Below are 46,378 nucleotides of genomic sequence, written 5' to 3'. Positions count from 1 at the left end.
AGACCAATTATCAAGAACTTTATTGATGAATTTATTCTCGATAAGAATCATCTGCTGCCACAGAAAATCTATAAATAATAGTGCGTAAGTCCTATGATTTTAATTCAAAGACTGCCTCGGTTTTAATTTCTCTAGCAGCTGTAATACCAATGATTGCAGCTAAAGCTGGAATGCACTGGATAGGTTTAGGTGGGGCAGGCGAGACAATAAAAGCAGTTTATGATGAGGGAAAGGATGTTTTTGATGTTGCTAGTAATGAGATAGCATCTAAGGTAAAGGAACAAATCGAAAAGAAAATAGAAAATCATCATATTGAAAAACAAACAATTCAAGATTTTAAAAAAGAGCTTGCTCAACTTGCATCACAGCTAGAAAAACCTTTAGTTTTTATTATTGATGAGTTAGATCGCTGTCGCCCAGATTTTGCAATTCGTCTAATTGAAAGAATTAAGCACTTTTTTGATATTCCAAAAATTGTTTTTGTTTTAGTAATGAATAAGCCACAATTATTACAATCTATCAAAAGTGTGTATGGTTATGAAGCGGAGATGAATGGCGATCATTTAGAAAAATTTATTGATTTTACAGTACATCTTTCTTCAGAAGATCGTGAAAAAAATTATGAAAATATTATCAAAGAACAACTCTTTCGAATAGGAGAGTTAGCTAATAAAGATGAAGTGAACGAATTCTATTTTTGGGTTTTAGCTTTGCAATTAGAGAAAAAATTAAATCCGCGAGAGTTGGTTAAAAGGCTAAATCAATACGCTTTATTAAGGACAAATGAAACTAACAAGAATTTAATTCTTATTAGCCTAGTAATAACAGAGGTGGATCAGGAAATTTGAACAACACTTATAAGTGATATTTTGCTCCCCAAATGATGTTATAAACATCAATATATGGAGTATTTTATGGCACGTAGACCAAGAAGAAATCATTCAAATGATTTTAAAGCTAAGGTAGCACTTGCTGCGATTAAAGCAGAAAAAACACTTGCTGAATTGAGTGCTGAATTTGATGTTCATCAAAACCAAATTATCGACTGGAAAAATCAACTGATTTCAGCTTCCTCGCAAGCTTTCGATCAATCAAAAGCTCCAACAGAACCACCCATCGATCTAAAAAAACTACATGCAAAAATCGGTGAGCAGGCATTAGAAATTGATTTTTTAGAAGGTGTGTTGAAGAAACTGGGCCGCTTCAACCACAAAAGTTAATCGATGACTCACTTCAGATTTCAGTATCTAAGCAAGCTCAGCTGCTGAAAGTCTCCCGTGGTTGTTATTACTATCGCCCAAAACCTGTGAGTGCATCAGATCTGAAGCTGATGCGGTGTATGGATGAGTTACATATGCAATACCCTTTTGCAGGTAGCCGTATGATGCGTGATTTGTTGAATCGTCAAGGACATCATATAGGACGACGTCATACACGTACTTTAATGAAGAAAATGGGCATTAATGCGTTATATTGCAAACCAAATTTAAGCCAGGCTAATCAAGCTCACCGCAAATATCCATATCTGCTCAAAGGATTGGCTATTCAGCGCAGTAATCAAGTGTGGTCTACGGATATAACGTATATCCCTATGGCAAAAGGCTTTGTTTATTTATGTGCTGTGATTGATTGGCATAGCCGCAAGGTACTTGCGCATAGAGTATCGATTAGTATGGAGGTTACATTTTGCATAGAAACATTAAATGAAGCTATTGAAAAATATGGTCGACCTGAAATATTTAATACAGACCAAGGCAGTCAGTTTACCAGTGATGCATTTATTGATGTATTGAAATCAAATGGCATTCAAATCAGTATGGATGGTAAAGGTCGATGGGTTGATAATGTGATGGTTGAACGATTATGGCGGAGCGTTAAATATGAAGAGGTGTATCTCAAAGCCTACAGCAATGTTTTGGATGCGAAGAAGCAATTAAACGCATATTTTGAATTTTATAATTTGAAACGACCTCATTCGAGTCTGGATAAAATGACTCCAGATGAGTTTTACTATGACCAGCTACCACAACAAAATAAGATAGCTTAACTAGAGCAGAGTATCACTTATAAATAAGCTTTTAGTTGTTCAAACATGTGGGACCACCTCTTAACACCGTTATCAGTACAACATGATTATATTAGGTATTTTGAAATAATTATTAAAATCTTATCTAATAATCTGTATTTAAATAAGAGGGATTTTATGAAAAAACATAACCTTAATTTAAGTTTTGATACTAAGTTTGATGCAATTACTGATACTACATGGGTGCGAGATATATTGAAATGGGATTATAAAATTGAAGATTTTTTTATGAGTAGCTTTATTCATGAGCATCATAATATTGAGCGAATTAGAGATGATGCTAGTTGGAAAGAAAGTAAGTACATAGAGTATTTGTCTGCATTTTCAATAAGCCCTTTGAGTAAAACTAGTGATTTTATTGAATCTTGGATGAATTATATAAAAACTGGACTGTAATTTTATGAATTAGATATAAAATTTACTAAGCTAACCACATCATCTGTCTGCAACTGTTCACGCATCTTTAAAAACTGCTTTTCATCTAAGTCATAAAGCTTAAGTAAAAGCAGTTTTTCTATATCTTCTTTAGGGAAGCGGTATTTAATAATTTTGGCAGGTACACCACCGACAACAGCATAAGGTGGTACATCTTTGGTAACGACTGCACCTGTAGCAATGACAGCACCTTCACCGAGTGTCACGCCTTGCATAATCATGGCACGAGAGCCAATCCAGCATCCATCTCCAATGACTGTGTCGCCAGCAGGCACAAAACTGCGTGTATCGAACGGAAATGCTGAAATCCAGTCAGTACGGTGTAACTGGTTACCACCCATCATAATCACGCATTCTGCGCCAAAGCAGACAAAATTACCGATATAAAGCTGGTCAATCGGTTTCTCTGGTGTAGCTGGCTTGTCATGCAGATAACGCACCACACAACGCTCAAAACCTTGATCCCAATAGGCTGAGTAATAACTGTAATTGCCCTTAATATGAATATTTGGATTCTTCACTGTTTTTGAGATGAATTCGAACTCGCACCAATGGTTCACAGGGGAATTAATCAACTTTTCAGCCATAACCGGGATACAAAAATAAGGAATACGCCATTATAGCGAATTGATCTTCAAGCTGGAGAACAATCCCATTCAATAACTAACCTGATTGCAGGATTAAGTTTTACATTGCCTTAGCGGATTGAGGGATACGCGCAATGACTTTGATTTCGAAATCAAACCCCGCTAGCCAAGTCACGCCTACAGCGGTCCAATTTGGATAGGGATTTTGCGTAAAAATCTGGTTTTTAACTTTTATAATGCTTTCAAATTGCTGTTCAGGATCGGTGTGAAAAGTTGTGACATCGACAATATCATCGAAAGTACAGCCGGCTGCTGCCAATGTAGCAGCCAGGTTTTCAAAGGCTCGTTCTACCTGTTTCTCAAAGTCAGGTTCAGGACTACCATCTTCACGGCTACCAACCTGACCAGAAACAAATAATAAATCTTCTGATTTGATCGCAGCAGAATAACCATGTTGTTCATACAAAGCATGGCGATCTTGGGGGAATATTACAGTTCTAGTCATGATAATCCTCGCTCAATTTTAATTTATACGTATTTTAGAAAGCAGTTCAAATCTTCACATACGCTTCGTATGTAAACATAATTGACATACGAGGCGTATGTCAATTAAAATTTTTCACAATGCTGATGGAAACAACATATGTCTGTACGTGAAAAAAAAATGGCGGAAACCCGCAAAAAGCTCATAGAAGTCGCACGTCGTGCATTTGCTGAATACGGTTATGCGAACACTTCCATGGATAAGCTCACGGCAGAAGCGGGGCTGACCCGGGGTGCGCTATACCATCATTTTGGAGATAAGAAAGGCTTGTTTGCCGCCGTGGTCGATCAGATTGATTCAGAAATGGCTGAATATGCCGGGCAACATCTGGAGCAGCCTGATGATCTGTGGGAAGGATTAATGCTTGAAGGGCGTACCTATATCGAACATGCATTAAATGCTGAGTTTCAACGGATTGTGCTACGTGATGGTCCGGCAGTATTAGGGGACCCCGCACATTGGCCAAGTCAAAATAAATGCCTGCAGTCGACACGTGAATGTGTAGAACAGTTACTGGCTGAAAGTAGATTAAAACCAGTCGATGCACTTGCTGCAGCAGTCTTGCTCAATGGTGCAGCAATGAATGCAGCACTGTGGGTCGCTTCTAGTGAGGATCCTGCACAGGTCTTATCTCAGGCTTTACAGGCCTTTGAAGCATTGGCGTCTGGCTTCTTAAAATAAAGTCGATAGAACTTTCTAGGTTCAATAAAAAACCCCTCATGTGAGGGGTCTTACAGCCTAAAATATCTATTTAATATTAGATATATTCAACGCTTACGATTTCGTATTCAACTTCACCTTGTGGAGTCACGATTTTCACATCGTCGCCTTCGTTTTTACCCAGCAGTCCACGCGCGATCGGAGAGTTCACAGAGATCTTGTTAATCTTAAAGTCTGCTTCGTCATCACCCACGATTTTGTAAGTTTTGCGCTCTTCAGTGTCTAGATTCTCAATAGTCACAGTGACACCAAAAACTACACGACCGTTTTGTTCCAGTTCTTTAACATCAATCACCTGGCAAGCGCCCAGTTTACCTTCGATGTCCTGAATACGGCCTTCACAGAAACCTTGCTGCTCACGTGCTGCATGATATTCTGCGTTTTCTTTTAAATCCCCATGCTCACGTGCCTCTGCAATCGCTGCAGTAATACGTGGACGATCCACAGTTTTCAGTTGGTGTAATTCTTTCTCTAAGGCAAGTTTGCCTTCGGGAGTCATAGGATAACGTTGCATAGTTGTCCCTCAGTAATAAAAATGAAAGTCTATAAATGAAAAAAAGCCCGCCACCGAGAAGGTGACGGGACTTCTCAGTAACGAATTAACCTATTGTTAAATCTTGCAAACGATATACATCCATCGGCAATTTAATTGCTAAAGCTTGGCATACAGCATCAGCACCATTCAGGGTAGTGGTATGGTATACCTTACCTTGAAGCGCAGAGCGACGGATTGAGAATGAATCCTGCTGAGCTTGTTTACCTTCAGTGGTATTGATAATGAGGTGAATTTCACCATTTTTCAAGCGGTCTACAATGTTTGGACGGCCTTCGGTTACTTTATTTACACGTTCACATTCAATACCTGCAGCTTTAATCACATCGTATGTGCCGCCAGTCGCAAGAATCTTGAAGCCAAAGTCAGCAAGCTGCTTCGCAATACCTACCGCACGTGGTTTATCAGAATCACGTACAGAGATGAATGCATGTTTCACTTCGCCTTCAGTTGGTAGACCTGGTAAACGATCGTTAGAGCCTAGAACAGCTTTGTAGAATGCTTCACCAAATGTTTTACCAACACCCATCACTTCGCCTGTTGATTTCATTTCAGGGCCAAGGATCGGGTCAACACCAGGGAATTTGTTGAATGGGAATACTGCTTCTTTCACAGAGAAGTGAGCAGGGATAATCTCTTTAGTAAAGCCTTGAGACTCAAGAGATTGGCCAGCCATACAACGTGCAGCCACTTTTGCTAAAGATTCACCGATACATTTAGAAACGAACGGAACCGTACGAGAAGCACGAGGGTTCACTTCCAGAATGTAAACGTCATCGCCTTTAACCGCAAACTGAACGTTCATCAAGCCCACTACGCCAAGCTCTTTAGCCATAGCGATGGTTTGACGACGCATTTCGTTTTGCACGTCTTCAGACAATGAGTATGGAGGAATCGAACATGCAGAGTCACCAGAGTGAATACCGGCTTGTTCAATGTGCTGCATGATACCGCCGATCACAACGTCTTTACCGTCAGATACGCAGTCCACATCAACTTCAATCGCATCATCAAGGAAGTGATCCAGAAGAACAGGCGCTTCATTCGATGCTTGTACAGCATCACGTAAGTAGCGTTTTAATTCTTCGTCGTTATACACGATTTCCATTGCGCGACCACCGAGTACGTATGAAGGACGTACAACCAGTGGATAACCCACTTTAGCTGCTTCTGCCATACCTTCTTCAGCAGATTTTACGATGCTGTTGTTCGGTTGACGAAGTTGCAGACGTTGAATCATTTGTTGGAAACGTTCACGGTCTTCTGCACGGTCAATCGCATCTGGAGATGTACCGATAATCGGCGCACCAGCTTCTTCCAAAGCACGAGCCAGTTTCAGTGGAGTCTGACCGCCGTACTGCACGATAATGCCTTTAGGCTTTTCAGTACGTACGATTTCAAGAACGTCTTCAAGTGTAATCGGTTCGAAGTACAGACGATCAGACGTGTCATAGTCAGTTGAAACCGTTTCAGGGTTACAGTTCACCATGATGGTTTCATAACCGTCATCACGCATTGCCAGGGCAGCATGTACACAGCAGTAATCGAATTCGATACCTTGACCAATACGGTTAGGACCGCCACCAATCACCATGATTTTGTCACGGTTAGACGGATTAGATTCACACTCTTCATCATAAGTTGAGTACATATAAGCAGTATCAGATTCGAATTCTGCTGCACATGTATCCACACGTTTGTAGACTGGAGTGACGCCCAGGTTCCAACGGTGCTTACGGAATTGTTTTTGTGAAATACCCATCAGGTTGGCAATACGATGGTCAGATAAACCTTTACGTTTAAATGAACGGATATTGTCAGCGTTCAGATCACCAAAACCTAAAGATTTGATTTGTTCTTCAGTTTTAACGATGTCTTCGATCTGGATCAGGAACCAGCGGTCAATATTGGTTGCCGCAAATACTTCATCAAGCGTGAAACCGTGACGGAATGCATCAGCCACATACCAGATACGTTCTGGACCTGGAACTTTAAGTTCTTGAAGAATCTTCTCGCGCGCACCTTCAGTACCCACTTCGATTTTTTCATCAAAACCAGTTGCACCAACTTCAAGACCGCGAAGTGCTTTGTTCACAGACTCCTGGAAGTTACGACCAATCGCCATAACTTCACCTACAGATTTCATCTGTGTAGTTAGTGTCGCATCAGCTTGCGGGAATTTTTCGAAGTTGAAACGTGGAATCTTGGTAACAACGTAGTCAATTGCTGGTTCGAACGATGCTGGAGTTGTACCGCCAGTGATGTCGTTTTTCAGCTCATCAAGGGTATAACCAACAGCCAGTTTCGCTGCGATTTTCGCAATCGGGAAACCAGTCGCTTTAGATGCCAGTGCAGATGAACGCGATACACGCGGGTTCATCTCGATGATCACCATACGGCCATCTTTCGGGTTGATACCGAACTGAACGTTAGAACCGCCCGTTTCAACACCGATTTCACGAAGAACTGCTAAAGATGCATTACGCATCAACTGGTATTCTTTATCAGTCAGTGTTTGTGCAGGCGCAACAGTGATCGAGTCACCGGTGTGTACGCCCATTGGGTCAAAGTTTTCGATCGCACATACAATGATACAGTTGTCGTTTTTGTCACGAACAACTTCCATCTCGTACTCTTTCCAGCCAATCAATGATTCATCGATCAATAATTGGTGAGTAGGAGAGAGGTCGAAACCGCGTTCACAGATTTCCAGGAATTCTTCACGGTTGTAAGCAATACCACCGCCTGAACCACCCATCGTAAATGATGGACGGATAATCACGGGGAAACCGAAGCGCGCTTGAATCTCAAGTGCTTCTTCCATAGATTCAGCAATCGCAGCTTTTGGACATTCCAGACCAATTTTACGCATTGCTTCGTCAAACAGTTTACGGTCTTCTGCTTTTTCGATCGCTTCTTTGGTCGCGCCGATCAGTTCAACGTTGTATTTTTCAAGAATACCGTTGGCATCCAGTGCAAGGGCACAGTTCAGTGCAGTCTGGCCACCCATCGTTGGAAGCACAGCATCTGGACGTTCTTTTTCAATGATTGCTGCAACAGTCTGCCAGGTAATCGGTTCGATATACGTCGCATCTGCCATTGCAGGGTCGGTCATAATGGTCGCTGGGTTAGAGTTCACCAGAATAACGCGGTAGCCTTCTTCACGAAGCGCTTTACATGCTTGAGCACCTGAGTAGTCAAACTCACATGCTTGACCGATGACGATCGGACCAGCACCAATGATCAAGATGCTTTTAATGTCAGTACGTTTAGCCATGATGCTTCCTTAATTACTTCTTAGATGCTTCGATAAGTTCGATGAAATGATCGAACAATGGTGCGCAGTCATGTGGACCAGGGCTTGCTTCAGGGTGACCCTGGAAGCTGAACGCAGGTTTGTCTGTACGATGGATACCTTGGTTTGTACCATCAAACAGTGAGCGATGAGTCACACGCAATACCGCAGGCAGGGTGCTTTCATCCACTGCGAAGCCGTGGTTTTGAGAAGTAATCATCACTGTACCAGTTTCGATGTTCTGTACAGGATGGTTAGCGCCATGGTGACCGTGCGGCATTTTTACCGTTTTAGCACCCGATGCAAGAGCAAGAATCTGGTGACCTAAGCAGATACCAAATACTGGAATTTCAGTTGTTTCAACAATTGTTTTTACAGCTTCAATTGCGTAGTCACATGCAGCTGGATCGCCAGGACCATTTGACAGGAATACGCCATCTGGATTTAACGCAAGTACTTTTTCAGCAGGAGTTTGTGCAGGCACCACAGTCAATTTACAGCCGCGGTCTGCGAGCATACGCAAGATGTTGGTTTTGACACCGTAGTCGTATGCAACCACATGGAATTTAAGTTCAGGTTGAGTAAAGCCTTTGCCAAGTGCCCATGAGCCTTCAGTCCATTCGAAACCGGTCGGATCACAGCATTCTTTCGCAAGGTCTAAACCACTTAAACCACCGAATGCACGTGCTTTTTCGACTGCTTCTTCTTCAGTGATGTTTTCACCCGCAAGGATACAACCGTTTTGTGCACCTTTATCACGCAAAATTCGAGTTAATCGTCGCGTGTCGATGTCAGCAATGGCAACTACATTGTGCTGTTTTAAATAATCACCGAGTGATTGATTCGCACGGAAGTTACTATGTAGTAAAGGAAGGTCACGGATAATTAAACCGTTTGCCCATACTTTATGAATACGACCTGATTCAGCGTCTTCTTCGTTGCAACCTGTGTTACCGATATGTGGGTAAGTTAGCGTTACAAGCTGCTGTGCATAACTAGGATCAGTCAAAATTTCTTGATAGCCAGTCATGGCAGTGTTGAAAACGACTTCACCAGTCGTACAACCCGATGCGCCAATTGAAGTACCTTTAAAGATAGTTCCGTCGGCAAGGGCTAAAATTGCTGGGGTGCTCAAACCAAAGCTCCTGAAATTTAGGCTGTAAAAAAGCGAGTAGACGAAAAAAAAGGAAGGTTAATTTTTAAACCTACCCTCCTATGTCTGCTCGCTTGAACTTAACACGGCATTATACGCAGAACCACCCCCTAAGTCCAATAGCTTTACAGCAAAAGTATGAGATAAATGGCTTGCTTTTTGCTTGAAAGTCTGTTTTACGAACAACGTAAAAAAATGTAAGCAATTAAGAATTGTCTAACAAATCAAATCTTAATTTTTATCAAAACTACTAATATGGATGAGTCGTAATATAACTATAGGAATAAGACACATGACTACAGCAGCGAAATCTTCCCAATCCAAGAAAAAGATCAATACCGTGGTTTCAGAAACGACTGAACAGCTTGAAAAAGTAGCAGCTGAAGCCAAAGAACAGGTGGTGGAAACCATCGAAGAAAGCAAAGAGAAACTTGAACTCGAAGCGAAACAGCTGGGTGATACTGTGCAGGAGCAGTTACGTCAGTTGAAACAGGATCTGTTGCAACGGATCGATACTTTGAAAGAGCAGTTATTTGGTTCGCAAAAAGAACTGACTGAATTAACCAGCTTTATCAAAACCGAATTTACTGCAGTCATTGAAGACTTATCCAATATGGGTAAGGAACTGAAAGAAGATGTCAGCCAGATCTCGACCAAACATAAAGAGCATCTGACTGGTACATTCAAGCGCTCAAAAGACAGTACCATTGAAGTTCTGAAAAAGGTCAAACCCATGGTAAAAGCTGAAAGTTCAGAAAAAAGCCCTGAGCTGAAGAGTTAAGGGAAGACGCTGACTTAAATTGCATGAAAGGAGAACTGGATACGTTCTCCTTTGTCTTTTTGAGGCAAAACGGACTCACAATAATAATGAAAGGGGGTCACGATGCAGCAGCATTATTTTGCAGGTGTACTTTGTTTACTGACGCTGATTATGATGCTTAATCTGGAAAGTTGGTTGATGCGTGCACTTTATCTCGGTGTGATGATGTTATGTCTGGGATTCTTTGGACTAGCTTTTGGAACGATTATCCTGATCATCTTCACGTTAACTGTAATTTTTTATGCCGCGGTAAAATCAGTGCAGGACAATTACCGCTTACATCACTAAACTATCGAAAACAATTAAAACTAATCCTAAGTTTATCAGCTTAAATAACGGTTAAATTATTATTAAAGTAGTCAGTCCTAAGTGTTGAGTGCAGGCTAGTTATTTCAATTTAATATTGACCTGAATCGCGTAGAGAAAATATAGGCGAATATTTTCTTCAAGCTATAACAGCGAACTTTGAGCGGATGAGCCGAAAAAGCCCATAAAAAACGTGAGACTTTAATGCTCACGTTTTTTAATATCTTTGTTATCCAGCAAATGCTTTTAATCTGCATTAAAAGACATGCAGCCAATCCCATTTATTGTGAAAGTCTGCTTCTGGACTGCTGTGCTGCATCGCAAAGTATTGATCACCTTGTGAGGTTTTTAATACTGCTGTCAGACCAATAAACAGGTCTGCCCATTTAAGTTTATGTTCAACCATAAACTCGGTCAGATCCAGACTGACATTCAGACCATAATGGGTGCGTTTAAGCTGATCCAGTTCGATATCGTATGCAGCAGGTGGCGGCATATCTTCCGGATAGCGATATTCCTCAAACTGATAGGCTTGCCAAGCCTGAGAAGGAGAGAGATTGATTTCACGATAATAATCTTCACCCTGAACCCCGATAAAGATTTCAAAGCAGGTCTGTTCCCACAAAAAATTACGACGGGGATATGCAGTAACCATTTCTGGCCACAGCACGTACTGGTTGGGATCGCGCAACCAAAATCCGACATTCAAGCTGCATGGATTTTGCTGTTCGATGGCACCGACCAATGAGATTGCCTGAAAACGGCGATCAAATGCGCTGAGTTCGTAACTGGCCATAAATCCTGTACTTAGTTAGAAAGATGGGCAAAACGGACAAGATTGGATAACTTCTGGTTTTGCTTTGGTGCTTTCTTGTAAAGCAGCGCAATTTTACCAATAGTTTGTACCACTTCAGCACCTGTAGTTTCTGAAAGTTCAGCAATGAGTGCTGCACGTGCTTCACGGTCTTCAGCCACCACTTTTACTTTAATGAGTTCGTGATCATTAAGGGCACGATTTAGCTCTTCAACTACAGATTCAGTTAAGCCTTTGTCACCAAGCATTACAACCGGGTTTAATGCATGTCCAATTTGACGTAAACGCTTACGTTCCTGAATAGATAAAGACGCCATGAGAGATAACCTGATTTTTAAAACGGCTTAGTATAGCAAAAGCGAAAAATAAACGCTGTAAATTCTCAGGAAATAATCACTTGTAAATAATCGCAAATTATACCGGAATACTCAGATTTAGATACACATGTATACTGCAAAAAATGTGTTTTTCCCGTACAATGAATCATTAGAAGTTTTTTTTATTTAGAGAGTTATGGCAACACGCATTACCAACCAAAAGTTATCTAAAAGTAGTCGTGCGTGGATGAGAGAGCATCTTGATGACTTTTATGTGAAAAAAGCACAAAAAGAAGGTTATCGTGCCCGTGCTGCGTACAAGTTGCTAGAAATTCAGGAAAAATACGGCATTATCAAACCCGGCATGACTGTAGTGGACTTGGGTGCTGCCCCAGGAAGCTGGTCCCAGATTGCCGGAAAACTGGTCGGTGATAAAGGTCTGGTGATTGCATCAGACATCTTAGAAATGGATGCGCTACCTGATGTGACTTTCTTGCAGGGCGATTTCCGTGAACAAGAAGTATTCGATAAATTGTTAAATATTTTAAACGGACGCACAGTAGACGTTGTAATTTCAGATATGGCCCCCAATACATCAGGTAATAGAGCTGTAGATCAACCTCGTCAAATTTATTTATGTGAACTTGCTCTGGATTTTGCCAACAAGGTACTCGGTCCCAAAGGACAGTTTGTAGTGAAAGTATTCCAGGGTTCAGGTTTTGATGAATTTCGTAAAGAAGTCGTCAACAGTTTTGATGTATTGAAGACGATTAAACCTGCTGCATCACGTGCCCGTTCGAAAGAAGTGTTTCTGGTCGGACAGGGACGCAAGAAGGCTTTGAAATAAAGTTTACTTGCCAACACGTTAAAAATTGTGCATTTTGTAGGTTTTTACATTATTGCAAATTGATTTGCAGCTTATTGATTAAGGTCACCCTTCGAGGGCATGATCAAATTAGATTGGAATGGGAAATAAAGCTTTGAGCGATCTTTTTAAGAATGCCGTATTGTGGCTCGTGATACTGGGTGTGCTGGTGTTAATCTTCAGCAACGTCAGTGACCGCAATCAACCGACTACAATGAACTATTCGGAGTTTGTTGCCGCGGTCAATGCTGGCCAAATTAAACAAGTTACAATTGATGGCGAAAGAATTCGCGGTGAAAAATCAAACAGTTCAGAGTTTGAAAGCATTCGCCCGGCAGTTCAAGACCCAGAACTGATGCCAAGCCTGATTAAAAATAATGTGGTCGTTGAAGGTGAAGCGCCTCAACGTCAAGGCTTGCTCATGCAATTGCTGATTGCAAGTTTCCCTGTGCTTCTAATCATTTTGTTATTCATGTTCTTTATGCGCAACATGGGTGGCGGTGCAGGCGGCAAGAATGGCCCAATGAGCTTTGGTAAATCTAAAGCGAAAATGCTATCTGAAGACCAGATCAAAGTAACATTTACTGATGTGGCGGGTTGTGATGAAGCAAAACAGGAAGTAGTCGAAATTGTTGACTTCCTAAAAGATCCTGCAAAATTCAAACGCTTGGGTGCGACTATTCCTAAAGGCGTCCTGATGGTGGGTCCTCCAGGTACAGGTAAAACCTTGCTGGCTAAAGCCATTGCAGGTGAAGCAAAAGTTCCATTCTTTAGTATCTCAGGTTCTGACTTCGTTGAAATGTTTGTCGGTGTCGGTGCATCTCGTGTACGTGACATGTTCGAACAGGCAAAACGCCATGCACCATGTATCATCTTCATTGATGAGATTGATGCAGTCGGTCGTCATCGTGGTTCAGGTACCGGTGGTGGTCATGATGAACGTGAACAGACTTTGAACCAGATGCTGGTAGAGATGGACGGTTTCGAAGGCAATGAAGGCATTATCGTCATCGCTGCAACTAACCGTGCTGACGTACTGGATAAAGCCTTACTTCGTCCAGGTCGTTTCGATCGTCAAGTAATGGTAGGTCTGCCAGATATTAAAGGTCGTGAGCAAATCCTGAATGTACACTTGAAGAAACTTCCTTCTACTACTGGTGTAGATGTCAAAGTTCTTGCTCGTGGTACGCCAGGCTTCTCAGGTGCACAGTTGGCGAATCTTGTAAACGAAGCGGCATTATTTGCTGCCCGTCGTAACAAGAACACAGTCGATATGCATGACTTTGAAGATGCGAAAGACAAACTGTACATGGGTCCTGAACGTAAATCGATGGTACTTCGTGAAGAAGAACGTCGTGCTACGGCTTACCATGAAGCAGGTCATGCGATTGTGGCAGAAATGCTTCCAGGTACAGACCCTGTGCATAAAGTTACCATCATGCCGCGTGGCTGGGCATTGGGTGTTACCTGGCAGTTGCCTGAATTTGACCAGACTAGCCATTATAAAGACAAAATGTTGAATGAACTTTCAATCCTGTTCGGTGGTCGTATCGCAGAGGAAGTCTTCATTAACCAGATGTCGACTGGTGCTTCGAATGACTTTGAACGTGCAACTAAAATGGCACGTGCAATGGTGACCAAATATGGTATGTCGGACAAGTTAGGTGTCATGGTCTATGAAGATGACTCTCAACAGTCATTTATGGGTAGCATTGGAACCCGTACGATTTCTGAAGCAACCCAACAACAGGTAGATGCGGAAGTTCGTCGTATCATTGATGAGCAATACAAGGTTGCACGCGATATCCTTGAAAATAACAAAGATATTGCCCATGCCATGGTGAAAGCGCTACTTGAGTGGGAAACAATTGATCGTGAACAGATTCGTGACATTATGGAAGGTCGTGAGCCAAAACCACCTAAAGTTTATGTTTCAGACAATCCAGTGATTGATGTAACACCGACTGATGGTCCAATGACTCCTCCGCCATTACCAGCGAACTAAGTTAACAATTAAAACCACCTTCGGGTGGTTTTTTTATGGCTATTGTTTTGTCATATCTAGTTGAATGCTATAGTCAATTCATAAAAATCAATGAGTAAAAATAAAAATGAATATACCTGTGATGGAATCCAGTATTTATCAGCTACGTTTGGAGCCACTGAGCTGGGAACATTTTGCAGATTTAGAAGCGGCATGTGCTGAAGGGGATTTGGGTGATGACCTTTATAATTCTGTGCCTTATTTAAGCAAGTTAAGACAATATGTGCAGCAAGCTTTAGATCAACAAGCTCAGGGTTCAAGAATGGCTTTTGCCGTGATTGATTTAACTTCAGACCGAGCAATCGGCACCACCAGCTTTCATGATATCAAGCCGGAAATTCCACGCGTTGAAATTGGCTTTACCTGGTATGCCAAACCTTATCAACGAACCTATGTAAACCGGGTCTGTAAATATCTTTTGTTGCAGCATGCATTTGAAGAGCTGAATGCTCAAGTGGTAGGCTTTCGGACTGATCAGCTGAATCTCAAAAGTCAGAAAGCTATTGAAGCTCTGGGTGCCAAACAGGATGGCATCATTAGATGTCATATGCTGCGTAAAGATGGCGTGACACTCAGAGATAGTTATATCTATAGTATTTTAAAAAGCGAATGGGTTGATGTAAAAGCGTTACTGCAATCCAAGCTGATGCAATATTCCAATAAGAACTATTTTGAAATCTAGCTATTGAATAGATTGAGCTTTGCTTTATTGATCTTTCCATAAGACAATACCGGGGTTATTGTGAACTAGGATTGAACCATGCAGCTGAAGCCACTACGACCACAGATCTGGACTTTCGGTCATTTGAAACTGGATTTGTCTCAGCCGCATGTGATGGGAATTTTAAATGTGACTCCGGATTCCTTTAGCGATGGGGGGCTGCACAATCAGAAAGATCAGGCAGTAGTAAAAGCCCTGGAAATGATTGCTGATGGTGCCACCGTAATTGATGTGGGTGGTGAATCTACACGTCCAGGTGCATCAGTCGTGGAAGTTGAAGAAGAAATCCGTCGTGTTGTGCCTGTAGTTGAAGAACTGGCCAAGCATGATGTGATCATCTCGATTGATACTTCACAGCCAGAAGTGATTAAAGCAGCCGTGAAAGCGGGTGCACATATCTGGAATGATGTACGCGCGCTCACTCGTCCACAAGCGTTAGAGACGGCAGCAGAACTGAATATTCCGGTGATCATCATGCATATGCGTGGTGAGCCGACTACGATGAATAATCTGGATCAGTATGATGATGTGACTCAGGATGTGATTCGGGAACTGTCACAACGGGTTCAAGATGCTCTAGATGTGGGTGTTAAAGCTGAACATATCATGATTGATCCTGGTTTTGGATTTGCAAAAAATGCCCAGCAAAATTTAAAGCTGTTGCAAGAGTTTTATAAATTGACAGAAATGGGCTATCCGATTTTGTCTGCTTTATCCCGCAAACGTTTTATTGGTGCTGCTCTGAATGGTGCAGAACCACAAGCACGTGCAGTAGGTTCGGCTGCGGCGCATTTGCTGAGCATTCAGCAAGGTGCCTGTATGGTTCGAGCACATGATGTCAAGGTAACAGCAGACGCCATCAAAATCTGGAAAGCTATGCAAAATGCCTAAATCTGGGCTGAAAGACATATAGGAGCAAAAGCTGTTTGGCTTTTAAACAGCAATGTGCTATACAGGCACGCTTAAGTTAGATTGTCATCTTTTAGAGTGCCTGTAATGTTTGCAGATTTACTTCTCCCCATGTTCGATGATGAATATTATCCCGATATTCTGGTTGCAGAAATCAAGCAACACATCGAACGTTTTGCTTCAAAAGTATCTAAATCCGGTTTATCAGATCAGGATGTATATCAGCTGGCCCATGAGACTGTGGCAGACATCAATGTCATGAAGCCACAGTTTGAAGATCTGGACTCTTCTCTGGATGATACTGCCGCAGACTATATTGCCGAGGCCATGATGATGGTCGTGCAAGAGCAGGGTCTGTTTGATATTGAAATGGAAGAACTGGTCGTTAATCGCGAATGGTAAAAAAAGCCCTGTTAAACAGGGCTTTTTTTTAATAATCTGAAAATACGTCTTTTAAATTTTTATAATGAATTTCATCCAGTAATTTCTGCTCTTCCAGCATGCAGCTATGATGCAAATCCAGATAATACTGTTTTAAATCTTTTTGATAAGGCACCGGTTCCGGCTCTTTGCTTTGCGATTGCTGATAAGACCAGTAAGCCAGCTGACGGATTTTCTGCAAACGTACCAATAGGGTGCTGCGAGTCGAAACTCTAAAGCAGGGCTCAACTAAAACCGGTACGAGGCTACTGAAAGCAAGCAGGGCCAAACAAGGCAAGGTAATAAATGCTGAGTGAAAATACTGATAATTTATAAATGACAGAATCGCAATCAGGGTTTGCATATACAGGCAGAGTTGCAAACGCTTGGCATAGCGAACAGAACTGTATTTCGCCTGAAACTGGGCGCGCCAGATATAAGGATAGAGCATGCCGATCATTACAATAGTACCTGCACTAAGCGCCTGATATTTTGAAGTCACAAAGTCAGGGTAAAACGGCAGCGAAAAGCACAGGCAACAAAATCCTGTGATCATGATCAGAATACCAATACGTAAATACAGATAGAGATCAGTGGTCTGGTTCAAATATTTATAACGGCCATAGCTGAGGCTGCAAAAGAATGCATCAGGATGGCGTAATTGCAATCTGGCTAGATCAAAAGAACGGGATGCAGACATGGGAAGGGCACATTCTATTGGTGATAATCACGCATAAAAAAAACCAGCTGAATGCTGGAGATTTTCATTGCACCATTCTAATCAGAATTAAAATGGTGCCCGAGGCCAGACTCGAACTGGCACGCTTTGTGGGCGGGGGATTTTAAATCCCCTGTGTCTACCGATTTCACCACTCGGGCATGTGCGCAATAATAGAGGACGAAATAAAGCTTGGCAAGTAAATTTCAATACGTTTGCTTTATTTTCAAGCAATTCAGTAGTTTAAATTAAAAAATTAAATCCATAGTGCTAGATGATAAGCGTGAGAAGTCATGTAATTTTCTATTTCAGGCCGTGATTCATAAAACATTTACAGGTGCTCGTCCAGATAAGTATCGATATCGATGTATTTAATCTTCTTGCACTGCTCATGTTCCAGTTTAAACAAGCGGGTATGTAAATCCGCATAGTGCTGAAGCTGATTTTTCAATTCTTCATTTGGGGAGGTCGGCTTGGAATGAAAAAATAATTTCAGACGTAGTTTCCAGGTTTGTTGATAAGCCCAGAAACAGATGCGACGTAACTGCTGCAGTTGATATTGTTCAGTGCTATTGGTAGCAGGGCGGAACATATTTTCTTTATAGAACCGTACAAAACCAAAACTGATCCCGAAAAAGAATAGAATCCACATGGTCATACTGCTTTGTAGAAAAACCAGATTCAGCGCTTCCAGCACAATGACTACAGTGAGTTTAATCGGTGTATGTCTTAAAAACTGATAGAGGGAATGAGAAGAGTGCCGGATCTGCTTGATCACTAGTGGAACCACCAGCATCAGAAATAACAGAATAGTCAGAATTGCATAAGCTTGCGCCTGAAAGTCTGGGGCAGTTGATAGCTTAGAGGAATAAACATCTTTGAGAACCAGGCTAATCGGTACAAAGATCATGGCAGCCAGCACCCAGGGAATCAGTTCCTTGAGATCACTTAAAATACCCTTGGTCTTGATCTGGCCATAAAACAGATAATTTCTTCTGAAGGCAGCGGGATAAAGCAATTTAAGTTGCTGCAATAAAAGATCAATCTGTTTGGTTTGCATAATAAAAAGTAAATAAAAAACTTGCCGCCTACTATAGCCAATTTACGCCAGAATGATAAAGATGATCTGGATTTTGCAATTATTAGAGTTGAAGCTAAAGATTTTAATTTTTTAGTGAGGATTTATGCGAAAATAGTCCATTGCATATTTATTTTTTAGGGACAGTTTATGACTGATCAATCTCCTGCGACGCTAAGCGACATCGAAATTTTAGACATCCTTCAAACCATGAAGAATGATGAGCTAGATACGGAAGCAAAAGAAGTCATTCGTCAAGGTGGTAAAGCGGGTCGTCAGGAAGCGCATAAACAGGCGCTGGTTGTATTGAATCAGTCATTTGAAGAAAAATTTGTTGAAGCAGTTTCTCTGGCCCTGAATCTGAATGAAGCACAAATCAAAAAAATCCGCTATAAGAAAGACCGTATCCGTATTTTAAAAGTACGTGGTATTGATTACCTGGCAATTGATGGTGCGGAAACTGCCTTTGTACTGGCGCAGATTGCGCAGGCGATTCTACGTGAAGATGCGGTCGTCACTCATGACCTGCACAATATTTTCCCATTCTGGAAAGAAGGCTGGCCAATGGTGCAATTTGATAATGCCTACAAAATCTTGCAGGAAGATATCCAGATCCATTATCAGGCAGTCCTTGAAGCACTTCTATCAAAAATCTAAACTGAATTGAATGTAAAAAAAGCACCTTTGGGTGCTTTTTTAATGAGAATAAAATAGGGAAAGCAGCCAGCGCACAGGAAGTATAAACAGCCGCCACCAGGTAATGAGCGGATAATAAAAATATTCGCCTATTCTTAAAGTCGAATCAAATCCTTGCCGGCGCCGCTCATAAGGATAGGGAGTCAGCCAGATTGAAAGTAAAATGAGCACAATTGCTATAATCAGAAATACAGGCTGTTGGTCTTGCATAAAGAAGAAATAGAATAAATATAAGGCCGAATAAAAACTCAGACAGGCGAGTAACGCAGCAATATTCATAAAAATTTCATTATTATTGTTTTTGGAATTTTAAAAAAATTGAAGAAGAACCAGATTATTCTGATTCTTCTGTCGGTGGCTTTTTTACTTCCAGCATACGTGTAACCAGTAACTGGTCAATCTTGAAATGATCAACATCGACAACTTCAAACTTGTAACCCGCATGTAGCACAATATCTGCAGGACGTGGAATCTTGCGCAGCTTGAACATCATAAAACCAGCCAGAGTTTCATAGTTCTCTTCATCTGGCATTTCATCAATTTCCAGCGCATGTTTGATGTCTTCAATAGGCGTACTGCCATCAATCAGCCATGAATTGCTGTCACGCTTAATGATCTGCTGGTCTTCTTCCAGAGGAGTAACCCAGTCGCCCATCACGGTAATCATGATGTCGGAAAGAGTAATCACACCTACGACCAAGGCATATTCATTAATAACGACTGCAAACTTTTCCTTGGTCGAACGGAAGCGATCCAGTAATTCAGATAGAGTCAGTGTATCTGGAATGGTCAGAACCGTACGGATGGTATTTTCATTTAACTGAAGTAAAGACTGATTATTCAGAATACGAACCAGAATATCTTTGGAGTCGACATAGCCAATTACATCGTCGATATTTTCATTACAGACTAGGAACTTGGAATAAGGAAATTCAGCCAGTTTTTGGCGAATACTGGCTTCAGATTCTTTCAAGGTAAAGAACACCACATTTTCACGAGTCGTCATACTGGAAGGAACATTACGTTCTTCAAGCTCAAACACATTCTCAATAAAGTGATGTTCCTGTTTCTGTAACACACCTGCCTGAGCACCCGCATCCATTACCGCTGAAATATCCGCGAAGGTAATATTGTCGTCTCGGATGGTATTCACTTTAAACAAGCGGAACAACAGGTTCGCAATGGCATTGATGAACCAGGCCAATGGTTTACAGATTTTGATAAATACCTGAATCGGATTAATCACCGAGACAGAAATTTTTTCTGGAGCGATCATGGCCAGACGTTTTGGCATCAAGTCCGCAAACAGAATAAATAATGAAGTCACTGCAGTGAAGGACAAGCTGAACGCAATCGTTTCAGTCCAGGGACCTTGATAAAATCTGGAAAGTAAATTGATGATATAAGGGCGGAAGGCGCCTTCACCTAAAATACCGCCTAAAATGGCAACGGCGTTTAAGCCGATTTGGGACGCTGCAAAAAAGTCAGCAGAGTTTTCTTGTAAATCTAAAACTTTTTGAGCGCGAATATCTCCCGATTCAGCCAAAATTTTTAATTTGACCTTACGAGCACCTGCAAGCGCGATTTCTGTTAATGATAAAAAACCGGCCCCCGCGATGAGTAATAAGATAATCACGATGTTTTGAAAGAGGCTCACGAATCCACCTGTGGATTAATATGATCTAGCTAAAAATATTTTTAACACAAAAAAAGACTTGAGGTACAAATAAAGGAACTCAAGTCTCTAGAGTATAAGCTTAAAAATGAGCAATTTAGCTAATATTCAATTCAATAATGCGAAAATTGCGAATTATTCATTAAAAATTCACGATTTTCTTCTTCGATCATCTGACGGGCTACATATAGAATCAGCTGACGTAACCAGCGATGGGCGGGATGATGATGCAATAAAGGACACCACGCCATCTTCAATTCAAACTCAGGAATATAGAATGGTGGATCTTTAATGAGTAAGTTCTGGTTTTTGGCTTGCAGACGTGCAATACGGGTCGGTAATGTTGCTACAAGATCGACATTGGCAGCCAGAAGACCAGGCATCTGATAATGACGGGTAAATACCGAAATCTTACGTTTTTGGCCAATACGTTCAAGCGCCTGATCAATCCAGCCGAGACCCGCCTGTTTCTCAGGGTTTACCCCAAAGCCAACGCCCATACCGGTTTTCGATACCCAGATATGCTGTGCATCCAGATAGCTTTTCAGATTCAGGTTGCCCGCAGCCGGATGCTTGTTATTTAACAGGCAAGAAAAGCTGTCACGCCAAACCAGTACCTGATGGAAGCTTTGCGGAATTTCATTAAAACGGTTAATCGCCAGATCAACTTTACCTTGTTCCATGTCACGATAGGACACATCACTTGGGGTTAAGAAGTCGAGAACCACATTCGGTGCTTCTGAACGTAATGCTTTCACCAAGCGTGGTACCAGTGTAGCTTCAGCATAATCTGAAGTCATGATGCGGAAAACACGGTTTGAAGTATAAGGGCGGAACTCGGTACGCGGTTCCAGAATCATAGAAAGATCCGCTAAGGCGTCACGGATACGAGGTTGGAGTTCTAGCGCACGTTCTGTTGGGGTCATACCTTCAGAAGAGCGAATCAGGAGAGGATCATTAAATAAATTTCGTAAGCGACGTAAAATGTTACTCATCGCAGGCTGGGTTACCCCAAGTTGTTCTGCTGCACGCGTGACATTTTTTTCACGTAAAAGTACGTCAAGATAAATGAGGAGATTAAGATCGACCCGCTCCAGATTCATAAAAAAAATACCGAAAATAAAATTATGAAATTATATGGATTATGCCATAACTACTATAACTTGTGTACGCAACTGATGAAAAAAAGCCCAGCTGATTGTACTGAAATGCCTTTTTGGAGTCTCTTTCACCGCAGATTTTGCCAGCCTGAATCCTTCTCTATTTTTAAAAGCAGAAAGGAAATCTGGCTGCCTCTAAAACGAAAGAAAGGTATTTCTGAAAAACAGAGGGAATTAGCAAATAATGTGCCAGGTTTGATAAAAAATATTTCAACAAATAAATGAAAAATAATTCCTTTGAAATAAGTATTCTAGGTTTTAAGGCTCATAAAATAAACAAAAATTGCTGAAATTAGGCGCTGCTAAAGTCTTGCAAGACTTAAGTCTAATGAATATTTTTTGCTCTTATTGCTGATGTTTTAGACAAAATCCAATTTCAAAAATTCAAAAATAAAATATAAAATACAATAACTTATAAAAAATTGATCAATATATAATTAGACTTTCATCTACATATTTTTTAAATAAATAATGATAATTCTTGCAGAATATTGGATTAATTTTTCGAAGCCCACTAATCTTTAGCTATCCCAACGGATCGTCGAAAATCTGAACAAGTCATTGAGGGTGTGATTTGAGCGGTTCGTTGCAGAAAAATCCTAATATTAATACAGGAATATATCATGACTACATACCAAACAGCGATTGATGCAATCCGCGAATTAAAAGCGAAATTCGGTAACACTTGGGCAGACATCAGTCCTGAAGATGCTGCGCGTATGCAACTTCAAAACCGTTTCAAAACTGGTTTAGACATTGCTAAATATACAGCGGCGATTATGCGTCGTGATATGGCTGCTTATGATGCAGACTCTAGCAAATACACTCAATCACTAGGCTGCTGGCACGGTTTCATCGCTCAGCAAAAAATGATTGCGAACAAAAAATACTTCGGTACAACTGAACGTCGCTATATCTACCTTTCTGGCTGGATGGTTGCTGCACTTCGTTCAGAATTCGGTCCTCTTCCTGACCAATCTATGCACGAAAAAACTTCTGTTCCTGCATTGATCGAAGAAATCTACACATTCTTACGTCAAGCTGATGCGAAAGAACTGAACGACCTGTTCCGCGCACTTAAAAAAGCTCAAGACGCTGGTGATACAGCTAAAGCTGCTGAAATCACTTCACAAATCGATAACTTCCAAACTCACGTTGTGCCAATCATTGCGGACATCGACGCTGGTTTTGGTAACGAAGAAGCGACTTACTTACTAGCTAAGAAAATGATCGAAGCGGGTGCGTGTGCACTTCAAATCGAAAACCAGGTTTCTGATGCGAAACAATGTGGTCACCAAGCTGGTAAAGTTACAGTTCCTCACGAAGACTTCATCGCGAAAATCCACGCTCTTCGCTATGCATTCCTTGAAATGGGTCTTAACGACGGTATCATCGTTGCACGTACTGACTCTGAAGGCGCTGACTTGACTCAAAAAATCCCAGTGGTTAAAGAGCCAGGCGACATCGCTTCTCAATACATCAGCTACTTAGACACTCAAGAAATTGACATCTCTGAAGCACAAGAAGACGAAATCCTGATCAAACGTGACGGCAAACTTCACCGTCCTAAACGTCTTGCTTCTGGCTTGTACCAGTTCCGTGAAGGCACTCAGATCGACCGCGTTGTACTTGACTGTATCACTAGCTTACAAAACGGTGCTGACCTTCTTTGGATCGAAACTGCGACTCCAAACGTAGCTGAAATCGCTCACATGGTTAACCGTGTACGTGAAGTTGTGCCAAATGCGAAACTTGTTTACAACAACTCTCCATCATTCAACTGGACACTGAACTTCCGTCAACAAGCGTATGACCGTTGGGTTGCTGAAGGTAAAGACGTATCTGCATACGACCGTGCTAAATTGATGAGCGCTGAGTACGACGATTCTGAATTGGCTGCTGAAGCTGACGAAAAAGTTCGTACATTCCAAGCAGACGCTTCTCGTGAAGCAGGCGTGTTCCACCACTTGATCACTCTGCCTACTTACCACACAGCTGCTCTTTCTACTCACGAGCTTGCTCAAGGTTACTTCGGTTCTGAAGGTATGTTGGCGTATGTTGCTGGCGTACAACGTAAAGAAATCCGCGGTGGTATCGCTTGTGTGAAACACCAAGCAATGGCTGGTTCTGACATCGGTGATGACCACAAAGAAATCTTCGCTGGTGACAACGCGCTTAAAGCGGGTGACGATGCGAAAAACACAATGAACCAATTCTCTGCTTAATCAGCTCTGAATCGATTCTAAAAAAACCCTGCGCAAGCAGGGTTTTTTTATGCCTAAAATAAAAATAATAACCTTATAAATTGTTGAAATAGCTAGATGAAAGGCAAAATCTTCATATTTTCTTCATGATTCAATTTTATACATATTTTTCTGTGATCAAGCCTTGCATTCTCTAGGCCACTGCCTGAATATCCTTAAGCTGACTCAATAATGCAACGCTTTCCATAATTCATTAAATTCAAAGTGATTCAGACTTATGCTGTCTAAGTTTTTCATTCATCGTCCTATTTTTGCAGGTGTGCTGGCCATTGTAGTCATGGCCATTGGACTTTTTGCGGTGATGAATTTACCTGTTGAACGTTATCCGGATATTGCACCGCCTCGTATTACTGTGGCAACAACCTATACCGGTGCATCTGCAGAAACAGTAGAAGAAAGCGTGACCCAGGTGCTGGAACAGCAAATTAAAGGTATCGACCGCTTGCTGTATTTCAGCTCAAGCAGTGATTCCTCAGGTCGAAGCCGGATCAGCATCAGTTTTGAAAATGGTACCGATCCAGATACAGCACAAGTACAGGTTCAAAATGCGATTAACGGGGTTCTCAATCGTTTGCCAGATGATGTCCAGCGACAGGGCGTGAATGTCTTCAAATCTCTTGGCGATACCCATATGGTCATCGGTTTGTATGATGAGTCACGGCGTAGCAGCAATATTGAACTGTCTGATTATTTGACCACGCATCTGGAACAGGATATTTCCCGAATTGATGGCATTGGGGAAGTGGATGTTTTTGGTTCACAGTTCGCGATGCGCATCTGGCTGAATCCAGCAAAATTGAAACAATATAACCTGATGCCAAGTGATGTGCGGGCAGCGATTGAATCACAAAATACTCAAGTGGCAGCCGGCGCAATTGGTGACTTGCCAACAGTCGATGATCAGTATCTGAATGCCAAAGTCACATCAGGCAGCCGTTTAAAAACAGTCGAAGAATTTGAAAATATTATTGTGAAGTCTGCCCGGGATGGTAGCTTTATCTACTTAAAAGATGTTGCACGGGTTGAATTGGGTGCGGAAAATTATCAGTCATATAGCACCACCAACGGTTATCCTTCTGCCGGTCTGGGCATTTCACTGGCCTCCGGTGCCAATGCAATTGCGACGTCGAGTCTGATCAAGGCTGAAATCGAGCGACTCTCCCAGCAGTTGCCGGAAGGCTATAAAATTGCTTATCCGCGTGACAATACCCCGTTTGTTAAAGAATCGATTAAAGAAGTCGTTAAAACTTTATTTGAGGCGGTCATTCTGGTCGTCATTGTGATGTTTATCTTCCTGCAAAACTGGCGTGCCACCTTAATTCCGACTGTAACTGTGCCTGTAGTTTTACTCGGAACCATGGCAGTACTTTATGTTTTGGGACTGAGTATTAATACGCTGACTTTGTTTGCCTTAGTACTGGCCATTGGCTTGCTGGTCGATGATGCCATTGTGGTGGTAGAGAACGTTGAACGTCTGATGCATGAGCAGCAGCTTACAGCCAAAGAAGCAGCGCTGGAATCCATGCAGGAAATCAGCGGCGCACTGATCGGGATTACCCTGGTTTTAACCGCGGTCTTTATTCCCATGGCATTTTTTGGTGGCTCAACCGGGGTGATCTATCGTCAGTTCTCGATTACGCTCGTGGCAGCGATGTCTCTGTCGCTGATGGTCGCACTGATTCTGACACCTGCACTTTGTGCGCTGATTCTAAAACCAAATCCAAAACCTGCCAAGTGGGCGAGTTGGTTTAACCAGAAACTGGATGGTTTGAAGCATCGTTATCTGAAAGTTTCTAATGTCACTCTACAACATAAGGCCATTAGTCTGGTGCTGTTTGCCGGATTGCTCTGCGTATTTGCTTTATTTTATCGCGCCTTACCCACCAGCTTTTTGCCGAGTGAAGACCAGGGTATTCTGAATCTGCAAATCCGGCTGCAGGAAGGCGCGCCAATGAAAAACACCATTCAGGTCGGTGAGCAGATTCGTCAGTATTTTCTGGAAGAAGAAAAGGACAATATCGACTTGGTCATGCTACGTTATGGCCGTAACTTCTCAGGTACCGGTCAGAACCTGGCGACCGGTTTTGTTGCCTTGAAGCATTGGGATGACCGTGCTGGAGAAGAAAATACCGCGCAGGCGATTCGTGAACGTGCTATGAAGCATTTTCGCAGTAACCGCGATGCTCAAGTCAATATCAGCATGCCGGCTTCAGTGAATGGTTTAGGGCAAACCGACGGCCTGGATTTCTGGATTCGTGATATTAACGGTAATGGCCGTCAGTATCTGGAAGAGCAGTTCCAGAATATGCAGTCTGGAGCAGCTCAATATAGTAGCTTTGAAAATCTGGATAAGCGTTCCAATCCGGAAAAAGCCGAACTGAAAGTCAATATTGACCAGAAACAGGCTATGGCCAATGGTCTGAGTCAATCCGCAATCAACAGTACGCTTTCAGCGGCCTGGGGGGGTAATTATATTAATGACTTTATTGATCGTGGCCGGATTAAACGGGTGATTATGCAGGGCGATGCAGAATTCCGTTCCAAACCTGAAGATCTGGCGCAATGGCATGTACGTAATGACCTGAACGAGATGGTGCCTTTCAGTAATTTCGCTCAGGTGGACTGGAGTGGTGGTCCTGAGGTGGTCAACCGTTTTATGGGCTATACCTCGCTGCAAATGCAAGCGGATATGGTCAAAGGTTCCAGTTCTGGTGAAGCGATGCAAGATGTTGAAAATCTGGTGGCAGAACAGGATGGCATTGACGTGGTCTGGAGCGGTTTATCCTTTGAGGAAAAACAATCCAGTAATCAGGCAATCTGGTTATATCTGGTGTCGATTGGTTTCATTTTCCTGTGCCTGGCCGCTTTATATGAAAGCTGGACGATTCCGACTGCGGTCATGTCCGCTATTCCTCTAGGGATTGGTGGGAATATCATTTTTAGTTTTCTGGCAGATTTTCCGAATGATATTTACTTCCAGATTGCTTTGCTGACCACGATTGGTCTGTCCTGTAAGAATGCAATTTTAATCGTAGAGTTTGCGGCATTGGCTCAGGAAAAAGGTAAATCGGTAGTTGAAGCTGCACTTGAAGGTGCTTCACTGCGCTTGCGCCCAATCCTGATGACATCTCTGGCCTTTGGTGCTGGGATTCTGCCACTGGTCTTTGCTTTTGGTGCTGGTGCAGCCAGTCGTCGTGAGATTGGAATCAGTGTTTTTGGTGGAGTGATCTTTGGAACGATACTGGTGCTAATTTTTATTCCATTTATGTATGTTTTAATTCGCCAAATGACGATGAAGAAATCACATACATAATATCAATTGAGAATATAGCATTCTAAAATCCCCGTTATAACGGGGATTTTTTTATCGGAAATAAAAAGGTAAAGATTGGCTTAAATTTAAGCATGGTGTGAAAATTGCTATAGAAATCATCTATTCATGGCGTGTGCATCCTAAAGATGCATTTGATGGGGATTTCTGATTTATGTTGTCGCGCTTTTTTATTTATCGTCCCAAGTTTGCAGCGGTCATTGCAATTTTAATGATGGCCCTTGGGGTATTTGCACTTCAAAAAATTCCCATTGAACATATGCCAAATATGGATACGCCAGCTTTAGGCGTTTCCGCAGGTTATCGTGGTGCATCGGCTGAAACAGTTGAGCAATCGGTGACCCAGATTCTGGAACAGGCGGTAAAAGGCATTGAAGGTCTGGAAACTTTTCACTCCAGCAGTTCGGTGGGACGGGCCCAACTTACGCTGCAATTTGAGCCAGGAGTCGATCTTGATCAAGCCCAGTTACAGGTTCAAAACGCCGTGAATGGTGTATTGAGCCGCTTACCTGAAGAGACGCAGCAAGGCGGAGTCAATGTTTATAAATCAGGGTATGACCAGTTTGCACTATTAAGTTTATATGATGAGAGTGGGCAGAGTAGCGTTACCGAACTTTCAGATTATTTGATGGTCCACGTCGAACCGCGTTTGTCACGTATTGAAGGTGTAGGGGAAATTGACCTGTACGGTGCAGGTTATGCCATGCGGATTTGGCTAAATCCGCATAAGTTGCACCAGTTTAACCTGATGCCAAGCGATATCCGTAATGCCATTGAAACTCAAAACGCGCCACTGGCTTCAGGAGCAATTGGTGGTTTGCCGACGATGCAGGATCAATATCTCAATGCCAAGGTCAGTGCCGGTTCACATTTAAGCAGTGTGAAAGAATTTGAAAATATCATCGTTAAAACCACAGATTCCGGTTCATTGCTGTATTTAAAAGATGTGGCACGGGTAGAACTAGGTGCAGAAAGTTATAACCACATTAACTATACCAACGGACAGCTCTCTTCAGCTTTATCGATTACTTTGGCGCCGCGGAGTAATGCTATTGCCGTGTCCAAACAGATTCAAGATGTATTAAAAAACGCTCAGGCCAATTTGCCACCGCACTACCAGTTGCAAATGACCATGGACAAAACTCCATTTATTACCAGCTCAATTGAACAGGTAGCTAAAACTCTGGTTGAGGCCATTATTCTGGTCATTGTGGTGATGTTTATCTTCCTGCAAAACTGGCGTGCCACGATTATTCCGGCCGTTACGATTCCGATTGTGGTTTTAGCGACCTTTGCAGTGCTGTATGTTTTGGATATGACTCTGAATAGTTTTACCTTATTTGCCCTGATTTTAGCCATCGGTCTGCTAGTCGATGATGCCATTGTAGTGGTGGAAAATATTGAACGCCTGATGCAGGAAGAATATCTGGATGCCAAAGCGGCTGCCTTAAAATCCATGCAGGAAATGAGCGGAGCACTGGTCGGTATTACGCTAGTACTTACCGCAGTATTTATCCCGATGGCTTTCTTTGGCAGCATCACTGGGGTGATTTATCGTCAATTTTCCATTACTTTGGTGGTTGCGATGTTGCTGTCTTTATTCGTGGCCTTGGTGATTACCCCAACATTTGCGGCACAGTTATTGAAACGCAAACATCATCAGGCTCGCTGGGCACAGCACTTTAACCATGGCATGGATCAGCTCAATGCCGGTTACCAAAAAGTTTCAGCTCGAAGCATGCGACTGAAGTTCACGATGTTGGCACTGTTTGGTGTGTGCATAATGGGCTTCGGCTGGGTATATAAGCATTTGCCGGAAGGATTGATGCCCACTGAAGACATGGGCTTTGTTATGGGGCAGATTGTCATGCCGGGCAATGCACCGCGTACAGAAGTCGAAAAAGTCGGGCGTGAAGTACAAGATTATTTGATGAAACACGAATCGGAACGCATTCAGAGTGTAGGTGTCTGGTATAGCGGCAACAACGTCGGTGTAGGCCCGTATCGTGGGCAGCTCTTTGTGGTATTAAAAGACTGGGCTGAGCGCAAAAATCCTGAAGATTCAGTCTTTGCTATTGTCGATCGAGCACAGAAACACTTTGCCAATCATGCCAATGCCCAAATTTTCTTTATGGCGCCTTCCATGTCGAGTAATGGTCGTGTAGTCGACTTCTGGTTGCAAGACCTGGATTATAAAGGAGCTGAATTTTTACAGGAGGCATTTGGCCAGATTGAAGCGCGTGCCCTAGGCAAATCATCGATTGAATTTCTACAGCTGGACCAACCTAAAGAAAGTGCTGAGTTGAATATCAAACTTGATGCAGAGCGTGTGTTAAAGCATTTCATTCCTCAGCAAAATGTAAACAGTACTTTGGCTGCAGCATGGGGTGGAACTTACATCAATGACTTTATTGATCGTGGCCAGATTAAACGTGTGATTATGCAGGGTGAAGCAGAATACCGTTCCAAGCCTGAAGATCTGGCCTTCTGGCATGTACGCAATCAAAAAGGTGAAATGCTGTCATTTAACCAGTTTAGCAGTCTGAATTGGCAGGGCGGGCCGAACAGTATTAACCGCTATATGGGCTATAACGCTGTTCCAGTCTATGCCGGGATTCCAAAGGACAAGTTTTCCAGTCAGACCATGCAGGATGTTGAAGCATTGGTAGATGCCCAGGAAGGTGTGAATCTGGCTTGGAGCGGAGCCGCATTGGAAGAAAAGCGCAGCAGCGGTCAGGCGATTTTCCTGTATGTGATTTCGATTGCCTTTATTTTCCTGTGTTTAACCGCTTTATATGAAAGTTGGACCATTCCTGTGGCCGTGATCAGTGCCATTCCATTGGGCGTAGGTGGCAGTATCTTATTTTGCTGGATCTTTGGTTTCGCCAATGACATCTTTTTTCATATTGCCTTGCTGACGACGATTGGTCTGTCCTGTAAAAATGCCATTCTGATTGTGGAGTTTGCTGCACAGGCAGAGAAAGCAGGAAAAACCGCAATAGTTGCAGCTTTAGAAGGAGCAAGTTTGCGCTTACGGCCGATTCTCATGACCTCTATTGCTTTTGCTGCGGGAGTGATTCCTTTGATTTTTGCTTCTGGGGTCAGTGCGATCAGCCGTCAGGAAATTGGTGCCAGCGTTTTGGGCGGGGTCATTTTTGCAACTATTTTGGTATTATTCTTTATCCCGTTTATGTATGTGTTAATCCGAAACCTGTTTCGTGTCAAAGCAACAAATAAAGTTATACAAATCAATCAGGAAAATGAGGAATACTCACTCTAGGGCGGGTATGTTTCATACCTGCATGGAATGATGGTAGGGAAATGCAGCACCAAGAAAAAATACAGCAACTTCATGAGACTCTGCTGACAGGGGAAAATAATATTCATCAGCTTCTACAAAAGCTAAATATTGCCGATCAGGCCAGAATTTTGTCTGAGCTTGGACCAGCAGAACGCTGTCACCATTTCAAGCAGCTGGAACGTCAGGCAGAAGTACTGGAGTACTTACCACTGGCCATGCAAATCCAGCTGGCCTATCAATTTCCTCTGGAGCAACTGGCCAGTCTGATGGATGCCATGCATTCCGATGACTTCATTGATTTATACAAGCAGATGCCCTGTGAAGTACAGCAGCAGTTACTTGGCAAATTATCTACCCAGTCGCTACAAACCCTGCGAGAGCTGCATGCTTATCCGGAAGAAACAGCCGGTGCATTAATGAGTTCAGACTTCGTCACGCTTGCTCCCGAACTGAGCATGACGGAGGCGATTGAAACGCTACGTGATATTGCGGGGAATCATGACACTTTATATCTGATCTATATCGTGGATGAGAAACAGCATCTGCTCGGCGTAATTTCCTTAAGGCAAATTATTCAGGCACGGCCGGATGCCACCATTAATGAGGTCATGACCACAGATGTGGTCTATGCTACAGTGGATGAGGATCAGGAGCAGGTCGCCCGTACCTTGGCCTATTATGATTTTATTGCCTTGCCAGTGGTCGACGCGACCCAGAAGCTGGTCGGGATTATTACCTATGATGATGCCATGGATATTGCAGAGGCAGAAAGTACTGAAGATATTTTAAAATCCGGTGCAGTGACGCCTTTGAATGAACTGAGTCTGAAAACCGCACCGATTCTCAGATTGTATCAAAAACGGGTATTCTGGCTGGTCATTCTGGTGTTTGGCAGTCTGCTCTCCGGAATCGGAATTGCCCATTTTGAAGATATTATTTCCACCCATATTGTGCTGGTATTTTTCTTGCCATTGTTGGTGGGAAGCGGCGGGAATGCTGGTTCGCAATCTGCCACCTTGATGGTGCGTGCCTTGGCAACAGGCGATGTGCAGTTTAAGGACTGGTTTAGCCTGCTGGGTCGTGAATCCCTGGTTGCGTTATGTCTGGGTGGAACGATGGCCATTGCTGTATCAATCTTGGGTTATATTCGAGGTGACTGGATGGTCGCCATCGTACTTGCTTTAAGTATGTTAGGTATTGTGCTGATGGGCTGTCTGATTGGCATGAGTTTACCCTTTATTCTCAACAAGCTGAAAATGGACCCAGCCAGTGCATCAGCACCGCTGGTAACGTCGATTTGTGATGCCACTGGGGTGATTATTTACTTGTTTATTGCCTCTCAATTATTGTTTTAAATACCTAGCAATTACAGCTTAAATAGAAAAAATACTTTATGCTCAATTACATCAGCTTCATTTCTGGAAGAACCTATGCCTGATCCCGGACAAAAAAATAAATTGAGCCAACAGGATGTCATTCGTCTGGAGCGGGATCTGGCCAAGTTTGCCAATATGATGGATTCGGTGGTACGGATTCCATTTACCAAGCAGGGCGTCGGGGCAGATGCTGCTTTGAGTACCATTCCGGTAGCTGGAGATATCGCAGGTTTTGTATTGACCAGTTATGCGATTTATAAAGCCCGTCAGATCGGGGTGCCAAGTGAGAAATTAAAGCCAGTCCTGAAAATGGCCGTCATGGATGCTGTGGTCGGCTTTATTCCTGTAGCAGGAACAATATTTGATATTTTTATTCGTCCTAGCCGTAAGGCACTGGATATTGTGCATCAGCATATCCGGGACGAATACCAGATCCGTACCGATCATCATGTGGTACATCCATTTCTGCATGAAAGTTTGGAACGCAGACAACAGCAATCTGCTTTCTGGCGTAATCCTGTGGTGGCCTGGATCTGGATTCATCTACCAGATATCTTAGGAACTTTCTTTTTGATTCTGTTAATTATGGCCATTGGCTGGGGCACAATGCAGCTCTTTCAATGGTTTAAAGCCTGAAGGTTTATAAACCTAAACTTAATAAAAAAGCCTGCAAATGCAGGCTTTTTTCTATCAAGCAATCAATGCGTTGCTTAAGGGCAATCGAGTTGTTGCAAAGCAGCAACACGTTGTTCAATCGTTGGGTGAGTCTGGAACAGTGCCGCCAGACTAAAACCTTGTTCCTGACCAGCAGAAATTGCAAAGGCTTTCATTTCTTTCGGCATAGTATCCGGCATTTCTGATTCCGCCTGTAAACGTAATAACGCTGAAATCATCGCCTGTTTGCCTGCCAAACGTGCACCTGCTTCATCAGCACGATACTCACGGTAGCGTGAGAACCACAGCACGATCGCTGAAGCCATAATACCAAATACGATATCCAGCACAATGGTAATCACAAAATAGCCAATACCCGGTGCCTCACCTTCTTCACGACCGAAGATCGTACGGTCTACAAAGTCGCCAACTACACGGGCAAAGAACATGACAAATGTGTTGACTACACCTTGGATCAAGGCCAGTGTCACCATATCGCCATTGGCAACGTGACCAATCTCGTGTGCCAGTACCGCACGAAGTTCGTCTTTATTCATGCGTTCAAGCAGACCCGTGGACACAGACACGAGCGCATCGTTCTTGTTCCAGCCTGTTGCAAAGGCATTTGACTGATAAGATGGGAAAATACCCACTTCCGGCATTTTAATGCCAGCGCGCTGAGAAAGTTGCGCAACTTCTTGTAATAACCATGCTTCTGCCTGGTTACGAGGGGCATTTGGGTCAATCAGTTCAGTACCGGTTGTTTTTTTCGCCATCCATTTAGACATGAACAGGGAAATCAGTGATCCCACCATACCGAACACAAAACAGATCACCAACAGGTTGCCTAGATTCAAGCCACCCGCGCCATGGTAACTACCGACACCGAAGAGTGACAGGATAATGCCAGCTACAACCAGTACCGCGAGGTTGGTTAGCAAGAACAAACCAATCCGCATCATTGAGAAATCCTCTTATTATAAAAAAATAATCTGATTAGCAAATGAAAATCATTGAAATCAATATGGGGTGAAATGACTAAAAATTCAAGAAAAAAAATGACCCTGGATCACAAAACACAGCTTTATTTTTTGCTGCATTTTCGCTAAGGCCATTCAGAATCAAATAATTTTGATTTGTTTATTCACTTAAATAAATTTTAGCTGCTGCTGTTGCATTTGCCGTTGCATAAGAACCCATCGGTGCATCGGTATAACTGCCATCAGCATTCATAATAATCTGACGCTGATACTTGGCTGCCTGGATATGCGAAGTGCTGCTGCTATCATTGGAGTAATTTGCTGAAATGGCAATGATGCGGCCTTCACTGGGTGAAGTGCTAGACGGGGTTGTGCTTGCACTCAGGCCATGAGTATACAGATTTTGATAACGGCTGGTCACACGGCGCACATAATCTTGAGTCTCCCGGAAAGGCGGGATTCCACCATATTTGCTGACATTGCCTTCACCGGCATTATAGCCCGCCAGTGCCAGGCTGGTATTGCCATTAAAACGCTTTAATAACCAGGCCAGATATTTAGCACCCGCCATAATGTTCTGATGAGGATCATAGGCATTGCTGACATTAAAGCGACGTGCTGTGGCCGGCATCAGCTGCATCAAACCTTGTGCACCCACAGGGGAGCGGGCATGGGTATTAAAGCCGGATTCAGTATGCATGACTGCTTTAATTAAGCCTTCAGACACACCATAAGTCTGGGCGGCCTGACGAATGATCGAATCAAAAGCATTCTTATTCTTGCTATAGCTAGGCAAAACCGACGACTCGCTGCTGCCCCAGTTACTATAGCTATGAATATTGCTATCCGGATAATAAGTCTTCTTTTCGACCTGAAGATGATTATAACGGCTCTTCTTATTGGTCAATAAGGTACTGCCGTTTTTATCACGCAACTGATAGATGGTTTCACCGGCATACACCAAATGACTGCAGCCCAGCATAAGCAAGCTACCGATCAGTTGACACCCCAAGAAATACGTCTTTATTTTCATTGTTTATATTTGATAAATAATAAGCTAGAAAAATTCATGGATGAGTTTAACAAAAAATTACGTAATGCACAGCCTTATACGCTGCATTTATAAACGAGTATGTAAACGGGAACAGCTGTCAATATTTTGAACATTAAAATATTTTTTTTATTTAATTTAAAACCTTAGGGTTGACAGCTTTAAGTTATTGATTTTAATTATAAAATAAATTGATTAAAAAATGATCAATTTAAAGAAAAGCCTTAAATTTTGAGGTGAACAAGTTGTCAAGTCCATTTCAATCCACAAAGTTATCCACAGCTTTTGTGGACAACTGTGGAAAAGTCCAAAAGATAAGCATCTCGCTTAAAAATTGAACTAAATCGTTCAATATATCAATCTAAATAAAACATGAAAATGAAACTAATATGGCATTTGTATGAAAATAAATTCTTTTGATGCGATACGGAACCGAATCAGCTAAAATTGCGCGGTATTTCTATTTATGGGTTATTCTCGTCTATGTACTCGCCAGTTGAATCCGAGCAAGGATTTAATTTCAAACCTGAACTGCCAACAAGCTCTGCCTACTACCGTTTGTTGAAGAAGCTTCGCCGCCAGGTCGGACATGCCATTCGCGACTTCAAGATGATTGAAGACGGCGACAAGGTCATGGTGTGTATTTCTGGTGGTAAAGACAGTTATACCTTGCTTGATATCCTCCTTCAGTTTAAACGCATTGCACCAATCAACTTTGATGTGGTGGCGGTTAACCTGGACCAGAAACAGCCCGGTTTCCCGGAAGATGTATTACCGCGTTATTTAGAAGAAAATAACATTCCATATTACATTTTGGAAAAAGATACCTACAGCATTACCAAAAAACTGACACCGGAAGGCAAGACTTACTGTGCAGTATGTTCACGTCTGCGCCGTGGTTCTTTATACGGTTTTGCTCAGGAAATTGGCGCGACTAAAGTGGCGCTGGGTCATCACCGTGATGATATTCTGGCAACATTCTTCCTGAACCTGTTCCATGGGGGCAGCCTGAAAGCTATGCCGCCAAAACTGCTGTCTTCTGACAAAAAGAACATTCTGATTCGTCCATTGGCCTATGTGGAAGAAAAAGACATCATCAAATATGCACAGATGCGTCAATTTCCAATTATTCCATGTAATTTATGTGGCTCTCAGGAAAATCTTCAACGTGCCATTATCAATGACATGTTACGTGAATGGGACAATGCACATCCAAAACGTCTGCACAGCATCTTTGGTGCCTTGCAAAATGTTTCACCATCTCAGTTAGTTGACCGCGAATTATTTGATTTTGAAATTCTGGATAGCCAGCGCGAATTCGATTTCAAAGGCAGCTGTTCAACTGAAGAGGCGGTAGAAGGTGAGAACCGCCGCATCAATATGGTCAATTTGGGCTTTGCAGCGGACTAATCGACCTATATAAAGTTAAGCCGATACAGGCATGGGCTACGGCCGATGCCTGAATCAAAAATAACACAAGATAAGAACTACAAAAATTGAACGGTGCGTACAAAATTCGTTAGCCTTTGCCATAATGATCATGTTATAACAAGTCACAAGCATAATAGCTTCAACCTGATGTCGTCTGGATAGTCGACACAAATGAATAAATAAATTGAGGAAAGATCATGCCTGCTTTTTTAACTGATGATTGGTTTTCGACTGTAGACACGCTCACTGCACAAGCTGGTGATTTGGATTTGCCACCTGCTTTGGCGAATCTGGCAATTAATTTGGTCGTTGCAGACACTACAGGTAATACAGAATTATCTTTGGAAGGTGGCGCGATTAAAAAAGGTTTGTCTCCAAATGCAAAAACAACATTGAACATGGATGGCGAAACCTTACGTAAAGTTTTCCTTGAGTTTGATATGGCGGCTGCAATGCAAGCCTTCATGACAGGTAAAATCAAAGTGCAAGGCGACATGTCTCAATTGATGGCATTACAAACAGCGAAGCCAAGCCAAGCTCAAAAAGACCTGTTCAAGAAAGTTCTTGAAAATACCACAGCTTAATAGTTTTGATCTAAAAAGCTGTAGTAAAAAAAAGCTTACCCTGAGGTAAGCTTTTTTTTTATAGCTGAATATCTGGATTTGAAATGATCAGGCTTAAATATTCACCAGCTGTGGAGTGGTCTTGATGTGTTCCAGATAGGCACGAATACGGGTCACGTATTGCAGGGCCTGACGGTAACGACCATTACTGGCTTTATTCTGTTCCAGATAAGCATACAGGTTTACCCAGTTATTCGGATTCTTGCCTTGGGCCTGAATACGTTTTTGCAGCTGATTCACAGCACCTGGGCCCATGTTATAGGCAACTAAAGCAAACCAGTTACGATCCGGATAAGGGATATGTTCATAACGGCTCAGCATCTGGTCATAGTATTTGGCACCCCCATCAATACTTTCGCCTGGATCTGTCCGGTTACTAACCCCCATCGCTTTTGCGGTAGAGCTTGTGAGCATCATCAGACCGCGGACACCGGTGGGAGATACGGAGTTTGGCTTTAGATAGGATTCCTGGTAACCGATCGCGGCGAGCAGGTGCCAGTCCAGATCGTACTGCTGAGCAGATTTCTGGAAGCTCGCCTTGTATGTGGGGAGGCGCTGGTTCAGGTCCTGTTGAATTTCATCCCAAGAATGTTCTTCTACCACATTCTGATTGTAGAAGGATGCAAGCTGCTTGATCGCACCACTTTGTTTGCCTTGACAGACAAAAGCACTGGCGGTTTGACTCAAGGGATCACTGGCTGATTTAAATACCAGATTCAGATTGGCATTCAGTCCATTACTGGCCAGTGAAGACTCATCACCACAAGTGGCAGAAAAAGCCGTTAAACGCTGTTGTTCAATCGTACCCAGATCAGTGGTGGTCATGGCCAGATTGGCTTTGCCTTGGGCTACCCATTTCAGGGCCGTGGCATTATCCGGAACAGTTTTAAAATCCAGCTTAACATTCAGGCTGTTGGCATAGTTACGAACCAGGTCATAACCAAAGCCATGCTGATGTTGTCCATCCTGAAACACAGTCGTTGGACTTTGAACTGTGACGACGGTGAGTTTGTTGCTATTGACCACATGATCATATTGAAATGTGGTTTTAGTGGCATTGATACTATGAAAGGGGATAAGTGCCGTACTCAGTACCAGTGCTTTTACAGGGAGAGAAGAGATAAAAGAGCTAAGGCAAAGCCTCGACCCAGTGGTTGAACTACTGTGCATGTTGTCTCCGCTACAAGTAATTTATGCCCTAAAAATCACAGCCAATACTAGCCAGTAACTTTTAAAAGTTTGATAAATTCAATAAGGGTTGGGCAGTCATGACGTCATTCAAAAATGACTAAATTGATCGGGAAATATGTAGAAAAACTACATAGATTAAAAAATAAGCGATTCCAAAAGTAGGGTGCATATTAAAGATCAAAAAATGAATTGTCAAATTTTGTACATAATTTATTTTTTAAATGTAATTTAAGTTATTAAATTTATTGAAGAAAAAATTGCATATTCTGGCTTGTCCTAAAACTCCAAATAAAATAAGCTCTTAATGTCTAAAAACTGGTTCAAAATTGGCAATTAAAACACATGAAATCTAACCTGATTACCCGTGGTGGACATGACAAATTGGTGGCAGAACTTAAAAATCTCTGGCATGAAGAACGTCCTGAAATTACCAAAAAAGTGAACTGGGCAGCCAGTCTCGGCGACCGTTCGGAAAATGCAGATTACCAATATAACAAACAGCTTTTACGTAAAATTGATCGTCGGGTTCGTTATCTGGGCAAGCGGCTGGAAGAGCTGAGAATTGTTGATTTTTCTCCTGAACAGGAAGGTAAAGTTTATTTTGGTGCCTGGGTTGAAATTGAAAATGAACAGGGTGAGCAGAAGAGCCTTCGGATCGTAGGCGTCGATGAAATTTATGATCATCATCCGCAGCATATTTCGATTGATTCCCCAATGGCGCGTGCCCTGTTAGGCAAGTCAGTGGATGATGAAGCTGAGGTGATAACGCCATCCGGCAAGAAACTCTGGTTTATCAATTCAATTCGCTATGAAAAGCCAGAAAATTCAGAAGATTAATGAAATTGATTTTATTTTGCGCAGTTGATGCAGAGAAATTGGAAAAATATTTGCCAAGCGCAATTTTTATTTATATGATGGCGGCCATGGAAGCGTGGCAGAGCGGTTTAATGCACCGGTCTTGAAAACCGACGAGGGTGTGAGTCCTCCGTGAGTTCGAATCTCACCGCTTCCGCCAGATACGAAAACCCCGATCATTGATCGGGGTTTTTATTTTTAACTCATTAAAATGATTTTAAATTTTCATTGTTCAAAATGATGTGAACATTAAGGCTAAATTCATTCTGAAAATAAAAATATCAGCCCCTAAATCTTATGTATAAAATTTTATCTACTCTAAAATTTTCGTCTGATTTTTAACTGAATGAACTGCTTTTTACAGAAGTTTTGCGAAAATTTATTGCCAAGAAACAGAAATATTTATATGATGGCGGCCATGGAAGCGTGGCAGAGCGGTTTAATGCACCGGTCTTGAAAACCGACGAGGGCTTATACCCCTCCGTGAGTTCGAATCTCACCGCTTCCGCCAGATACGAAAAACCCCGATCATTGATTGGGGTTTTTTATTGTCTGATCATTGGGGTTTATAGGTCAGACTCAGATGGAAGGCTGCCCTGAATTTCCTGTTGTATCCATGCAACAAATTTTTCAATCAGCGGTGAGCTTTCCTGACTGGAATGGACCAGATAATAGCCTCGTTTCTTTTCTAAGGTCTTACTGGATACCAGCACCAATTCCTGTCGCTTTAATTCTTTTTCAATTAGCATTTGCGGGATCAAGGCCATTCCCATGCCATGGCTAGCCACTACAGCGAGCATAGAAAACAGTTCATGTCGTTGCCCCTGCAAAGGATTTGGATGTTGGATCTGATGTAGCTTGAACCAGTCTTCCCAGATATTCGGCCGGGTGGTTTGCTGTAATAAAGGGAGTTGAACCAGTTGTTCAGCACTTAAGTCATAGCTGTAGTCATTAATCTTCTGTGCATCGGGAAAATACTGTTGAATCAGGTCAGGTGCACAGACAGCAACTACATCTTCATGCATTAGAAAATGGCTATGCGTACCAGGCCATTGTTCGACCTGTTGAGGTGTTCCTGCATAAATAGCAGCATCGAAAATCTGTTCCTGAAACAGAAAAGGGCGGGTGCTGGTTTCCAGATGTATCGTAATTTCAGGATACAGCCGATTAAAGCTCTGGAGTTTAGGTAATAGCCAGCGAGTCGCAAACGTAGGCACTACGCCCAGTTTTAAAGTACCGCCGCGCCCTTGATGCGTAATGACGTCTAGGGTTGACTGTTCCAGTCCTTTGAGATGCGGAGTGATACTTTTTAAATATTGCTGTCCAGCATGATTGAGTTTTACACCATGCCGCGTACGGGTAAATAAAGCCGTGCCTAAATACTCCTCCAGTTGCTGGATCTGGCGTGAAACTGCACTTTGGGTTAAAAACAGTTCCTGTGCAGCATAGGTATAACTGGCATGACGTGCAGCAGTTTCGAAACAGATCAGCGCTTGCAGGGAAGGTATTTTTCTACGCACTTGTTCATCCTTGAACTTAAAATGGTCAGATATCAATAAATGGTATATCAATCTTATACTACTATACGACTTTGGTATAAAAAACAGGCAAATAAGCTAAGAAAATAATTTCTAGAAATAGCAACTTATATAAGGTATGCATAAAGTGCATAGCTGCATGCAAATTTATTGTTTGAACAAGTCATGATTCATGCCTAGAGTCAATCTGAAGGATAAAACAACATCATCTAATAGATAGATGAAGGATTGGCAGGGAATACTATGAATCAAATGGTCGATACGAAAAAAACCAGCAAAGTCTATTTTAACTGGCAGGATCCGTTCTTACTGGAGCAGCAGCTGACTGAAGAAGAACGCATGATCATGGAATCTGCGCGTGCATATTGTCAGGGACAGTTACAGCCGCGTGTATTAGAGCAGTTCCGTCATGAAAAAACCGATCCAATGATTTTCCGTGAAATGGGTGAACTCGGTCTGCTGGGTCCAACCATTCCTGAGCAATACGGTGGCGCTAGTTTAAATTATGTCAGCTATGGTCTGATTGCCCGCGAAGTGGAGCGTGTGGATTCGGGTTACCGTTCTATGGCCAGCGTACAAAGTTCTCTTGTGATGGTGCCAATCAATGAATTTGGTTCTGAAGAACAGAAACAAAAATATTTACCGAAGCTGGCTTCTGGTGAATATATCGGCTGTTTCGGTCTGACTGAACCAGATCATGGTTCTGATCCAGGCAGCATGATTACTCGTGCCAAGAAAGTTGATGGTGGTTACCGTTTGACGGGCGCCAAAATGTGGATTACCAACAGCCCGATTGCGGATGTCTTTGTGGTTTGGGCGAAAGAAGTGTCTCCTGAAGGCAATGTCGGTGATATTCGCGGCTTTATTTTAGAAAAAGGCTGGGAAGGGCTTTCTGCACCAGCGATTCACGGTAAGGTTGGCCTACGTGCTTCGATCACCGGTGAAATCGTGATGGACAATGTATTTGTACCAGAGGAAAACGCGTTCCCGGAAATTCGTGGTCTAAAAGGTCCATTTACCTGCCTGAATAGTGCCCGTTATGGTATTGCTTGGGGTGCGATGGGTGCAGCGGAATTCTGTTGGCATACAGCGCATCAATATACCATGGACCGTAAACAGTTTGGCCGTCCATTGGCTGCGAATCAGCTAATCCAGAAAAAACTGGCAGACATGCAAACTGAAATTGCGTTAGGTCTGCAAGTCGCTTTACGTTTTGGCCGCATGAAAGATGAGGGTATTGCTTCAGTGGAAGGTACTTCACTGATCAAGCGTAATAACTGTGGTAAAGCCTTAGATATTGCCCGTTTAGCGCGAGACATGATGGGCGGTAACGGCATTTCTGATGAATTCGGTGTGGCACGTCATCTGGTAAACCTGGAAGTGGTCAACACTTATGAAGGTACCCATGATGTACACGCCTTAATTCTAGGTCGTGCGCAAACAGGTATTGCTGCATTCTCCAATTAAAACAGGAAACATTTTCGTGCAGGGTATGGCTTTCAATCGCCTAACCCTGCGTCATTTTCTTACTCCAATTACACTCCTTTGCCGAAGTGATGTTTGACTTCGGCATTTTTTATATCTCTATGTTTATAAGAATTCATCTAAAGCTTGAGTGAAAATAGTCACATCCCGGTTGACGCGGTATGATAGACAGATTCAGGCGTTGGAACAGATTATGAAAATTGTCGCAGATGAAAATCTGGCATTTACCGATTATTTCTTTGCAGAATTTGGCGATATTCAGCATTGTGCAGGAAGAACTCTCACTGCGAACGATGTAAAAGATGCCGAGGCTTTATTGGTCCGTTCCGTGACCAAAGTCAATGCAGCACTCGTACAGGACAGTCAGATTAAATTCGTCGGCAGTGCCACCATTGGTACAGATCATCTGGACATTGCTGCACTAGAACAACAGAACATCCGCTGGAGCAATGCACCCGGTTGTAATGCGCAGGCGGTAGCTGAATATGTGATTACGGCTCTATTATATTTACAACCTCAATTGATCAATGCAAATAAAGATTTCACCTTGGGTATTGTCGGTCTAGGAAATGTCGGTTCGCGTTTAGCAACAATGGCCAAATTGCTAGGCTGGAATGTGATTGCCTATGATCCCTTTGTACAGCGCGATCAGGTTCATCAGGTTGAATTTGAACAACTGCTAAAAACTGCAGATGCCATTTCCATTCATGTGCCTTTAACCAAAACGGGTCAGCATCCGACTTATCATTTGATTAATGCTGCTGCACTTGGACAAATGAAGCCTGAAGCCATTTTAATTAATTCAGCGCGTGGGCCAGTCGTTGAAGAAGCAGCACTAATTGCTGATATTCTGGCAACTCAACGTCAGGTTGTACTGGATGTCTTTGAGCATGAACCGGAAATTTCTGAACAGTTGCTGAATCTGATTACTTTGGTGACGCCGCATATTGCAGGTTATAGTCTGGAAGGTAAGGCACGCGGTACTCAAATGATTTACGACGCATTTTGCCAGACTTTCGGCTTTGAGATTAATAAGCAGTTTGAAAGCCAGTTGCCTGTCTGTGAACAGTTTTTCCAGAATCAGGATTTAAAACTGGCGCTACAGCAGCATTTAACCCAGATCTATGATATCGCCCGTGATGATGCCAATCTGCGTGCCTGTTTAAAAGATGGCAAAGTCGATCAGAAAGCATTTGATCATTTACGCAAGACTTATCCTTTACGCCGTGAATGGGCCGCTCATGGAGGGCCAAAGGCATGAGTCAGATTGTATCTTATCAACCGACCTGCGACTTAAAAGCCATTAAAGCACGTGCCAACATGTATGCCCAGCTTCGTCAGTTTTTTGCTGAACGTGAAGTGCTGGAAGTGGAAACACCGATTTTATCTCAGGCTGGTGTGACCGATGTGCATCTGGCTTCGATTCAGGCCCAGCGTCATGTCATGGGTAAGCTCGGCACACATTATCTACAGACCTCACCTGAATTTGCCATGAAACGTTTATTGGCGAGTGGTAGTGGACCGATTTACCAGATCTGTAAGGTGTTTCGGGATGATGAACACGGCCGCAAGCACAACAGTGAATTCAGTATGCTGGAATGGTATCGACCAGGCTTTAGTCTGAAAGATCTGATGTTTGAAGTGACGGATCTGTTAAATGTGACACTTAAGGCACGTTTTGGGGAAATCCGTCCCACTGTGCTCAGCTATAAACATGCCTTTATGGATCGCCTGGATCTCAATCCTTTACAGGCCACTTTGCAGCAACTCAAAGATTGCTGTCGCCGGGTAGGTCTCAATCTGGACTTGGGTGATGACCGTTTAGGGTATATCGACCTGTTATTTTCGCATATGGTCGAGCCAAGCCTGGGGTTCGATACGGCTGTATTTCTGACAGATTTTCCACCGGAACTGGCATCATTGGCTAAAACCAGAATCGATGAAGATGGAGAGCTGGTTGCGGCACGTTTCGAGCTGTATATCGAAGGGCTGGAACTGGCTAATGCTTATGATGAGCTGGTTGATGCTAAAGTTTTACGTTCCCGCTTTGAAGCAGATAATGCAGAACGGGCAGCGCTTGGCTTGCATGTCATGCCGATTGATGAGTATTTGCTGGCGGCATTGCCACAAATGCCAGAATGTTCAGGTATTGCCCTAGGTCTTGATCGCTTGCTGATGATTGCAACCAATCAGATGAAATTGGAAAAAGTGATTACTTTCCCGGCTGAAATTTCATAAATTAAATTCACGATTGATCAGCTGGTTATGACTGGCTGATCATTCCAGATGCTTGCGAAATCCAATACTGTAACTGTCAAATCCCAGTCCTTGATAAAAGGCATGCGCAGGATAGCGTTCTTCGCGATTTCCGCTGTTGAGCTGAATCATCTTGAAGCCTTGCTCTTTTGCAATCTGTTCAATAGCAGCCATTAATTGCTTGCCTATACCTTTTCCACGATAGGCCTGATCAATTACAAAAGCCTGAATCCTTAAATATCCACCGTCAAATTCCCAGGTGTATTCCTGAATAAAACCGGCATAGCCGATCACATGTGAATCCTGTTCAATAATTAGTGTCTGATAATGACTGTCTTGATGAATCCGTTCCCAACGCTGTTTGATATTTTTCAGCGTAGAGGGATAGCCAAGCTGAATCGTGAGTTGATGAACGTCATACAGGTCTTTTTCAAGATCCAGTTGACGGATGAGATAAGTCATTAGACATAATCTTAGCTAAAAATAATATCAATCATAATCAATATTTACTTTGCTGAAGTGTTGCAAGTGCACAGTAGCTTCAAAGAATTATTGCTATCTATATAGAAAATCGAGATGAATGAGATTTCAGATATTAAATAAAAAGGCCCCTTGAAGGAGCCTAATGTTTAAAGTATGGCACTATGCTGTTCTTTCAGTTCTGCTAAAGCCGCAATCCGTCGTTCAATTAGCATTTCACCAATATCCGGACCTTGAAATTCTGGTGGCAAGTCTTGTGCTTTAATGCTACGTACGACCTGCATGGCATCCAGCACATATTGAGCCTGAGGATAAGCACGATTTTCTAGACCCAAACGTCCACGGGAGTCACATTCACAAGCCTGTACAAACGCTTCAACACGTTCAGGACGACGTAAAACATCTAGACGCTGTAATAAACGCCATAAAGTGCCAGGTTTTAAGTTAAAAGCCTGGTGACATTTTAAGTGTTCTTTACAAACTGCCAATGCCAGCTGTTTGGTATGAGTTGGAACTCTTAAACGTTCACATAGCTCATTTACCGGTTTGATCCCACGTTCTTCATGCATGATATGGCGTGGCAATTCTTCAACAGGGGTTAATGCCTTACCCAAGTCATGAACCAGAACTGCAAAACGAACATCCAGAGTATAATTTTGGCGGCAGGCTTGCTGTAAAGACATCATGGTATGAATACCACAGTCAATTTCCGGATGATATTCAGGACGTTGCGGAATGCCATATAAGGCATCCAGTTCCGGGAACAGCACTTTTAAAGCACCACAACTACGTAATACTTCAAAATACACATCTGCATCTTGTTCCATCAGTGCGCGTGTGGTTTCTTTCCAGACCCGCTCAGGTGTCAATGCATTAAGCTCGCCCGATTCCGCCAGCTGCTTCATCAGCACCAACGTTTCTTCTGCAATGCTAAAACCCTGATGTTGATAACGCGCAGCAAAGCGGGCAATCCTTAAAACACGTAAAGGATCTTCGACAAAAGCTTCTGATACATGACGCAGTACACGATCAGCCAGATCTTTTTGACCGCCATAAGGATCATAAATCTTACCTGAATCATCCATGGCCATGGCGTTGATGGTCAGGTCACGGCGGATCAGATCCTCTTCCAAGGTGACATTGATATCGGTATAAAATTCGAAACCATGATAACCATAGCCAGACTTGCGTTCGGTACGTGCCAGAGCATATTCGTCTTTGGTTTCAGGATGAAGAAAAACAGGGAAGTCCTTGCCAACAGGTTGAAAACCTTTAGCAAGCAATTGTTCCGGCGTCGCGCCGACAACCACATAATCTTTTTCGTGATAGGGGTGTCCAAGTAAATGATCCCGAACTGCACCGCCTACTAAATAAACTTGCATGAAAAAACCTCTATTCTTACAAGCATCATGCTACAGAATAGAGGTTTTCTCAAGTCAAGAAGTTACGCTGATGCGTACATTCCTTAAAGCGCGTTTTTTTCTGCTTCCTGAATTTCAGCAACAGTTAACGCTGTCATATTCACTACGCGACGAGTCGTTGCAGTTGGTGTCAGGATATGAACAGGTTTCGCAGCACCAAGCAGGATAGGACCAATGGTCACGTTATTACCTGAAGTTGCTTTTAACAGGTTAAACGAAATATTG

42 protein-coding genes and 3 tRNA genes (1 of these 45 cut by a window edge) are annotated in these 46,378 nt (G+C 42.7%); 25 read left to right on the top strand and 20 right to left on the bottom strand.

Annotation, left to right across the window (positions count from 1 at the left end; genetic code table 11):
* The first annotated feature begins 149 nt into the window (after nt 1–149).
* The 3 genes from F897_RS14115 (at nt 150) to F897_RS14100 (ending at nt 2,482) form a co-directional block, all read left to right on the top strand.
* Nucleotides 150–848: a KAP family P-loop NTPase fold protein gene (locus F897_RS14115; protein WP_005236839.1), complete on the top strand. Its 699-nt coding sequence runs from the start codon at nt 150–152 to the stop codon at nt 846–848.
* A gap of 66 nt (nt 849–914) precedes the next feature.
* Nucleotides 915–2,047 (top strand): IS3 family transposase gene (locus tag F897_RS17185; RefSeq protein WP_224213997.1). Its coding sequence is split into 2 segments (ribosomal slippage): nt 915–1,167 and nt 1,167–2,047, totalling 1,134 coding nucleotides; the frame shifts between segments, so codons are not numbered across the junction.
* A gap of 156 nt (nt 2,048–2,203) precedes the next feature.
* Nucleotides 2,204–2,482, top strand: coding sequence for a hypothetical protein (locus F897_RS14100; RefSeq protein WP_005236835.1), 279 nt, complete (start codon nt 2,204–2,206; stop codon nt 2,480–2,482).
* A gap of 2 nt (nt 2,483–2,484) precedes the next feature.
* Here the strand turns inward: F897_RS14100 and F897_RS14095 are convergent, their stop codons facing one another.
* Both F897_RS14095 and F897_RS14090 read right to left on the bottom strand, forming a co-directional pair.
* Nucleotides 2,485–3,108: a CatB-related O-acetyltransferase gene (locus tag F897_RS14095; RefSeq protein WP_005236833.1), complete on the bottom strand. Its 624-nt coding sequence runs from the start codon at nt 3,106–3,108 to the stop codon at nt 2,485–2,487.
* 100 nt (nt 3,109–3,208) lie between these two features.
* A complete protein-coding gene (locus F897_RS14090) occupies nt 3,209–3,613 on the bottom strand; it encodes a RidA family protein (RefSeq protein WP_005236831.1) in 405 nt (134 codons plus the stop codon).
* A gap of 138 nt (nt 3,614–3,751) precedes the next feature.
* Here F897_RS14090 and F897_RS14085 point away from each other — a divergent pair, with 138 nt between their 5' ends.
* The gene (locus tag F897_RS14085; RefSeq protein ID WP_005236829.1) at nt 3,752–4,333 is read left to right on the top strand and encodes a TetR/AcrR family transcriptional regulator; all 582 of its coding nucleotides are present in this window, start codon (nt 3,752–3,754) and stop codon (nt 4,331–4,333) included.
* Nucleotides 4,334–4,409: 76 nt separating this feature from the next.
* Here F897_RS14085 and greA read toward each other — a convergent pair whose 3' ends face one another.
* The 3 genes from greA to carA form a co-directional block, all read right to left on the bottom strand.
* Nucleotides 4,410–4,886 (bottom strand): transcription elongation factor GreA, encoded by a 477-nt coding sequence (gene greA, locus F897_RS14080; RefSeq protein WP_005236827.1) that lies wholly within the window; start codon nt 4,884–4,886, stop codon nt 4,410–4,412.
* Nucleotides 4,887–4,971: 85 nt separating this feature from the next.
* Nucleotides 4,972–8,202: a carbamoyl-phosphate synthase large subunit gene (gene carB / locus F897_RS14075; protein ID WP_005236825.1), complete on the bottom strand. Its 3,231-nt coding sequence runs from the start codon at nt 8,200–8,202 to the stop codon at nt 4,972–4,974.
* Between the two features lie 13 nt (nt 8,203–8,215).
* Complete coding sequence (gene carA, locus F897_RS14070; RefSeq protein ID WP_005236823.1) at nt 8,216–9,355, bottom strand: glutamine-hydrolyzing carbamoyl-phosphate synthase small subunit; 1,140 nt, start codon at nt 9,353–9,355, stop codon at nt 8,216–8,218.
* Between the two features lie 310 nt (nt 9,356–9,665).
* Here carA and F897_RS14065 point away from each other — a divergent pair, with 310 nt between their 5' ends.
* Together F897_RS14065 and F897_RS14060 are read left to right on the top strand one after the other, a co-directional pair.
* Nucleotides 9,666–10,154: a hypothetical protein gene (locus F897_RS14065; RefSeq protein ID WP_005236821.1), complete on the top strand. Its 489-nt coding sequence runs from the start codon at nt 9,666–9,668 to the stop codon at nt 10,152–10,154.
* Nucleotides 10,155–10,256: 102 nt separating this feature from the next.
* On the top strand, nt 10,257–10,481 hold the full coding sequence (locus F897_RS14060; RefSeq protein ID WP_005236819.1) for a hypothetical protein: 225 nt from the start codon (nt 10,257–10,259) through the stop codon (nt 10,479–10,481).
* Nucleotides 10,482–10,755: 274 nt separating this feature from the next.
* Here the strand turns inward: F897_RS14060 and F897_RS14055 are convergent, their stop codons facing one another.
* Together F897_RS14055 and yhbY are read right to left on the bottom strand one after the other, a co-directional pair.
* Entirely contained in the window at nt 10,756–11,295 is a 540-nt protein-coding gene (locus F897_RS14055) for a DOMON-like domain-containing protein (protein ID WP_005236818.1), read from the bottom strand.
* A gap of 11 nt (nt 11,296–11,306) precedes the next feature.
* The gene (yhbY, locus tag F897_RS14050; protein WP_004784797.1) at nt 11,307–11,630 is read right to left on the bottom strand and encodes a ribosome assembly RNA-binding protein YhbY; all 324 of its coding nucleotides are present in this window, start codon (nt 11,628–11,630) and stop codon (nt 11,307–11,309) included.
* Nucleotides 11,631–11,826: 196 nt separating this feature from the next.
* Between yhbY and rlmE the strand changes: the two genes are divergently transcribed.
* From rlmE to F897_RS14025, 5 genes are all read left to right on the top strand, one after another.
* On the top strand, nt 11,827–12,477 hold the full coding sequence (gene rlmE / locus F897_RS14045; RefSeq protein ID WP_004784794.1) for a 23S rRNA (uridine(2552)-2'-O)-methyltransferase RlmE: 651 nt from the start codon (nt 11,827–11,829) through the stop codon (nt 12,475–12,477).
* Between the two features lie 133 nt (nt 12,478–12,610).
* Nucleotides 12,611–14,500 carry an ATP-dependent zinc metalloprotease FtsH gene (ftsH, locus tag F897_RS14040; RefSeq protein WP_034581215.1) on the top strand — a complete coding sequence of 630 codons (1,890 nt, stop codon included), beginning with the start codon at nt 12,611–12,613 and terminating at the stop codon, nt 14,498–14,500.
* 106 nt (nt 14,501–14,606) lie between these two features.
* A complete protein-coding gene (locus F897_RS14035) occupies nt 14,607–15,221 on the top strand; it encodes a GNAT family N-acetyltransferase (protein WP_005236813.1) in 615 nt (204 codons plus the stop codon).
* A 78-nt stretch (nt 15,222–15,299) separates the two neighbouring features.
* Nucleotides 15,300–16,151 (top strand): dihydropteroate synthase, encoded by an 852-nt coding sequence (gene folP / locus F897_RS14030; protein ID WP_005236811.1) that lies wholly within the window; start codon nt 15,300–15,302, stop codon nt 16,149–16,151.
* A gap of 105 nt (nt 16,152–16,256) precedes the next feature.
* Nucleotides 16,257–16,571: a DUF5713 family protein gene (locus F897_RS14025; protein WP_005236810.1), complete on the top strand. Its 315-nt coding sequence runs from the start codon at nt 16,257–16,259 to the stop codon at nt 16,569–16,571.
* 28 nt (nt 16,572–16,599) lie between these two features.
* Here the strand turns inward: F897_RS14025 and F897_RS14020 are convergent, their stop codons facing one another.
* From F897_RS14020 to F897_RS14010, 3 genes are all read right to left on the bottom strand, one after another.
* Nucleotides 16,600–17,289 carry a hypothetical protein gene (locus tag F897_RS14020; protein WP_005236809.1) on the bottom strand — a complete coding sequence of 230 codons (690 nt, stop codon included), beginning with the start codon at nt 17,287–17,289 and terminating at the stop codon, nt 16,600–16,602.
* A gap of 93 nt (nt 17,290–17,382) precedes the next feature.
* A tRNA-Leu gene (locus F897_RS14015) sits at nt 17,383–17,468 on the bottom strand.
* 170 nt (nt 17,469–17,638) lie between these two features.
* Nucleotides 17,639–18,367, bottom strand: coding sequence for a hypothetical protein (locus F897_RS14010; protein ID WP_005236808.1), 729 nt, complete (start codon nt 18,365–18,367; stop codon nt 17,639–17,641).
* Nucleotides 18,368–18,535: 168 nt separating this feature from the next.
* Between F897_RS14010 and F897_RS14005 the strand changes: the two genes are divergently transcribed.
* A complete protein-coding gene (locus tag F897_RS14005) occupies nt 18,536–19,042 on the top strand; it encodes a hypothetical protein (RefSeq protein WP_005236807.1) in 507 nt (168 codons plus the stop codon).
* A gap of 39 nt (nt 19,043–19,081) precedes the next feature.
* Here the strand turns inward: F897_RS14005 and F897_RS17180 are convergent, their stop codons facing one another.
* The 3 genes from F897_RS17180 to F897_RS13995 all read right to left on the bottom strand — a co-directional run bounded on the left by F897_RS17180 (nt 19,082) and on the right by F897_RS13995 (nt 21,859).
* Nucleotides 19,082–19,360: a hypothetical protein gene (locus F897_RS17180; protein ID WP_005236806.1), complete on the bottom strand. Its 279-nt coding sequence runs from the start codon at nt 19,358–19,360 to the stop codon at nt 19,082–19,084.
* 55 nt (nt 19,361–19,415) lie between these two features.
* Nucleotides 19,416–20,738 (bottom strand): polyamine export protein PaeA, encoded by a 1,323-nt coding sequence (gene paeA / locus F897_RS14000; protein WP_004784777.1) that lies wholly within the window; start codon nt 20,736–20,738, stop codon nt 19,416–19,418.
* Nucleotides 20,739–20,869: 131 nt separating this feature from the next.
* Nucleotides 20,870–21,859 (bottom strand): LysR family transcriptional regulator, encoded by a 990-nt coding sequence (locus F897_RS13995; RefSeq protein ID WP_004784775.1) that lies wholly within the window; start codon nt 21,857–21,859, stop codon nt 20,870–20,872.
* Nucleotides 21,860–22,539: 680 nt separating this feature from the next.
* Between F897_RS13995 and F897_RS13985 the strand changes: the two genes are divergently transcribed.
* The 5 genes from F897_RS13985 (at nt 22,540) to F897_RS13965 (ending at nt 32,824) form a co-directional block, all read left to right on the top strand.
* Nucleotides 22,540–24,141 (top strand): isocitrate lyase, encoded by a 1,602-nt coding sequence (locus F897_RS13985; protein ID WP_005236803.1) that lies wholly within the window; start codon nt 22,540–22,542, stop codon nt 24,139–24,141.
* A gap of 256 nt (nt 24,142–24,397) precedes the next feature.
* Nucleotides 24,398–27,493, top strand: a complete 3,096-nt coding sequence (locus F897_RS13980; RefSeq protein WP_005236802.1) for a multidrug efflux RND transporter permease subunit — start codon at nt 24,398–24,400, stop codon at nt 27,491–27,493.
* 172 nt (nt 27,494–27,665) lie between these two features.
* Nucleotides 27,666–30,791 carry an efflux RND transporter permease subunit gene (locus F897_RS13975; RefSeq protein ID WP_005236799.1) on the top strand — a complete coding sequence of 1,042 codons (3,126 nt, stop codon included), beginning with the start codon at nt 27,666–27,668 and terminating at the stop codon, nt 30,789–30,791.
* 41 nt (nt 30,792–30,832) lie between these two features.
* Nucleotides 30,833–32,167 carry a magnesium transporter gene (gene mgtE / locus F897_RS13970; protein ID WP_005236797.1) on the top strand — a complete coding sequence of 445 codons (1,335 nt, stop codon included), beginning with the start codon at nt 30,833–30,835 and terminating at the stop codon, nt 32,165–32,167.
* Nucleotides 32,168–32,242: 75 nt separating this feature from the next.
* Nucleotides 32,243–32,824, top strand: a complete 582-nt coding sequence (locus tag F897_RS13965; RefSeq protein WP_005236796.1) for a DUF4112 domain-containing protein — start codon at nt 32,243–32,245, stop codon at nt 32,822–32,824.
* A gap of 74 nt (nt 32,825–32,898) precedes the next feature.
* On the opposite strand, the gene htpX is transcribed toward F897_RS13965, so the two are convergent.
* Both htpX and F897_RS13955 read right to left on the bottom strand, forming a co-directional pair.
* Nucleotides 32,899–33,804 (bottom strand): protease HtpX, encoded by a 906-nt coding sequence (htpX, locus tag F897_RS13960; RefSeq protein WP_005236795.1) that lies wholly within the window; start codon nt 33,802–33,804, stop codon nt 32,899–32,901.
* A 178-nt stretch (nt 33,805–33,982) separates the two neighbouring features.
* On the bottom strand, nt 33,983–34,855 hold the full coding sequence (locus F897_RS13955; RefSeq protein ID WP_005236793.1) for a lytic transglycosylase domain-containing protein: 873 nt from the start codon (nt 34,853–34,855) through the stop codon (nt 33,983–33,985).
* A gap of 501 nt (nt 34,856–35,356) precedes the next feature.
* On the opposite strand from F897_RS13955, the gene ttcA reads away from it, so the two are divergent.
* Nucleotides 35,357–36,283, top strand: a complete 927-nt coding sequence (gene ttcA / locus F897_RS13950; protein ID WP_005236792.1) for a tRNA 2-thiocytidine(32) synthetase TtcA — start codon at nt 35,357–35,359, stop codon at nt 36,281–36,283.
* 218 nt (nt 36,284–36,501) lie between these two features.
* Entirely contained in the window at nt 36,502–36,888 is a 387-nt protein-coding gene (locus tag F897_RS13945) for an SCP2 sterol-binding domain-containing protein (RefSeq protein ID WP_004784757.1), read from the top strand.
* A 93-nt stretch (nt 36,889–36,981) separates the two neighbouring features.
* Here F897_RS13945 and F897_RS13940 read toward each other — a convergent pair whose 3' ends face one another.
* Entirely contained in the window at nt 36,982–38,097 is a 1,116-nt protein-coding gene (locus F897_RS13940; protein ID WP_005236781.1) for an MltF family protein, read from the bottom strand.
* 363 nt (nt 38,098–38,460) lie between these two features.
* Between F897_RS13940 and greB the strand changes: the two genes are divergently transcribed.
* The 3 genes from greB (at nt 38,461) to F897_RS13925 (ending at nt 39,484) form a co-directional block, all read left to right on the top strand.
* Nucleotides 38,461–38,955 (top strand): transcription elongation factor GreB, encoded by a 495-nt coding sequence (gene greB / locus F897_RS13935; RefSeq protein ID WP_005236775.1) that lies wholly within the window; start codon nt 38,461–38,463, stop codon nt 38,953–38,955.
* A gap of 88 nt (nt 38,956–39,043) precedes the next feature.
* Nucleotides 39,044–39,133: transfer RNA gene (locus F897_RS13930), tRNA-Ser, on the top strand.
* A 260-nt stretch (nt 39,134–39,393) separates the two neighbouring features.
* A tRNA-Ser gene (locus F897_RS13925) sits at nt 39,394–39,484 on the top strand.
* Between the two features lie 55 nt (nt 39,485–39,539).
* Here the strand turns inward: F897_RS13925 and F897_RS13920 are convergent.
* A complete protein-coding gene (locus F897_RS13920) occupies nt 39,540–40,493 on the bottom strand; it encodes a LysR substrate-binding domain-containing protein (RefSeq protein ID WP_005236773.1) in 954 nt (317 codons plus the stop codon).
* 261 nt (nt 40,494–40,754) lie between these two features.
* Here F897_RS13920 and F897_RS13915 point away from each other — a divergent pair, with 261 nt between their 5' ends.
* The 3 genes from F897_RS13915 (at nt 40,755) to epmA (ending at nt 44,234) form a co-directional block, all read left to right on the top strand.
* Nucleotides 40,755–41,978 carry an acyl-CoA dehydrogenase gene (locus F897_RS13915; RefSeq protein WP_005236771.1) on the top strand — a complete coding sequence of 408 codons (1,224 nt, stop codon included), beginning with the start codon at nt 40,755–40,757 and terminating at the stop codon, nt 41,976–41,978.
* A gap of 211 nt (nt 41,979–42,189) precedes the next feature.
* Nucleotides 42,190–43,257: a 4-phosphoerythronate dehydrogenase gene (locus tag F897_RS13910; RefSeq protein ID WP_005236770.1), complete on the top strand. Its 1,068-nt coding sequence runs from the start codon at nt 42,190–42,192 to the stop codon at nt 43,255–43,257.
* Nucleotides 43,254–44,234 (top strand): EF-P lysine aminoacylase EpmA, encoded by a 981-nt coding sequence (gene epmA / locus F897_RS13905; protein ID WP_005236768.1) that lies wholly within the window; start codon nt 43,254–43,256, stop codon nt 44,232–44,234. The genes F897_RS13910 and epmA overlap by 4 nt, the downstream gene beginning before the upstream one ends.
* A 39-nt stretch (nt 44,235–44,273) precedes the next feature.
* Here the strand turns inward: epmA and F897_RS13900 are convergent, their stop codons facing one another.
* From F897_RS13900 to F897_RS13890, 3 genes are all read right to left on the bottom strand, one after another.
* Complete coding sequence (locus F897_RS13900) at nt 44,274–44,714, bottom strand: GNAT family N-acetyltransferase (protein ID WP_005236766.1); 441 nt, start codon at nt 44,712–44,714, stop codon at nt 44,274–44,276.
* A 167-nt stretch (nt 44,715–44,881) separates the two neighbouring features.
* Nucleotides 44,882–46,114 (bottom strand): multifunctional CCA addition/repair protein, encoded by a 1,233-nt coding sequence (locus F897_RS13895; protein WP_005236764.1) that lies wholly within the window; start codon nt 46,112–46,114, stop codon nt 44,882–44,884.
* 83 nt (nt 46,115–46,197) lie between these two features.
* Nucleotides 46,198–46,378: the 3' portion of an NADP-dependent malic enzyme gene (locus tag F897_RS13890; RefSeq protein WP_005236761.1), read on the bottom strand. 2,099 nt of this gene lie beyond the right edge of the window; 181 of the gene's 2,280 nt are visible here — the last part of the coding sequence; its start codon lies off the right edge, out of view; the stop codon is at nt 46,198–46,200.

The organism is Acinetobacter variabilis, assembly GCF_000369625.1.
Taxonomy (GTDB): Bacteria; Pseudomonadota; Gammaproteobacteria; order Pseudomonadales; family Moraxellaceae; genus Acinetobacter; species Acinetobacter variabilis.
Note: the sequence above shows the minus strand (reverse complement) of the source record. Positions and strands in the feature narration are given on the sequence as shown.

Bases quoted from the DNA above. Each gene is read 5' to 3' on its own strand.
- F897_RS14115 (WP_005236839.1), top strand. From the start codon at position 150: ATGATTGCAGCTAAAGCTGGAATGCACTGGATAGGTTTAGGTGGGGCA.
- F897_RS14100 (WP_005236835.1), top strand. From the start codon at position 2,204: ATGAAAAAACATAACCTTAATTTAAGTTTTGATACTAAGTTTGATGCA.
- F897_RS14095 (WP_005236833.1), bottom strand. From the start codon at position 3,108: ATGGCTGAAAAGTTGATTAATTCCCCTGTGAACCATTGGTGCGAGTTC.
- F897_RS14090 (WP_005236831.1), bottom strand. From the start codon at position 3,613: ATGACTAGAACTGTAATATTCCCCCAAGATCGCCATGCTTTGTATGAA.
- F897_RS14085 (WP_005236829.1), top strand. From the start codon at position 3,752: ATGTCTGTACGTGAAAAAAAAATGGCGGAAACCCGCAAAAAGCTCATA.
- greA (WP_005236827.1), bottom strand. From the start codon at position 4,886: ATGCAACGTTATCCTATGACTCCCGAAGGCAAACTTGCCTTAGAGAAA.
- carB (WP_005236825.1), bottom strand. From the start codon at position 8,202: ATGGCTAAACGTACTGACATTAAAAGCATCTTGATCATTGGTGCTGGT.
- F897_RS14065 (WP_005236821.1), top strand. From the start codon at position 9,666: ATGACTACAGCAGCGAAATCTTCCCAATCCAAGAAAAAGATCAATACC.
- F897_RS14060 (WP_005236819.1), top strand. From the start codon at position 10,257: ATGCAGCAGCATTATTTTGCAGGTGTACTTTGTTTACTGACGCTGATT.
- F897_RS14055 (WP_005236818.1), bottom strand. From the start codon at position 11,295: ATGGCCAGTTACGAACTCAGCGCATTTGATCGCCGTTTTCAGGCAATC.
- yhbY (WP_004784797.1), bottom strand. From the start codon at position 11,630: ATGGCGTCTTTATCTATTCAGGAACGTAAGCGTTTACGTCAAATTGGA.
- rlmE (WP_004784794.1), top strand. From the start codon at position 11,827: ATGGCAACACGCATTACCAACCAAAAGTTATCTAAAAGTAGTCGTGCG.
- F897_RS14035 (WP_005236813.1), top strand. From the start codon at position 14,607: ATGAATATACCTGTGATGGAATCCAGTATTTATCAGCTACGTTTGGAG.
- folP (WP_005236811.1), top strand. From the start codon at position 15,300: ATGCAGCTGAAGCCACTACGACCACAGATCTGGACTTTCGGTCATTTG.
- F897_RS14025 (WP_005236810.1), top strand. From the start codon at position 16,257: ATGTTTGCAGATTTACTTCTCCCCATGTTCGATGATGAATATTATCCC.
- F897_RS14020 (WP_005236809.1), bottom strand. From the start codon at position 17,289: ATGTCTGCATCCCGTTCTTTTGATCTAGCCAGATTGCAATTACGCCAT.
- F897_RS14010 (WP_005236808.1), bottom strand. From the start codon at position 18,367: ATGCAAACCAAACAGATTGATCTTTTATTGCAGCAACTTAAATTGCTT.
- F897_RS14005 (WP_005236807.1), top strand. From the start codon at position 18,536: ATGACTGATCAATCTCCTGCGACGCTAAGCGACATCGAAATTTTAGAC.
- F897_RS17180 (WP_005236806.1), bottom strand. From the start codon at position 19,360: ATGAATATTGCTGCGTTACTCGCCTGTCTGAGTTTTTATTCGGCCTTA.
- F897_RS13995 (WP_004784775.1), bottom strand. From the start codon at position 21,859: ATGAATCTGGAGCGGGTCGATCTTAATCTCCTCATTTATCTTGACGTA.
- F897_RS13985 (WP_005236803.1), top strand. From the start codon at position 22,540: ATGACTACATACCAAACAGCGATTGATGCAATCCGCGAATTAAAAGCG.
- F897_RS13980 (WP_005236802.1), top strand. From the start codon at position 24,398: ATGCTGTCTAAGTTTTTCATTCATCGTCCTATTTTTGCAGGTGTGCTG.
- F897_RS13975 (WP_005236799.1), top strand. From the start codon at position 27,666: ATGTTGTCGCGCTTTTTTATTTATCGTCCCAAGTTTGCAGCGGTCATT.
- mgtE (WP_005236797.1), top strand. From the start codon at position 30,833: ATGCAGCACCAAGAAAAAATACAGCAACTTCATGAGACTCTGCTGACA.
- F897_RS13965 (WP_005236796.1), top strand. From the start codon at position 32,243: ATGCCTGATCCCGGACAAAAAAATAAATTGAGCCAACAGGATGTCATT.
- htpX (WP_005236795.1), bottom strand. From the start codon at position 33,804: ATGATGCGGATTGGTTTGTTCTTGCTAACCAACCTCGCGGTACTGGTT.
- F897_RS13955 (WP_005236793.1), bottom strand. From the start codon at position 34,855: ATGAAAATAAAGACGTATTTCTTGGGGTGTCAACTGATCGGTAGCTTG.
- ttcA (WP_005236792.1), top strand. From the start codon at position 35,357: ATGTACTCGCCAGTTGAATCCGAGCAAGGATTTAATTTCAAACCTGAA.
- F897_RS13945 (WP_004784757.1), top strand. From the start codon at position 36,502: ATGCCTGCTTTTTTAACTGATGATTGGTTTTCGACTGTAGACACGCTC.
- F897_RS13940 (WP_005236781.1), bottom strand. From the start codon at position 38,097: ATGCACAGTAGTTCAACCACTGGGTCGAGGCTTTGCCTTAGCTCTTTT.
- greB (WP_005236775.1), top strand. From the start codon at position 38,461: ATGAAATCTAACCTGATTACCCGTGGTGGACATGACAAATTGGTGGCA.
- F897_RS13915 (WP_005236771.1), top strand. From the start codon at position 40,755: ATGAATCAAATGGTCGATACGAAAAAAACCAGCAAAGTCTATTTTAAC.
- F897_RS13910 (WP_005236770.1), top strand. From the start codon at position 42,190: ATGAAAATTGTCGCAGATGAAAATCTGGCATTTACCGATTATTTCTTT.
- epmA (WP_005236768.1), top strand. From the start codon at position 43,254: ATGAGTCAGATTGTATCTTATCAACCGACCTGCGACTTAAAAGCCATT.
- F897_RS13900 (WP_005236766.1), bottom strand. From the start codon at position 44,714: ATGACTTATCTCATCCGTCAACTGGATCTTGAAAAAGACCTGTATGAC.
- F897_RS13895 (WP_005236764.1), bottom strand. From the start codon at position 46,114: ATGCAAGTTTATTTAGTAGGCGGTGCAGTTCGGGATCATTTACTTGGA.